The organism is Pseudomonas sp. CBZ-4, from assembly GCF_000346755.1.
Classification (GTDB): Bacteria; Pseudomonadota; Gammaproteobacteria; order Pseudomonadales; family Pseudomonadaceae; genus Aquipseudomonas.
Genome location: NZ_ANNV01000164.1, coordinates 1 through 56,080, shown reverse-complemented (window position 1 = coordinate 56,080; position 56,080 = coordinate 1). Strand labels below are relative to the sequence as shown.

53 protein-coding genes and 2 riboswitches (1 of these 55 cut by a window edge) are annotated in these 56,080 nt (G+C 61.9%); of the genes, 29 read left to right on the top strand and 24 right to left on the bottom strand.

Translation table 11 applies throughout. The annotated features are described in order from the left end of the window. Positions 1-788 carry the 5' portion of a cobalamin biosynthesis protein CobW gene (gene cobW / locus B348_RS0124105; protein ID WP_017738595.1) on the bottom strand. Its footprint begins 274 nt before the window's first position, so the window shows 788 of its 1,062 coding nt (coding positions 1-788); its start codon is at positions 786-788; its stop codon lies beyond the left edge, outside the window. Between the two features lie 92 nt (positions 789-880). Next, positions 881-1,081: riboswitch (cobalamin riboswitch) on the bottom strand. A gap of 526 nt (positions 1,082-1,607) precedes the next feature. Next, a riboswitch (cobalamin riboswitch) is annotated at positions 1,608-1,811 on the top strand. A gap of 95 nt (positions 1,812-1,906) precedes the next feature. On the opposite strand from cobW, the gene B348_RS0124100 reads away from it, so the two are divergent. The 4 genes from B348_RS0124100 to cobM all read left to right on the top strand — a co-directional run bounded on the left by B348_RS0124100 (position 1,907) and on the right by cobM (position 4,017). Then, on the top strand, positions 1,907-2,095 hold the full coding sequence (locus tag B348_RS0124100; RefSeq protein ID WP_017738594.1) for a CbtB-domain containing protein: 189 nt from the start codon (positions 1,907-1,909) through the stop codon (positions 2,093-2,095). Positions 2,096-2,106: 11 nt separating this feature from the next. Further along, positions 2,107-2,811, top strand: a complete 705-nt coding sequence (locus B348_RS0124095) for a CbtA family protein (protein WP_017738593.1) — start codon at positions 2,107-2,109, stop codon at positions 2,809-2,811. Beyond that, positions 2,808-3,200, top strand: coding sequence for a cobalamin biosynthesis protein (locus B348_RS0124090; RefSeq protein WP_017738592.1), 393 nt, complete (start codon positions 2,808-2,810; stop codon positions 3,198-3,200). The genes B348_RS0124095 and B348_RS0124090 overlap by 4 nt, the downstream gene beginning before the upstream one ends. Before the next feature lie 70 nt (positions 3,201-3,270). Next, positions 3,271-4,017, top strand: a complete 747-nt coding sequence (gene cobM, locus B348_RS0124085; protein ID WP_017738591.1) for a precorrin-4 C(11)-methyltransferase — start codon at positions 3,271-3,273, stop codon at positions 4,015-4,017. A gap of 220 nt (positions 4,018-4,237) precedes the next feature. Here cobM and nfuA read toward each other — a convergent pair whose 3' ends face one another. The 3 genes from nfuA to B348_RS0124070 form a co-directional block, all read right to left on the bottom strand. After that, the gene (gene nfuA, locus B348_RS0124080) at positions 4,238-4,822 is read right to left on the bottom strand and encodes a Fe-S biogenesis protein NfuA (RefSeq protein WP_003190728.1); all 585 of its coding nucleotides are present in this window, start codon (positions 4,820-4,822) and stop codon (positions 4,238-4,240) included. A gap of 59 nt (positions 4,823-4,881) precedes the next feature. Next, positions 4,882-5,907, bottom strand: coding sequence for an acyltransferase (locus B348_RS0124075; protein ID WP_026137024.1), 1,026 nt, complete (start codon positions 5,905-5,907; stop codon positions 4,882-4,884). 87 nt (positions 5,908-5,994) lie between these two features. After that, positions 5,995-8,286, bottom strand: coding sequence for a fatty acid cis/trans isomerase (locus B348_RS0124070; protein WP_017738589.1), 2,292 nt, complete (start codon positions 8,284-8,286; stop codon positions 5,995-5,997). A gap of 167 nt (positions 8,287-8,453) precedes the next feature. Here B348_RS0124070 and metH point away from each other — a divergent pair, with 167 nt between their 5' ends. Beyond that, positions 8,454-12,164, top strand: coding sequence for a methionine synthase (gene metH / locus B348_RS0124065; RefSeq protein WP_017738588.1), 3,711 nt, complete (start codon positions 8,454-8,456; stop codon positions 12,162-12,164). A 52-nt stretch (positions 12,165-12,216) separates the two neighbouring features. After that, entirely contained in the window at positions 12,217-12,435 is a 219-nt protein-coding gene (locus B348_RS0124060) for a DUF2970 domain-containing protein (RefSeq protein WP_017738587.1), read from the top strand. Here the strand turns inward: B348_RS0124060 and B348_RS0124055 are convergent. Further along, positions 12,432-13,499, bottom strand: a complete 1,068-nt coding sequence (locus B348_RS0124055; RefSeq protein ID WP_017738586.1) for an ABC transporter substrate-binding protein — start codon at positions 13,497-13,499, stop codon at positions 12,432-12,434. The genes B348_RS0124060 and B348_RS0124055 overlap by 4 nt on opposite strands. A 423-nt stretch (positions 13,500-13,922) precedes the next feature. Between B348_RS0124055 and B348_RS0124045 the strand changes: the two genes are divergently transcribed. After that, entirely contained in the window at positions 13,923-15,581 is a 1,659-nt protein-coding gene (locus B348_RS0124045) for a nitrite/sulfite reductase (RefSeq protein ID WP_017738585.1), read from the top strand. After that, a complete protein-coding gene (locus B348_RS0124040) occupies positions 15,565-16,059 on the top strand; it encodes a DUF934 domain-containing protein (RefSeq protein WP_017738584.1) in 495 nt (164 codons plus the stop codon). The genes B348_RS0124045 and B348_RS0124040 overlap by 17 nt, the downstream gene beginning before the upstream one ends. Before the next feature lie 41 nt (positions 16,060-16,100). Here the strand turns inward: B348_RS0124040 and B348_RS0124035 are convergent, their stop codons facing one another. Beyond that, entirely contained in the window at positions 16,101-16,505 is a 405-nt protein-coding gene (locus tag B348_RS0124035; RefSeq protein WP_017738583.1) for a MerR family transcriptional regulator, read from the bottom strand. Positions 16,506-16,577: 72 nt separating this feature from the next. On the opposite strand from B348_RS0124035, the gene B348_RS0124030 reads away from it, so the two are divergent. Further along, a complete protein-coding gene (locus B348_RS0124030) occupies positions 16,578-17,810 on the top strand; it encodes an NADH:flavin oxidoreductase/NADH oxidase family protein (protein WP_017738582.1) in 1,233 nt (410 codons plus the stop codon). Positions 17,811-17,887: 77 nt separating this feature from the next. Continuing rightward, positions 17,888-19,612 (top strand): ubiquinone-dependent pyruvate dehydrogenase, encoded by a 1,725-nt coding sequence (gene poxB, locus B348_RS0124025; protein ID WP_017738581.1) that lies wholly within the window; start codon positions 17,888-17,890, stop codon positions 19,610-19,612. A 168-nt stretch (positions 19,613-19,780) separates the two neighbouring features. Here poxB and B348_RS0124020 read toward each other — a convergent pair whose 3' ends face one another. Beyond that, a complete protein-coding gene (locus B348_RS0124020; protein WP_017738580.1) occupies positions 19,781-20,338 on the bottom strand; it encodes an NADPH-dependent FMN reductase in 558 nt (185 codons plus the stop codon). A gap of 216 nt (positions 20,339-20,554) precedes the next feature. Between B348_RS0124020 and B348_RS0124015 the strand changes: the two genes are divergently transcribed. Continuing rightward, on the top strand, positions 20,555-20,791 hold the full coding sequence (locus tag B348_RS0124015; protein ID WP_026137022.1) for a hypothetical protein: 237 nt from the start codon (positions 20,555-20,557) through the stop codon (positions 20,789-20,791). Between the two features lie 61 nt (positions 20,792-20,852). Here B348_RS0124015 and B348_RS0124010 read toward each other — a convergent pair whose 3' ends face one another. After that, a complete protein-coding gene (locus B348_RS0124010; protein WP_017738578.1) occupies positions 20,853-21,197 on the bottom strand; it encodes a hypothetical protein in 345 nt (114 codons plus the stop codon). Between the two features lie 109 nt (positions 21,198-21,306). Here B348_RS0124010 and B348_RS0124005 point away from each other — a divergent pair, with 109 nt between their 5' ends. Beyond that, positions 21,307-22,200, top strand: a complete 894-nt coding sequence (locus B348_RS0124005; RefSeq protein WP_017738577.1) for a LysR substrate-binding domain-containing protein — start codon at positions 21,307-21,309, stop codon at positions 22,198-22,200. Here the strand turns inward: B348_RS0124005 and B348_RS0124000 are convergent. The 3 genes from B348_RS0124000 to dnaQ all read right to left on the bottom strand — a co-directional run bounded on the left by B348_RS0124000 (position 22,197) and on the right by dnaQ (position 26,001). Continuing rightward, positions 22,197-22,778 (bottom strand): GNAT family N-acetyltransferase, encoded by a 582-nt coding sequence (locus B348_RS0124000; protein ID WP_081609281.1) that lies wholly within the window; start codon positions 22,776-22,778, stop codon positions 22,197-22,199. The genes B348_RS0124005 and B348_RS0124000 overlap by 4 nt on opposite strands. Before the next feature lie 8 nt (positions 22,779-22,786). Next, complete coding sequence (locus B348_RS0123995) at positions 22,787-25,042, bottom strand: Orn/Lys/Arg decarboxylase N-terminal domain-containing protein (RefSeq protein WP_017738575.1); 2,256 nt, start codon at positions 25,040-25,042, stop codon at positions 22,787-22,789. 218 nt (positions 25,043-25,260) lie between these two features. Then, on the bottom strand, positions 25,261-26,001 hold the full coding sequence (gene dnaQ, locus B348_RS0123990; RefSeq protein WP_370695320.1) for a DNA polymerase III subunit epsilon: 741 nt from the start codon (positions 25,999-26,001) through the stop codon (positions 25,261-25,263). Between the two features lie 200 nt (positions 26,002-26,201). On the opposite strand from dnaQ, the gene B348_RS0123985 reads away from it, so the two are divergent. Then, entirely contained in the window at positions 26,202-26,510 is a 309-nt protein-coding gene (locus B348_RS0123985) for a DUF2388 domain-containing protein (RefSeq protein ID WP_017738573.1), read from the top strand. A gap of 3 nt (positions 26,511-26,513) precedes the next feature. Here B348_RS0123985 and rnhA read toward each other — a convergent pair whose 3' ends face one another. Together rnhA and B348_RS0123975 are read right to left on the bottom strand one after the other, a co-directional pair. Then, positions 26,514-26,966 (bottom strand): ribonuclease HI, encoded by a 453-nt coding sequence (rnhA, locus tag B348_RS0123980; RefSeq protein WP_017738572.1) that lies wholly within the window; start codon positions 26,964-26,966, stop codon positions 26,514-26,516. 31 nt (positions 26,967-26,997) lie between these two features. Beyond that, entirely contained in the window at positions 26,998-27,756 is a 759-nt protein-coding gene (locus B348_RS0123975) for a class I SAM-dependent methyltransferase (RefSeq protein ID WP_017738571.1), read from the bottom strand. 65 nt (positions 27,757-27,821) lie between these two features. Between B348_RS0123975 and gloB the strand changes: the two genes are divergently transcribed. From gloB to B348_RS0123915, 12 genes are all read left to right on the top strand, one after another. After that, positions 27,822-28,589 (top strand): hydroxyacylglutathione hydrolase, encoded by a 768-nt coding sequence (gene gloB / locus B348_RS0123970; protein WP_017738570.1) that lies wholly within the window; start codon positions 27,822-27,824, stop codon positions 28,587-28,589. A 98-nt stretch (positions 28,590-28,687) separates the two neighbouring features. Next, positions 28,688-30,094, top strand: coding sequence for a transglycosylase SLT domain-containing protein (locus B348_RS0123965; RefSeq protein ID WP_026137021.1), 1,407 nt, complete (start codon positions 28,688-28,690; stop codon positions 30,092-30,094). Between the two features lie 236 nt (positions 30,095-30,330). Then, positions 30,331-32,160, top strand: a complete 1,830-nt coding sequence (locus B348_RS0123960; protein ID WP_026137020.1) for an extracellular solute-binding protein — start codon at positions 30,331-30,333, stop codon at positions 32,158-32,160. Further along, complete coding sequence (locus B348_RS0123955; protein ID WP_017738567.1) at positions 32,157-33,989, top strand: extracellular solute-binding protein; 1,833 nt, start codon at positions 32,157-32,159, stop codon at positions 33,987-33,989. The genes B348_RS0123960 and B348_RS0123955 overlap by 4 nt, the downstream gene beginning before the upstream one ends. Beyond that, on the top strand, positions 33,990-35,063 hold the full coding sequence (locus B348_RS0123950) for a microcin C ABC transporter permease YejB (protein WP_017738566.1): 1,074 nt from the start codon (positions 33,990-33,992) through the stop codon (positions 35,061-35,063). Between the two features lies 1 nt (position 35,064). After that, positions 35,065-36,084, top strand: a complete 1,020-nt coding sequence (locus tag B348_RS0123945; protein ID WP_017738565.1) for an ABC transporter permease — start codon at positions 35,065-35,067, stop codon at positions 36,082-36,084. 1 nt (position 36,085) lies between these two features. Next, entirely contained in the window at positions 36,086-37,687 is a 1,602-nt protein-coding gene (locus tag B348_RS0123940; protein ID WP_017738564.1) for an ABC transporter ATP-binding protein, read from the top strand. Between the two features lie 225 nt (positions 37,688-37,912). Continuing rightward, positions 37,913-38,434 carry a sigma-70 family RNA polymerase sigma factor gene (locus B348_RS0123935; protein WP_017738563.1) on the top strand — a complete coding sequence of 174 codons (522 nt, stop codon included), beginning with the start codon at positions 37,913-37,915 and terminating at the stop codon, positions 38,432-38,434. Then, positions 38,431-39,381 (top strand): FecR domain-containing protein, encoded by a 951-nt coding sequence (locus B348_RS0123930; RefSeq protein ID WP_017738562.1) that lies wholly within the window; start codon positions 38,431-38,433, stop codon positions 39,379-39,381. The genes B348_RS0123935 and B348_RS0123930 overlap by 4 nt, the downstream gene beginning before the upstream one ends. 98 nt (positions 39,382-39,479) lie before the next feature. Further along, entirely contained in the window at positions 39,480-41,942 is a 2,463-nt protein-coding gene (locus tag B348_RS0123925) for a TonB-dependent siderophore receptor (protein WP_017738561.1), read from the top strand. Between the two features lie 110 nt (positions 41,943-42,052). Continuing rightward, positions 42,053-45,520 (top strand): hypothetical protein, encoded by a 3,468-nt coding sequence (locus tag B348_RS01000000130285; RefSeq protein WP_017738560.1) that lies wholly within the window; start codon positions 42,053-42,055, stop codon positions 45,518-45,520. A 62-nt stretch (positions 45,521-45,582) separates the two neighbouring features. Beyond that, entirely contained in the window at positions 45,583-46,467 is an 885-nt protein-coding gene (locus B348_RS0123915; RefSeq protein ID WP_017738559.1) for an AraC family transcriptional regulator, read from the top strand. On the opposite strand, the gene B348_RS0123910 is transcribed toward B348_RS0123915, so the two are convergent. Both B348_RS0123910 and B348_RS0123905 read right to left on the bottom strand, forming a co-directional pair. Then, positions 46,409-46,996, bottom strand: a complete 588-nt coding sequence (locus B348_RS0123910) for a LysE family translocator (protein ID WP_017738558.1) — start codon at positions 46,994-46,996, stop codon at positions 46,409-46,411. The genes B348_RS0123915 and B348_RS0123910 overlap by 59 nt on opposite strands. A 96-nt stretch (positions 46,997-47,092) precedes the next feature. Then, positions 47,093-47,527 (bottom strand): helix-turn-helix domain-containing protein, encoded by a 435-nt coding sequence (locus B348_RS0123905; protein WP_017738557.1) that lies wholly within the window; start codon positions 47,525-47,527, stop codon positions 47,093-47,095. A gap of 106 nt (positions 47,528-47,633) precedes the next feature. Here B348_RS0123905 and B348_RS0123900 point away from each other — a divergent pair, with 106 nt between their 5' ends. Further along, positions 47,634-48,332 carry an SDR family oxidoreductase gene (locus B348_RS0123900; RefSeq protein ID WP_017738556.1) on the top strand — a complete coding sequence of 233 codons (699 nt, stop codon included), beginning with the start codon at positions 47,634-47,636 and terminating at the stop codon, positions 48,330-48,332. On the opposite strand, the gene B348_RS0123895 is transcribed toward B348_RS0123900, so the two are convergent. Continuing rightward, positions 48,322-49,206: an NAD(P)/FAD-dependent oxidoreductase gene (locus tag B348_RS0123895; protein WP_017738555.1), complete on the bottom strand. Its 885-nt coding sequence runs from the start codon at positions 49,204-49,206 to the stop codon at positions 48,322-48,324. The two genes, B348_RS0123900 and B348_RS0123895, sit on opposite strands and share 11 nt — an antisense overlap. Positions 49,207-49,353: 147 nt before the next feature. Here B348_RS0123895 and B348_RS0123890 point away from each other — a divergent pair, with 147 nt between their 5' ends. Further along, the gene (locus tag B348_RS0123890) at positions 49,354-49,791 is read left to right on the top strand and encodes an Rrf2 family transcriptional regulator (protein ID WP_026137019.1); all 438 of its coding nucleotides are present in this window, start codon (positions 49,354-49,356) and stop codon (positions 49,789-49,791) included. Here the strand turns inward: B348_RS0123890 and B348_RS0123885 are convergent. From B348_RS0123885 to B348_RS0123860, 6 genes are all read right to left on the bottom strand, one after another. Next, positions 49,788-50,417 carry a ribonuclease T2 gene (locus tag B348_RS0123885; RefSeq protein ID WP_017738553.1) on the bottom strand — a complete coding sequence of 210 codons (630 nt, stop codon included), beginning with the start codon at positions 50,415-50,417 and terminating at the stop codon, positions 49,788-49,790. The two genes, B348_RS0123890 and B348_RS0123885, sit on opposite strands and share 4 nt — an antisense overlap. A gap of 36 nt (positions 50,418-50,453) precedes the next feature. After that, positions 50,454-51,434 (bottom strand): Gfo/Idh/MocA family protein, encoded by a 981-nt coding sequence (locus tag B348_RS0123880; RefSeq protein WP_017738552.1) that lies wholly within the window; start codon positions 51,432-51,434, stop codon positions 50,454-50,456. 213 nt (positions 51,435-51,647) lie between these two features. Continuing rightward, the gene (locus B348_RS0123875) at positions 51,648-52,109 is read right to left on the bottom strand and encodes a periplasmic heavy metal sensor (RefSeq protein ID WP_017738551.1); all 462 of its coding nucleotides are present in this window, start codon (positions 52,107-52,109) and stop codon (positions 51,648-51,650) included. Continuing rightward, a complete protein-coding gene (locus B348_RS0123870; RefSeq protein ID WP_017738550.1) occupies positions 52,106-52,537 on the bottom strand; it encodes a hypothetical protein in 432 nt (143 codons plus the stop codon). The genes B348_RS0123875 and B348_RS0123870 overlap by 4 nt, the downstream gene beginning before the upstream one ends. Continuing rightward, on the bottom strand, positions 52,534-53,112 hold the full coding sequence (locus tag B348_RS0123865; protein ID WP_017738549.1) for an RNA polymerase sigma factor: 579 nt from the start codon (positions 53,110-53,112) through the stop codon (positions 52,534-52,536). The genes B348_RS0123870 and B348_RS0123865 overlap by 4 nt, the downstream gene beginning before the upstream one ends. A 37-nt stretch (positions 53,113-53,149) precedes the next feature. After that, on the bottom strand, positions 53,150-53,461 hold the full coding sequence (locus B348_RS0123860) for a YXWGXW repeat-containing protein (RefSeq protein ID WP_017738548.1): 312 nt from the start codon (positions 53,459-53,461) through the stop codon (positions 53,150-53,152). Between the two features lie 224 nt (positions 53,462-53,685). Between B348_RS0123860 and B348_RS1000000131815 the strand changes: the two genes are divergently transcribed. Next, a complete protein-coding gene (locus B348_RS1000000131815; protein WP_177325352.1) occupies positions 53,686-53,826 on the top strand; it encodes a hypothetical protein in 141 nt (46 codons plus the stop codon). On the opposite strand, the gene B348_RS0123850 is transcribed toward B348_RS1000000131815, so the two are convergent. Further along, on the bottom strand, positions 53,823-54,071 hold the full coding sequence (locus B348_RS0123850) for a DUF1652 domain-containing protein (protein WP_017738546.1): 249 nt from the start codon (positions 54,069-54,071) through the stop codon (positions 53,823-53,825). The two genes, B348_RS1000000131815 and B348_RS0123850, sit on opposite strands and share 4 nt — an antisense overlap. Before the next feature lie 244 nt (positions 54,072-54,315). Here B348_RS0123850 and B348_RS0123845 point away from each other — a divergent pair, with 244 nt between their 5' ends. Beyond that, a complete protein-coding gene (locus B348_RS0123845) occupies positions 54,316-55,260 on the top strand; it encodes a sensor domain-containing diguanylate cyclase (RefSeq protein ID WP_017738545.1) in 945 nt (314 codons plus the stop codon). Between the two features lie 270 nt (positions 55,261-55,530). Here B348_RS0123845 and B348_RS01000000130280 read toward each other — a convergent pair whose 3' ends face one another. Next, entirely contained in the window at positions 55,531-55,788 is a 258-nt protein-coding gene (locus B348_RS01000000130280; protein ID WP_017738544.1) for a hypothetical protein, read from the bottom strand. Positions 55,789-56,080 lie beyond the last annotated feature (292 nt).

Sequence of the window (56,080 nt, the reverse complement as noted above, 5' to 3'; positions counted from 1 at the left end):
ATCGAATCGAAGGCATCGTGATCGTGATCGTCTTCACCTTCGTGGTGATGATCGTGATGGCTGTGACGGCCGTCGATGTGTTCTTCGGAGCCGGCACCCAGGCCGATCAGCACGTCCAGCGGCAGGCGACCGCTGCTGGCTTCGATGATCTTGACCGCAGGCGGCAGCTCTTCGGCGACTTCCAGGCGTACGCGGGCCAGGTCTTCGGCGCTGATCAGGTCGGATTTGTTGAGGATCACCAGGTCGGCGCTGGCCAGTTGGTCGGCGAACAGCTCGTGCAGTGGCGATTCGTGGTCCAGGTTCGGGTCGAGTTTGCGCTGGGCGTCGACTTGGTCCGGGAATGCGGCGAAGGTGCCGGCGGCCACGGCCGGGCTGTCGACCACGGTGATCACCGCGTCAACCGTGCAGGCGCTGCGGATTTCCGGCCACTGGAAGGCTTGCACCAGCGGCTTTGGCAGGGCCAGGCCGGAGGTTTCGATGAGGATATGATCGAGGTCGCCGCGACGGGCGACCAATTCGCGCATCACCGGGAAGAACTCTTCCTGCACGGTGCAGCACAGGCAGCCGTTGGCCAGTTCATACACGCGGCCGTTGGCTTCTTCCTCGGTGCAACCGATGGAGCACTGCTTGAGGATTTCACCGTCAATGCCCAGCTCGCCGAACTCGTTGACGATCACGGCGATGCGACGGCCCTGGGCGTTGTCGAGCATATGGCGCAGCAAGGTGGTTTTGCCCGAGCCGAGGAAGCCGGTAACGATGGTGACGGGGAGTTTGGCCAGTGTTTTCATCGGATGCCCTTGGGGGCGGGCATACGGGACGATAGGCCCTGCGACGGCGCGCAGCAGCGGATTTCGTCACCGGATCACCCCGCCCGGTTGAATTGAAAAATCGGTTGCGAGGCAGGTCTCCTGGCTTGGGGCTTGCCGGTCTTGCGACCGGCGCTGATTGCGCCTTCCCGCCGGTTTGGCAGTGGCGTGGCAGTCAGATGAACCCTTTACAGTTGCGGGGGCAGCCGCGGCTTGGACCGCGTTCCCTTCTTAGCTTCGGCCTGGGCTGAAGAACCTCGAGGGTGCAAGGCTACGCAGTGCTTGGGGGATGGTCAATGATGGGGTTGGGTTGGTTTGGCTTGTGTACATATCCGTTGCTGCGGTAACGGCGGCTCAGGGTTCCGCCCTTACGGCGGGTCACTTTTGGAAAAGAGCCCCAATAGTAACCAAAAGGGCTCTTGCCCCAACACTCGGCACCTCGCCTAGGCTCGGTGTGCCCGTAATCCGACATGGATTTGGGGGGGCGCCTAAGATCAAAATCAAAAGCAAAAGCGAGGCGGCCTAGTAGCCGACCTGATCGATGAAGCGTACGCGTTCCCCTGTGGGAGCTGGCTTGCCTGCGATGGCATCAACTGGGTGTGCCTGATGTACCGAGTTGTCTGCATCGCAGGCAAGCCAGCTCCCACAGTTGCCGGTTCCCACAGTTGTTACTTTGGGGCTTTTCCAAAGTGACCCGCCGTAAGGGCGGACCCCAAGTGGCCGTTACCTAAAAAACGGATATGTACACCACCAAAGCCAAAACCCACATCCCAATTGACTCCCCTCCCACCCCCATGCTCTCCTACACATCTTGTTTCGGGTGCCCTGCAAAGGGTGAAACGGGAAACCGGTGCGTCATAGCGATATGACCAGTCCGGTGCTGCCCCCGCAACGGTAAGCGAGCGAAACGTCATATCCACTGTGCCAGACAGCATGGGAAGGCGACGTTTTCAGGCATTGAGCCCCTCGCAAGCCCGGAGACCGGCCCGAAAAAATCAGATAACAAACCCGCGGTGGGCGGGCGCTGTTCAGAACCCGCGTGCCTGGCTCGCGGGGTTTTCATGCGCTCGCTTCACCCTGACACCTGAAAGGGACGCGCCATGTCGATCATCAGCAGCACCTCGCACTCCACCAGCAGCACCTCTACCCTGAGCCAACGCCTGACCGCCGCCATCGGTGCGTCGATCCTCGGCGCGTGCCTGGTGTATTTCGCCGGTTTCTCCCATATCGAGGCCGTGCATAACGCCGCCCACGATACCCGCCACAGCGCCGCGTTCCCGTGCCACTGAGACCTGCCGACATGATCAAGCGTATTGCGCAAACCGCAGGTTTCACCGGCCTTGCGGCCGCCCTGCTGCTGACCCTGCTGCAAAGCTTCTGGGTCGCCCCGCTGATTTTGCAGGCGGAAACCTTTGAAAAAGCCCCGGCCGCCACCGAAGTGGCGCATGAACACGCCGCGGGGGCTGCCGCCCATACCCATGACGCCGAAGCCTGGGAGCCGGAAGACGGCTGGCAGCGCGTGCTGTCCACCACGGGTGGCAACCTGGTGGTCGCCGTCGGCTTTGCGCTGATGCTGGCCGGCCTGTACACCCTGCGTGCACCGACCCGCACGGCCCAGGGGCTGCTGTGGGGGCTGGCCGGTTATGCAACCTTCGTGCTGGCGCCGACCCTGGGCCTGCCACCTGAGTTGCCAGGCACGGCGGCCGCTGATCTCGCGCTGCGCCAGACCTGGTGGATCGGTACCGCCGCGTCCACCGCAGCCGGTATCGCGCTGATCGTATTCGGGCGCAACTGGCTGCTCAAGGCACTAGGCGCAGCGATCCTGGCAGTGCCCCATGTGATTGGCGCACCACAACCGGAAGTGCATTCGATGCTCGCACCGGAAGCCCTGGAAGCGCAGTTCAAGATCGCTTCGCAGCTGACCAACGTCGCCTTCTGGCTGGCTTTGGGCCTGATCAGCGCCTGGCTGTTCCGCCGCAACCGCAGCGATCAATACTCGGCATGACCCTGGTAGTCGGCCTGGGTTGCCAGCGGGGTTGTGAGGTTCAGACCCTGCTGGGCCTGCTTGACTCCGCCCTCGCCGAGGGCGGTATCGAGCGTCACCGCATCACCGCGTTGGCGAGTATCGACCGCAAAAGCGATGAGCCCGGATTGCTGGCCCTGGCCGCAGCGTTGAAGCTACCCCTGCACTGTTTCACCGCGCCGCAGTTGGCAATATATGCCGACCGCTTGAGCCACAAATCCGTCGTCGCCTTCACCCATACCGGTTGTTACGGCATTGCCGAAAGCGCCGCGCTGGCCGTGGCAGAACACCTCGCCGGCAGCCCTGCCCGCCTGCTGATCACCCGCCAAAAAACCACCCAGGCGACCTTTGCCTTGGCGTGCGCTGACTAAAAACCCGATAATTGCCCTTCTCGATCATGAGCAATCTTCATGCTCGCCCGCTTTTCAACAGGAATCTCCCATGACCGTCTACTTCATCGGCGCAGGCCCCGGCGACCCGGAATTGATCACCGTCAAAGGCCAGCGGCTGATCCGCAGATGCCCGGTGATCATCTATGCCGGCTCACTGGTGCCAGCGGCGGTACTGGAAGGCCATCAGGCAGAAACCCTGGTCAACAGCGCCGAACTGCACCTGGAACAGATCATCGATTTGATCAAGGCGGCCCATGCAAACGGCCAGGATGTGGCACGCGTGCACTCCGGCGATCCGAGCCTGTACGGGGCGATTGGCGAGCAGATCCGTCATTTGCGCGAGTTGGGCATCCCCTTTCAGATCATCCCCGGCGTAACGGCCATTGCCGCCTGCGCGGCGCTGCTGGAGGCAGAACTGACCCTGCCGGATATCGCCCAGAGCGTGATTCTGACCCGCTATCCCGACAAAACCAGCATGCCGGCCGGTGAGGATTTTGCCAGCCTGGCCCGCCACGGCACGACCATGGCGATTCACCTCGGGGTCAACCATCTGGAAAAAATCGTTGCCGAACTGCTGCCGCACTATGGCGCCGATTGCCCGATTGCCGTGGTGCATCGGGCGACGTGGCCGGATCAGGATTGGGCGGTTGGCACATTGAGCGATATTGCCGAGAAGGTAGCGGCCAAGGGGTTTCGGCGCACGGCGTTGATCGTGGTGGGCCGGGTGTTGGCCAGTGACAGCTTCAGTGAATCGTCGCTGTACCGGGCAGGCCACGCGCACCTTTACCGCCCCTGAGCCTATCCAGAGATCAATGCAAAACCCTGTGGGAGCCGGGCTTGCCCGCGATGGCGGTGTGCCAGGCAGTACATGTGTCTGCTGATGCACCGCTATCGCAGGCAAGCCAGCTCCCACAGTTGATCTTCTTCGTTAGGTAGATAGCGCAAGACATTGAAAAATAAACATAAAAAAACGGCGCTCACGGGGCGCCGTTTTTTCTTCGCAGTGAACGCCTTACTCAGTAGTAGGCGTTTTCTTTCTGCGTGTGGTCGGTCACGTCACGTACACCCTTGAGCTCTGGAATACGTTCCAGCAGCGTGCGCTCGATGCCTTCGCGCAGGGTCACGTCCGCCTGGCCGCAGCCCTGGCAGCCGCCGCCGAACTTGAGCACGGCAATGCCGTCGTCCACGACGTCGATCAGGCTGACCTGGCCGCCGTGGCTGGCCAAGCCCGGGTTGATCTCGGTTTGCAGGTAGTAGTTGATGCGCTCGTTCACCGGGCTGTCGGCGTTGACGTTTGGCACCTTGGCGTTGGGCGCCTTGATGGTCAACTGGCCGCCCATGCGATCGGTGGCGTAGTCAACCACGGCGTCGTCAAGGAAGGCTTCGCTGAAGGCGTCGATGTAGGCGGTGAAGCTTTTCAGCCCCAGCGCGGTGTCTTCAGGTTTCTCTTCCCCCGGCTTGCAGTAGGCAATGCACGTCTCGGCGTACTGGGTGCCAGGCTGGGTGATAAAGACGCGGATGCCGATACCCGGGGTGTTCTGCTTGGACAGCAGGTCAGCCAGGTAATCGTGGGCGGCGTCGGTAATGGTTATGGCAGTCATGGAAACTCCTCACAGGCTTGCCGGCAGTTTACGCCAAAATATTACGCAGGTACAAAGTCCTAGTATTTTTGTCGGGAAAGGGCAGTCGACTCATCGACACCCAGCCAGCGTTGGAACCCGCGATACGTGCGTTTCTCCAACCACTCGTAGCTCAAAAATGCGCCAAACGCCGTCACCAGGAGGCAAAACGGCAGGACCGCATAGGGATCTATGCCCGTGCGCTCAACGACCCACCGACCAGCGCACAACACCAGCACGTGGATCAAATACACTGAATAGGAGCAGTCCCCGAGCCGCTTCAAAAAGCGCAAATCCTTGAAGTAAGGCTCCAGCGTCACGCAACTGATGACCAATAACGCGCTTGGCACTCCCCACTCCAACGCACGCGGCACATTCGCTCCATGCCAAATCGCCACCAGTGCAACGACGATGCCCAACAAAGGCAACCATGCCTTGGCCCGACACAGGCCGCGCCGATACAGCATGCCAATCCCAATGCCCATCAGAAACTCAAAGACCATGTCATTGCTGTAGAACCCGTCAGCAAAGTCCAGGGCGGGGGCAACGATGTAACACACGAGATACAGCAGCGCTGCCACCACCCCCAATCGATAGGCCCCACGCACCAGCAAGGCACAGGCGAACAGCAGATAGAACAACATCTCGAAGTTCAGGGTCCAGCCCACATCCAGCAGCGGATAGACGCCAAAACCCGCGGGATTTTCGGCCGGGATAAACAGCATCGACAAGAGCATGTGACCCGGTTCGAATCGAACCTCTGGAATCAGCGAAGGCACCGCCACCGCCAGAAAGGCCATGAGCAGGGTATAGAACCAATACGCCGGGGCGATCCGTGCCACGCGCATGAGCATGAAACGCCAAGGTGTCAGCGCCTTGTCGGCGGTGGCGAGAAAAATCACCAGGCCGCTGATGACAAAGAATACATCCACCCCGATGCCGCCTTTGTCGGCGAACAGGTAGGCCAGCGGGTTATCGACCTCAAAATTGAAGAACACCTGGGTAAAGTGATGCCCCACCACCACCCACGCCGCCAAGGCCCGAAGCGCCTGCACTGAAATCAACATCATCGGCTTACCTTTTCCAAGTCCCGCGAGGTAGATATCCGACTGCTTCAGCGCCCGTTTAGAGAGATGACCGGATCACGTGCACCGTTATAGGTTCTCGTAGCGGTTCATGTCCAACACACCCTCTTCCACCGGCGTGGTTTCGCGAATGTACTGCGATAAATCGTGGAAGTACTGCCAGAACAACGGATGACTGCGGCGTACGCCCCAGCGATCGACAATTTTCTCAAAGCGCTTGGCATCCTTGGCCCGTTCCATTTCAGCGACAAACTCGGGCACATCCTGCGCCGGGATGTTGAACATGAAGTTCGGGTAGCTGCTCAGCACCCCAGGATAGATGGTCACCGTGTCCAGGCCCGGCTGATAGCGATAGGCCTCACCCAGCAGGAAGGCGACGTTACTGTGGGCGCGGTTGCGCAGCATGCTGTAGACCACACGCTTGCCGCTGGCGGTTTCGACCCGCAGCATGGTCGCTTCGGGCAGTTGGTCGATGACCTTGAGGCCCGCTGCCGGACGCGACGTCAGGCGGCTCAGCGCTTGTTCGGCGTCTTGCAAGGCCGGGTCGATGCCGTCACGCGAACAAAAGGCGCCCGCGCAACGGTTGATCGGGTCCGGGCTGGCGTCGAGGTCGCCGTAACGGGCCAGCAACTGGTTGGCAAAGTCGCGCTTCGGGTCCTTGGCGTCCAGGTGCAGGCCAGTGGGCTTGTCGTCGTCAATGGCTTCGTAGTCCAGCCATAGCTTGAGCTTGCCGCTGTTCTGGTACCAGTCATCGAGGAAGTCATCGCGGGAATTCGCCGGCATCAGCCGCAGGAAGTTCTGCTCGGCGCCGTTGCGGATCAGGTCGAAATACAGCCGCGTCTGGGCCTGGTGCGAAACGTTGCCGAACACGTCGAAATTCACCGCCAACTGATAATAGGTGCGCTCCAGCAGCGGGTAGTCGAACAGCCACATCGTTTGCGGGACTTCGCCGATCAAGCCCTTGTTCACCGAGGCGCTGTCGAAGTGGCGGAAGATGCTCAGCAACGCGTTGTCGTTACCGGCCCACAGGCTTGACCAGCTGGGCGGCGGCACATCGGCATAGCTGTCGCGGCGCAGGGCCTCGTATTCGTTGCGCTTGTCACGGTAGGCCAGCCACAGGCTCAGCACACTGCCCACATCGTCGTTCTGCCCCGGCATGGCCAGCAAGGGCGTGGCCTGGCCGCGATAGCGCGCATCGGTGATGTACAGGTCGTGGTCGGGGTCCTGGAACAGGGTCCAGAAGTTGTCGCGGATCACATCCGTGGCGATCTGCCCACGGCACACCGGCCCGCGAATGAACGTGCGCACGAAGTATTCGGCGTTATCCAGCATGAACTGGTAACGCGCCTTGGCCGGGATCGCTTCAAAGGTTTCGAACGGGTTGGCGCGACGGCCCGGCCCGTAACCCGGCAACGCGTTGACCTGCCAGTCGCCGGCGTAGAACAGCTCCTTGATACGCGCCATCTTCTCGGCACTGAAGGGGTACGTGATGTGGGTTTTATGCACGATCACGCCCTGCACTGGCCACAGGCGGTAGTACACGCGGGTGCCCGGGTCATCGTTCGGGCGACGGGTGGCGATCAGGTCGATCGGCTGGCCACTGGGCGTGCGCGAACGCACCCATTGGAAGAAATGCCCCGGCTCGCCGTTTTCAAAATAGATGTGCGCAAGGAACAGATGCTCGAACAACCAACGCGCCACCAGGCTTTCCCGGGCGCCGGGCTGGTTGAGCAGGTTTTCCCACTGCTGCACTTGCAGGGCTTCCTTGGCGCTGGGCGCCAGGCCTTGTTCGTCAATCGGCGCGTCGGACGCAAGCCAGCGTTGCAGGGTCTGGTACTGCTGGTCGGTCAGGCCGGTGACAGCCAACGGCATGCCTTCCTTGGGATGGGCACCGGCGTAGGCGTTGAACTCGCCGGGCGTGGCGCACATGTTTTCGCGGTTGAGCCCCAGCACGATCTCTTCGGGCAACTTGGCATTGGGTTGCAGCGGCGCGTTGTGGCCCAGCTCCAGCATGCGCGCCATCAGCGCCGCCTGGCTGCCCTGGGCGTCCAGCACTGAGTAGAAACCCTTTTGCTGCCAGGCTTGTTTGCCAAAGGCGTCGTAGAACAGGCGCGTCGTCGGCGTGGCCTGGCTGCGCTCGCCGTCGTACACCGGCATCTTGCTCGCGCCACGGGCCGCGCCCTCGGCACTGCCCAGGTTGAGTTGGCAGGCGGAGTCGTAGCAGGCGTGGCACGCCACGCACTTCTCGGTGAAGATCGGCTGCACATCGCGGGTGTAGGAAATCGCCGGGGCGGGAGCTGCTGCCTGGGCGGTGCTGGCGATCAAGGCCAGGACGGCGCTGACGATAAGACGAAATGACATGTACCCGGTCCCGATTCAATGCGTGCGCTGAAAATTTGCCGGTGATTCTACCGGGCCACACCCCCAAGCAACATGAACGATATTCATGCAAAACCTGCACGTGCTCCAAATCGGCACAGGTTTGCTATGATTCACGCCCTCCGTAATGCCTGACCTAGAGTAGTCCCATGTCCGATCGTAGCGTTCGTCTGCAAGCCCTTCATCAAGCCCTCAAGGAACGTATCCTGATCCTCGACGGTGGTATGGGCACGATGATCCAGAGCTACAAACTGGAAGAAGAAGACTACCGTGGCAAACGCTTCGCCGACTGGCCCAGCGACGTCAAGGGTAACAACGACCTGTTGGTGCTCACCCGTCCCGACGTGATCGGCGGCATCGAAAAGGCCTACCTGGATGCCGGTGCCGACATTCTTGAAACCAACACCTTCAACGCCACGCGCATCTCCATGGCCGACTACGGCATGGAAGAACTGGCCTATGAGCTGAACGTCGAAGGCGCACGCCTGGCACGCAAGATCGCCGACGCCAAGACCGCCGAAAACCCCGACAAGCCGCGCTTCGTCGCCGGCGTACTCGGCCCGACCAGCCGCACCTGCTCGCTGTCGCCAGACGTGAACAACCCCGGCTACCGCAACGTGACTTTCGATGAACTGGTGGAAAACTACACCGAGGCCACCCGAGGCCTGATCGAAGGCGGCGCCGACCTGATCCTGATCGAAACCATCTTCGACACCCTCAACGCCAAGGCGGCGATCTTCGCCGTGCAGGGCGTGTTCGAAGCGCTGAACATCGAACTGCCGATCATGATCTCCGGCACCATCACCGACGCCTCCGGCCGTACCCTGTCGGGCCAGACCACCGAAGCGTTCTGGAACTCCGTCGCCCACGCCAAGCCGATTTCCGTGGGCCTGAACTGCGCCCTGGGCGCCAGCGAACTGCGTCCCTACCTGGAAGAGTTGTCGAACAAGGCGAACACCCACGTATCCGCGCACCCCAATGCCGGCCTGCCCAACGAATTCGGCGAGTACGACGAACTGCCGTCGGAAACCGCCAAGGTCATCGAAGAATTCGCCCAGAGCGGCTTCCTCAATATCGTCGGCGGCTGCTGCGGCACCACGCCGGGGCACATCGAGGCCATCGCCAAGGCCGTGGCCGGTTATGCGCCGCGCCCGATCCCGGACATTCCCAAGGCTTGCCGCCTGTCGGGCCTGGAGCCGTTCACCATTGATCGCAGCTCGCTGTTCGTCAACGTCGGCGAACGCACCAACATTACCGGTTCCGCGCGTTTCGCCCGGCTGATCCGCGAAGACAACTACACCGAAGCCCTCGAAGTAGCCCTGCAGCAGGTGGAAGCCGGCGCCCAGATCATCGACATCAACATGGACGAGGGCATGCTCGATTCGAAGAAGGCCATGGTGACCTTCCTCAATCTGATCGCCGGCGAGCCGGATATCTCCCGCGTGCCGATCATGATCGACTCCTCCAAGTGGGAAGTGATCGAAGCCGGCCTGAAGTGCATCCAGGGCAAGGGCATCGTCAACTCCATCAGCATGAAGGAAGGCGTCGAGCAGTTCATCCACCACGCCAAGCTGTGCAAGCGCTACGGCGCGGCAGTGGTGGTGATGGCCTTCGACGAAGCCGGCCAGGCCGACACCGAAGCGCGCAAGAAAGAGATCTGCAAACGCTCCTACGACATCCTGGTCAATGAAGTCGGCTTCCCGCCGGAAGACATCATTTTCGACCCGAACATCTTCGCGGTCGCCACCGGTATCGAAGAGCACAACAACTACGCCGTCGATTTCATCAACGCCTGTGCCTATATCCGCGACGAACTGCCGTACGCGCTGACCTCCGGTGGCGTGTCCAACGTGTCGTTCTCGTTCCGCGGCAACAACCCGGTGCGTGAAGCGATCCACTCGGTGTTCCTGCTGTATGCGATCCGCAATGGCCTGACCATGGGTATCGTCAACGCTGGCCAACTGGAGATCTACGACCAGATCCCGGCCGAGCTGCGTGACGCCGTGGAAGACGTGGTGCTCAACCGCACGCCGGACGGCACCGACGCCCTCCTCGCCATCGCCGACAAGTACAAGGGCGACGGCAGCGTAAAAGAAGCCGAAACCGAGGAATGGCGCGGCTGGGAAGTCAACAAGCGCCTGGAACACGCACTGGTCAAGGGCATCACCACCCATATCGTTGAAGACACCGAAGAATCGCGGCAGTCGTTCGCACGCCCGATCGAAGTGATCGAAGGCCCGCTGATGTCCGGCATGAACATCGTTGGCGACCTGTTTGGCGCGGGCAAAATGTTCCTGCCGCAGGTGGTGAAATCCGCCCGCGTGATGAAGCAGGCCGTGGCCCACTTGATCCCGTTCATCGAGCTGGAAAAAGGCGACAAGCCGGAGGCCAAGGGCAAGATCCTGATGGCCACGGTCAAAGGCGATGTGCATGACATCGGCAAGAACATCGTCGGCGTGGTGTTGGGTTGCAACGGCTATGACATCGTCGACCTGGGTGTGATGGTGCCCGCCGAGAAGATCCTGCAAGTGGCCAAGGAGCAGAAGTGCGACATCATCGGGCTGTCCGGCCTGATCACGCCGTCGTTGGACGAGATGGTGCATGTGGCCCGCGAGATGCAGCGCCAGGACTTCCATCTGCCCTTGATGATTGGTGGCGCCACCACGTCCAAGGCGCACACGGCGGTGAAGATCGAGCCCAAGTACAGCAACGATGCCGTGATCTACGTGACCGACGCCTCCCGTGCGGTGGGCGTGGCCACGCAGTTGCTGTCCAAGGAATTGAAGGCCGGTTTCGTCGAGAAAACCCGCCTGGAGTATATCGACGTGCGTGAGCGCACTTCGAACCGCAGCGCCCGCACCGAGCGCCTGAGCTACCCGGCAGCCATCGCCAAGAAGCCGCAGTTCGACTGGAGCAGCTACACCCCGGTGACGCCGACCTTTACCGGCGCCAAGGTGTTGGACAACATCGACCTCAAGGTGCTGGCCGAATACATCGACTGGACTCCGTTCTTTATTTCCTGGGACCTGGCGGGCAAGTTCCCACGCATCCTCACCGACGAGGTTGTAGGCGAAGCGGCGACCGCGCTGTACGCCGATGCCCAGGAAATGCTCGCCAAGCTGATCGACGAAAAGCTCATCAGCGCCCGCGCGGTGTTTGGCTTCTGGCCGGCCAACCAGGTCAAGGACGATGACCTGGAAGTCTATGGCGATGATGGCCAGCCACTGGCGACCTTGCATCACCTGCGCCAGCAGATCATCAAGACCGACGGCAAGCCGAACTTCTCCCTGGCCGACTTCGTTGCGCCAAAAGACAGCGGCGTGACCGACTACGTGGGCGGCTTCATCACCACCGCCGGCATCGGCGCCGAGGAAGTGGCCAAGGCGTATCAGGACGCGGGCGACGATTACAACTCGATCATGGTCAAGGCCCTGGCCGATCGCCTGGCCGAAGCCTGCGCCGAGTGGCTGCACCAGCAGGTGCGTAAAGACTATTGGGGCTACGCCAAGGACGAGCAACTGGACAACGAGGCGCTGATCAAGGAGCAGTACAGCGGCATCCGCCCTGCCCCGGGCTACCCGGCGTGCCCGGATCACACCGAGAAAGGCACCTTGTTCCAACTGCTCGATCCCGAAGCGCGGGAAATGGAAGCCGGCCGCAGCGGCGTGTTCCTTACCGAGCACTACGCGATGTTCCCGGCAGCGGCGGTCAGCGGCTGGTACTTCGCGCACCCGCAGGCGCAGTACTTTGCCGTGGGCAAGATCGACAAGGACCAGGTGGCGAGCTACACCGCGCGTAAAGGCCAGGACCTGGCCGTGACCGAACGTTGGTTGGCGCCGAACCTGGGTTACGACAACTAAGCCCTGGTGGATTGTCTATGCTGTCCCTCACACACCTTGTGTCGAGGGATGTATGGACGATCCAGTCAACAACAAGCCCCCTACCTTCTGGCAGATGCTCCACAGCGTCATGGCCGCCGCGTTCGGCGTGCAGAGCGGCAAGAACCGCGCCCGCGACTTTACCCACGGCAAGCCCAGCCACTTTGTGATCCTGGGCATTCTGTTCACGGCGGTATTTGCCTTGACGCTGTTCGGGATCGTCAAGCTGGTGCTGCACCTCGCCGGGATTTAACGCAGCAGCAGTTGCAGGTTGAATGGGTAGCGGTAGGACGCCGGCTTGCCCTTCGCGGACAGTGCGCGGAAGTTCACCACCGGCAGCGGCCCCAGCAACCGTTGCGCCTGGGCGCCATCGATCAGCTGGAATAACGCCGCATGACGGTCGCGCCCGCCGTGTGCGGCTAAATCCACACCTGCGGCATCATCGCTGATCAACACCATCGCCCAGCCACCCAAGGTGAAATGCCCGGCCACCAACGTGCTCAGCCGCCCGTCGAGGCGTGCCTGCAATATTTGCGGCGAACTGTTGACCGCGCTGAACAGCACGTCCTTGCCCGGTGTTCGCCCGCTGTCTTGCAGGGCCTGCATGGCGCCCAGGGCCATTTGATCGTTGGCTGACCACACCAGCGCCGTCTGTGGATAGCGCTTGAACAATTGCGTCGCTTGCTCGAAGGCCCGTGCTCGCGTCCACTCACCGTAGACCAGCTGGCGCAGGCGCACGTGCGGGTGCTGCGCCAACGCACGGTGCAAGCCCTGTTCGCGCAATTGCGCAGATGGGGTGTTCTTGACCCCGGAAAACGCCAGCAGGTCGAGGAATTGGCCAGGGGCAACCGGACCGTGCTGGCGCAGCAGGTCGGTGAGCATCAGGTAGCCCGCCTCTTCGTCGTTGGGCACCAGGCTGCCGATCCATTGCGCGGCGTTGCGCCCGTTGAGCATCTGCACCTGATCGGGGGTTGGCAGGCTGTTCACAATCAACAGCTTGACCCCGCTGCCCTGGGCCATGCGCAGAATCTGCGGCGCCACGTATTGCTCGTTCACCAGCACCAGGTACTCGGGCCGCGCAGTGCCTTGCAGCACGTCCCTGGCCTGGACCAGGTAGTTCTGGGGATCACGTTCGGAATAGCGCACACGCAAATCCAGGCCGAGGTCCTTGGCCGCGGCCTGCATGAATTGCGTATAGCTGACCCAGAAGGTTTCCGTTGACAGGCCCGGGTTGAGAAACACCACGGACGTCGCGTGAGCCACAGCCCCGTACGCCGCCCCCAACAACCACACACACGTAATCAGAACCTTCAACATCGTCATTCAAGCCTTGAGCAATGCCCGCCATGATAGTGGCAATTAGCGGCTCAATCGAGGCTCAATCAACGTCGTTTATTGGTGACTCACCCAGAACACGGCGGTGCCCACCACGAGGATGATCAGAAACAGAATGGCCCAGGCATCAACGGTACTGTCGGGTTTACGGGCTTTGGTTGAATTGCTCATCGCATCGCCTCTTATCGGTTTTATTAGGTGACTGCACGAAGACTCGACCACAGTAAAGTTCAAGATTGCCCGCATGACAAATGTGGATATTGCGATAACCGTTCTCATTAGTCGATTTGGTTATTTGCATATACTCAAACATCACTTTTGCGCATAAACGCAAACTGGTATCGTGCGCCGGCTCCGTTGGGAGTGCGCGGCCGTGCGCGCAGATTTGCCGAGAACAGGACCTATATGTACGTATACGACGAATACGATCAGCGCATCATCGAGGACCGCGTCAAGCAGTTCCGTGATCAGACCCGACGCTACCTAGCAGGTGAACTGAGCGAAGAAGAGTTCCGCCCTCTGCGCCTGCAAAATGGCCTTTATGTTCAGCGCTTTGCGCCGATGCTGCGGGTAGCCGTGCCGTATGGCCAACTGACCTCGCGTCAGATGCGCATGATGGGCAAGATTGCCCGTGACTTCGACAAAGGCTACGCGCACATCAGCACGCGCCAGAACGTACAGTTCAACTGGCCAGCGCTGGAAGACGTGCCGGATATCCTGGCTGAACTGGCAACCGTGCAGATGCACGCCATTCAGACCAGCGGTAACTGCCTGCGCAACGTGACCACCGACCAATTCGCCGGCGTTGCCGCTGACGAACTGATCGACCCGCGCCCCTGGTGTGAAATCGTCCGCCAATGGACCACCTTCCACCCGGAATTCGCCTACCTGCCGCGCAAGTTCAAGATCGCCATCAATGGCTCGACCTCGGACCGCGCCGCCATCGAAGTACACGATATCGGCCTGGAGCCGGTGTACAACGCTGCGGGCGAGCTGGGTTTCCGTGTCCTGGTGGGTGGCGGCCTGGGCCGTACGCCAGTGGTCGGCGCCTTTATCAATGAGTTCCTGCCGTGGCAGGACCTGTTGAGCTACCTCGATGCCATCCTGCGGGTCTACAACCGCTATGGCCGTCGTGACAACAAGTACAAGGCCCGGATCAAGATCCTGGTAAAAGCGCTGACGCCTGAGGTGTTTGCGCAAAAAGTCGACGCCGAGATGGAACACCTGCGCGGCGGCCAGACCACCCTGACCGAAGCCGAAGTGCATCGCGTTGCCAAGCATTTCGTCGACCCTGAATACAAGGCCCTGAGCAATCAGGACGCTGAACTGGCAGCCCTCGACCTGGAACATCCAGGTTTCGCCCGCTGGCGTGGCCGCAACACCCTGGCGCACAAGAAGCCAGGCTACGTGGCCGTGACCCTGTCGCTGAAACCGACCGGCGTTGCCCCCGGCGACATCACCGACAAGCAGCTGGACGCCGTCGCCGACCTGGCCGACCGCTACAGTTATGGCCAACTGCGCACCTCCCACGAGCAGAACATCATTCTCGCGGACGTTGAGCAAAGCCAACTGTTCACCCTGTGGGGCGAGCTGCGCGAAGGCGGTTTCGCCACGCCGAACATCGGCCTGCTGACCGACATCATCTGCTGCCCGGGCGGCGACTTCTGCTCCCTGGCCAACGCCAAGTCGATCCCGATTGCCGAATCGATCCAGCGCCGTTTCGACGACCTGGACTACCTGTTCGACATCGGCGAGCTGGACCTGAACATCTCCGGTTGCATGAACGCCTGTGGTCACCACCACGTCGGCCACATCGGCATCCTGGGCGTGGACAAGAAAGGCGAAGAATTCTACCAAGTGTCCCTGGGTGGCAGCGCCAGCCGTGATGCGAGCCTGGGCAAGATCCTCGGCCCATCGTTCGCCCAGGAAGCCATGCCTGAGGTGATCGGCAAACTGATCGATGTGTACATCGAACAGCGCACCGAAGATGAGCGTTTCATCGACACCTACCAGCGCATCGGCATCGACCTGTTCAAGGAGCGCGTCTATGCAGCGAATCATTAAGAACAACGCAGTCCTCGACGAAACCTGGCACCTGTTGCCCAAGGACGCGAGCTTCGATGGCATTTCCAACTGCGACGACCTGATCGTGCCGCTGGCCTTGTGGCGCGAGCACGGTCACGCCCTCAAGGCCCGCGATGGCGGCCTGGGTGTGTGGCTGGACGCCGATGAAGAAGCCGAAGAGATCGGTGCCGACGTGGAACATTTCCAGGTCATCGCGCTGAATTTTCCGGCCTTCACCGATGGCCGCAACTACTCCAACGCGCGCCTGCTGCGTGACCGCTATGGTTACAAAGGCGAACTGCGCGCCATTGGCGATATCCTGCGCGACCAACTGTTCTACCTGCGCCGCTGCGGGTTCGATGCCTTCGCCTTGCGCGCCGACAAAGACCCGTACGAAGCCCTGGAAAGCCTCAAGGACTTCTCGGTGACGTACCAGGCTGCAACGGATGAGCCGCTACCGCTGTTCCGCCGCCGTTAAGGTGTAGCGCATGAAAAAGCCCTGGCGTGCCAGGGCTTTTTTTATCCGCTAAGTTTGATCGACGCCAGCACCTGCTTCTGCCCCATGGAACACGGCACACCTTCCGGCTGCGCCCGCACCGCCTCGATCACCCCCAGCAACTGCGCCTTGCTGTGAGCCAATTGCGCCTGCATCTCTTCGATCTGCACCACCTTGCGCTCCAGCGCCTCGATCAACTCCTCGCGCTTATGCTCACCCGGTGCCGGCATCAACGCCTTGAGTTCCTGCAAGGTAAAGCCGGCCTGTTGCGCACTCTGGATCAGCTGCAGCGTCTGCAACGCCTCCGCCGAGTAGCGCCGATAACCATTGGACTGGCGCCCCACCTGACTGATCAGGCCTTCCGCTTCATAAAAACGGATGCGCGATGCCGCCAGTCCGCTCTGTTTTGCCAGTTCGCCAATATTCATTGCCATCGCCTGCTTGACATTAAAGTTAACTTTAAGCTTAGCCTGAGGCCTCCCCCGCTCAGGAGTCAACCCATGTCACCCTTTGAAGCCTTGCAACTGCCCAATGGCCAAGTCATCTCCAACCGCATCGCCAAGGCCGCGATGGAAGAAAACATGGCCGATGGCAATCAGGCGCCGTCCCGTGAATTGAAGCAGCTCTACAAGGCGTGGGCCGAGGGTGAACCCGGCTTGCTGATCACCGGCAACGTGATGATCGACCGTCGCGCCATGACCGGCCCCGGTGGTGTCGCGCTGGAAGACGAGCAACAGCTGGACAGTTTTCGCGAATGGGCCGATGTCGCACGGAACAAAGGCGTGCACTTCTGGGTGCAACTCAGCCATCCGGGGCGCCAGACCCCGGCCAATCTGCGCCAGCAAGCCGTGGCGCCTTCCGCCGTTGCCCTCGACCTGGGAGGTTTCTCGAAGATGTTCGCCAAACCCAAGGCCATGACCGAGGACGACATCCAGGACGTGATCCAACGCTTCGCCACCAGCGCCCGCCTGGCCGAGAAAGCCGGCTTTACCGGCGTGCAGATCCACGGCGCCCACGGCTACCTGCTGAGCCAGTTCCTTTCGCCGCTGAGCAACCAACGCACCGACCGCTGGGGTGGCCCGCTGGAAAACCGTGCGCGCCTGTTGCTGGAAGTGATCCACGCCGTACGCGCCAGCGTGAGTCCATCCTTTTGTGTGGCGGTCAAACTCAACTCGGCAGACTTCCAGCGTGGCGGTTTTGCCGAGGCTGATGCCCGCGCCGTGGTCGAGATGCTCAACCCGCTGGCCATCGACCTGCTGGAGTTGTCCGGTGGCAGCTATGAAGCGCCGGCGATGCAGGGTGAAGCGCGGGACGGGCGCACCCTGGCCCGCGAAGCGTACTTCCTGGACATGGCCACCGAACTGGCGAGCATCGCCCAGATGCCGGTGATGGTCACCGGTGGCATCCGCCGCCTGCCTATCGTGCAGCAGGTACTCGACAGCGGCATCGCCATGGCCGGGATTGCCACCGCGTTGACCCTGGAACCGCAGCTGATCAAGCACTGGCGTGAGGGCCGCGATCCCAACCCGCAACTCAAGCCGATTGACTGGAAGCGCAAGCCCCTGGCGTCCCTGGCGATCCTCGCCGTCGTGCGCTACCAGATGCATCGCCTCAGCCGCGGCCACCAGCCCAAGGCCAACGTTGCACCGTGCATGGCGCTGGTGCGCGACCAGTGGTTTATCGCCCGGCGTACCCGCCAGTACCGTGCCGCCATGACGCAATCTTCACAATAAGGGCGGAGCATTCGCCATGATCGAACTGTCCCCTATTGATCAGCAGTTTTTAACCTCACTGACGATTGGAGTTCTTCATGGCGAAAATCAACCTGGCCCAACAGCTGGCGACCACCCTTGAACAGGCGGGTATCAAGCGCATCTGGGGCCTGACCGGCGACAGCCTCAACGGCCTCACCGACGCCTTGCGCACCATGGACAGCATCGAGTGGATGCACGTGCGCCACGAGGAAGTCGCCGCATTCGCCGCCGGTGCCGAAGCCGCGGCCACCGGTGAATTGACCGTGTGCGCCGGCAGTTGCGGGCCAGGCAACCTGCATTTGATCAACGGCCTGTTCGACTGCCATCGCAACCATGTGCCGGTGCTGGCAATTGCGGCGCAGATTCCGTCCACGGAGATCGGCCTCAATTACTTTCAGGAGACCCATCCCCAGGAACTGTTCAAGGAGTGCAGCCACTTTGTCGAGCTGGTGAGCAACCCCGAGCAAATGCCGCAGGTGCTGCACCGTGCCATGCGCGCGGCGATCCTCAATCGCGGCGTGGCGGTGGTGGTGATTCCAGGGGATGTGTCGTTGCTGGAAGTGGAGAACAAACTCAAGCCCTGGCCTGCCCTGCACACCCCGCGTACCTTGCCGGCGGAACAGGATCTGCAACGCCTCACCGACATCCTTGAACACAGCCAAAAAGTCACCCTACTGTGCGGCAGCGGGTGCGCCGGTGCCCATGACCAGGTCGTTGCCCTGGCCGACGCCTTGGGCGCGCCGGTGGTGCACGCCTTGCGCGGCAAGGAACATGTGGAATGGGACAACCCGTTCGATGTGGGCATGACCGGCTTGATCGGTTTCAGTTCCGGCTACCACGCCATGCTCGACTGCGACACGCTGATCATGCTCGGCACTGACTTTCCCTACCGCCAGTTCTACCCCACTGACGCACAGATCATCCAGATCGACCGCAACCCGCAGGCATTGGGGCGTCGCGCCACGCTGGACCTGGGCATTTGCGCCGACGTGAGTGAAACCATCGCCGCCCTGCTGCCGCGCCTGACGCGCAAAACCGATCGCAGCTTTCTCGACACCTCGCTCAAGCACTACGAAAAAGCCCGCCAGGGCTTGGACGACCTTGCGCAGCCCTCAAAGGCCAACCGGCCGATCCACCCGCAGTACGTCGCACGGTTGCTCAGTGAGTTGGCGGACGATGACGCGATCTTCACCGCTGACGTGGGTTCGCCCACCGTATGGGCGGCGCGCTACCTGAAGATGAATGGCAAGCGCCGGCTGATCGGCTCGTTCAACCACGGCTCCATGGCCAACGCCATGCCCCAGGCTATCGGTGCGCAGGCGGCATTTCCCGGGCGGCAGGTGATTTCGATGTCTGGCGACGGTGGCTTTGCCATGCTGATGGGGGATTTCATCTCGTTGGCGCAGTTGAAATTGCCGGTAAAGGTCATCGTCTTCGATAACTCTTCACTGGGGTTCGTGGCCATGGAGATGAAAGCAGCGGGCTATCTGGACGCTGGCACTGAACTGAAAAACCCGGACTTTGCGGCCATGTCGAACGCCATGGGTATTTTGGGCATTCGCGTGGAGCAGTCAGAAGAGCTGGAGCCGGCGCTGCGTCGCGCGCTGGCCCATGATGGGCCCGTGTTGGTGGATGTGGTGACAGCGACTCAGGAACTGGTGATGCCACCGACGATCAAGCTGGAACAGGCCAAGGGATTCAGCCTGTATATGCTCAAGGCGGTCATGAGCGGGCGTGGCGACGAGGTCATTGAGCTGGCACGCACCAACTGGCTCCGCTAAATCCCATGGGTGAGTGGGCTTGGCAGTGGACTCGGATGCCAGGCCTGCCACACATCCAAATGTGGGAGCGGGCTTGCCCGCGATGGCGGTGTGTCAGTCAAAGTCACCTTCACTGATCTACCGCAATCGCGGGCAAGCCCGCTCCCACATTTTGATCTCATTACCAAGTCAGGCTTTTTGCTTGGCAACCCACTGGCCATAGGCATCAATAAACGCCTGCAAGAACGGCCGGGTCTTTTCCGATAGCTTGCCAGCCTCGTCAAACACACTCCCCGCACCGCCCAGGTAGGCTTCCGGCTGCTGCATGCACGGCACATCGAGGAACACCAGGGACTGGCGCAGATGATGGTTGGCACCAAAGCCACCGATGGCGCCCGGCGACACGCTGATGATCGCGCCCGGCTTGCCGCTCCAGGCACTTTTGCCATACGGGCGCGAGCCCACATCAATCGCATTCTTCAGCGGTGCCGGCACGGAGCGGTTGTATTCCGGGGTCACGAACAACACCGCGTCGGATGAACTCACCTGTTGACGGAAACTACTGTAGGCTGCCGGCGGTGTCGCGCCGTCAATGTCTTCGTTGTAGAGCGGCAAGTCGCCAATTTCGACGATGTTCAACGTGAGGTTGGCAGGGGCCAGTGCGGCCAAGGCCAGGGCGACCTTGCGGTTGATCGACTCTTTTCTCAAGCTGCCAACCAGGACGGCAATCGTGTAGACCTTGCTCATGGAGGTTTTCCCGACGTCTAACTAAAGGAACTTGTAGTTATAGAGTCTTCGCGGCACGTTCACCAGAAGGTTTTGAGAATCCCCCAAGTGCCTTGCCTTGTAGGAATAGCCTTAAAACGACAGCGAATAGTATTTTTTTCACGTAGGTAAACTACACCGCTCCATGACGGTCTACAGAACCGCAAATGAGTGATTATCTCCAGAGGTTCTAAACAGATGGCAGCAGTACTAGTCGGACAGTTTCATGCCAGAGACGCAGAGGGACGTGTGTATTCGGTGCATGAGTTCCAGGAATCCAACCCGGCGCAAGGCGATGTGGCTGGCTCGGCGCCTACCACCACCTACAAGCTGGCCATTGGCGACCGTGTAGAAAAGCTGGAAGGCGATGAATTCAAATTGATTCAGTCGGGCATCATCATTGTGCGCGAATCGGAAACGACCCTCGCTTCATAAGACCGCGCCCTGTCTACCCGCTCAGTCCTGGCCATGCACGGCGTTGACTGGGCCGGGGTGATCACGGGCGACGGATCTGCGTGACCTCTATCCCCTGCTCACCCTCCACCTCCTTCAGCGCCACCAGCACCTTCCCCCGCTCGCCCTCTACGGCATACAGCGAACGCTTGTAGCCCGCCGCGTTATTGCTGGGGTGCGCGACCACTTGCCTGACCAGCGCAATGTCCAGCACCGCCCCCACCTGCTCGGTCACCTGCCCCTGTGAGCGGACAAACGCTTCCAGTGCCAGATTGTCCGGCGTGGTGTTGTCATTAAGGTCGAAGAGATAAGCAGCCACACACCCCACGGTCACCAGAACCAGGAGTTGCTTGGCCGTTACCCCGAAGAATGTCGAGGGTAGAGGCATATGGGACCAGACCTGTTTTTGTTGTAAGTGCCGGGAGCCGGCTTTGGTCGTTGTTGATCAGCGCAGCCATTCTATTGAATCCCCGGCGCGCTGCACATAGACTCCGCCGATGCGTTTACGTCATATCGAAGTGATTCAGGCCATCTTGCAGACCGGACACCTCGGCACGGCCGCCGAATGGTTGCAACTCCCCGTGGGCGATGTGGATGCCGCGCTCAAGGACGCCGAGCAACAATTGGGCTTCATGCTGTTCGCCAGCGTGCGCGGGCGCTTGCAGGCCACGCGCGAAACCCTGGAGCTGCAAGCCAGCATCGCCCAGGTGTACGAGGCGCTGGAACCGGTGCAACGCCTGGCCAGCCGCTTGAAACACCATCATGCCCCGCCCCTGCGCGCCTTGTGCACCCCGCCGCTGGCCAATCAACTGCTGCCGCAAAGCATTGCAGTGCTGCGCCGACGCTTCCAGGACACCCCGTGCAACCTGTCCAGCCAACCAACCCGTGAAATTGTCAGAAGCCTGTTGCTGCACGAAGCCGAGGTCGGCCTGAGCCTGCATGACCCGGAACACGCACAAATCCAGAGTACGGTGCTGGCCCAGGGCAAGCTGCAATTGCTCGCGCCCCACGGCTGGCTCAAGCCCAAGCAGAAGTACATCGCGCTGGCCGACCTGGCCGGGCAGGCGATGATCGGCCTGGAGGGCCAGGACCCGCTGAGCCGCCTGCTGGACGCCAAGCTGCAAGCCTTGCGCCCACTGCCGGTGGTGCAGACACGCGTGCAGACCTACCAGATGATGCGCAGCATGGTCGAAGCCGGCGAAGGCCTGGCGATCGTCGATCCGTTCACGGCTTTCGGCGCACGGGATGCCGGGCTGGATGCGTGCCCGCTGTCACCGCCGATCATGGTCAACCTCTATGCGCTGACCCTCAAGGACGGCGCAACCTCTCCAGCACTGAACGCGTTGCTGGAGATTGTCACGCAGAAGGCGCAAGACCTGTTGGCGGGCTAAGGCTTGGCGACTTCGCTCTTGAACAGCCGATACCAGAAAATCGCCACCTCACGGGTCTGCGGGTCGATGCCGCGATAGCGCAGGTGGTCGATACCGCCCATCACGTAGCCGCAACGCTCGTACAGGCGGCAGGCGCCGAGGTTGTTGTTCTGGGTTTCGAGCATCATGCCCGGCAGGTTTTTCTTGCGACTCCAGAATTGCGCCACGTCCAGCAGCGCCTTGGCCACACCATGACGCCGTGCGGGCAAGGCCACCGCCAGCTCATCGACGTGGGCAAAACCATTCCAGTTGGTGCTGACCACGATGTGGCCCACCGCCTGGTCGTCGAGGTAGGCCATGAAGACTGCGCTGTCGGGCGCGTCGCGGAAACTGGCGAACTCTTCCGGGTCAATCCCATAACACTTGCGGTACGGCAGGATGCGCTCCAAAGGCCATTGATCGACCCGCACACCCATCTCCGGTACAGCATAGGCGCTGACCTCAAAACTGAAGTCATTGCCCCACACGTAGGCATCGAAGCCCTCGTCGGCGACCCGCACACTGAGCCCTGGATACTTCGGGTTCATTACAGCTTGCATAAACATCCTTAACCCTTGATGCAATCGACGGTGTAACAACGACCACTGCCGTCGTCTTCGTGTTGCAACCCGTGAACATCCGCGACAAAGCCGGGGAAGCTGCTATCGAACGTACGGGCAAATGCCAGGTAGTCGATGATCGAGCGTGTCGACTCGGTAAAGCGCTCCCCTGGCATGATCAGCGGAATGCCCGGCGGATAAGGCACCAGCATCACCGCTGCGATGCGTCCTGGCAAGGCATCGATGGAAACCGCCTCCACTTCGCCCCTCACCAGTTGGTCATAGGCATCCGCCGGTTTCATCGCGATTTCCGGCAACACGGTGTACATGCGCTTGAGGTGTTTGGCCGTGGCGTTGCTGCGATAGCAGCTGTGCAATTGGTCGCACAGGTCGCGCAACCCCAGGCCCTGATAGCGCACGGTGCCTTGGGCATAGACCGAGGGCAAGCAACTGGCGAGGCTGATATTGGCGTCGTAGCTGCGTTTGAATTCAAGCAGCTCGGTGAGCAAGGTACTCCACTTGCCTTTGGTGATGCCCATGGAAAACAGCACAAGAAAGGAATACAGCCCGGTTTTCTCCACCACCAGCCCGCGCTCCCAGAGGAACTTGCTGACCACCGCTGCCGGAATCCCGCAATCGCTCAGCGCTCCGCCAGCATTCAGGCCGGGCATCACCAGCGTGACCTTGATCGGGTCCAGCAGGACGTAGTCCTCGGCCACGTCACCAAAGCCGTGCCAATCATCCTCGGGGTGCAACAACCAGTCGGCCGTCGCCACGCGGTCGATGCCGGCGACAGAGGGCGGCTGCCAGATGGAGAACCACCAGTCTTCGGCAGCGATATGCTGGCGCAGGTTGGCCAGGGCGCGGCGAAAACTCAGGGCCTCGTCGAACATTTCCTGCAACAGCGAGCGCCCGGCCGGGCCTTCCATCATGGCCGAGGCCACGTCGAGCGAGGCGATGATGCTGTACTGCGGCGAGGTGGAGATATGCATCATGAACGCTTCGTTGAAACGGTCGCGGTCCAGTTGGCGCGCGCCACCGTCCTGCACGTGGATCATCGAGGCCTGGCTGAACGCGGCCAGCAGCTTGTGCGTGGAATGCGTGGTGAACACCAGCGGGCTATCCGGCGTGCGCGAGGTGCCCATGCCGTAGCGCCCGGCGAAGAACTCGTGAAACGCCGCGTAGGCATACCAGGCTTCGTCAAAGTGCAGCACCTCGACACTGTTGCCCAATTGCTGCTTGATCAGTTCGGCGTTGTAGCACAGCCCGTCGTAGGTGGAATTGGTCACCACCGCCATCTTCACCTTCGGCGGCCGGCCACGGGTCAATGGGCTGGCGTCGATCTTGGCGCGAATCGACTCGGGGCTGAATTCACTCAATGGAATCGGGCCGATGATTCCCAGTTCGTTGCGCTCCGGGCACAGGTACAGCGGGATCGCGCCGGTCATGATGATCGAATGCAGCACCGACTTGTGGCAGTTGCGGTCCACCAGCACCAGGTCGTCGCGCCCGACCATGGAGTGCCAGACGATCTTGTTCGCGGTAGACGTGCCGTTGATCACGAAGAACGTATGGTCGGCACCGAAGTTGCGCGCGGCGCGGGCTTCCGCTTCGGCCAGCGGGCCGGTGTGGTCCAGCAGCGAACCCAGCTCCGGCACGGACACCGACAAGTCCGAACGCAAGGTGTTTTCCCCGAAGAACTGATGAAACGCCTGTCCCACCGGGCTCTTGCGATAGGCCACGCCGCCGCCATGGCCGGGGGTGTGCCAGGAATAGTTGGAGTCGGCGGTGTGTTGCACCAGCGCCTTGAAGAATGGCGGCAGCAGGCCATCCAGGTACGTGCGGGCGGCGCGGGCCACTTGGCGGGCGAGAAACGGTACGGTGTCTTCGAACAGATAGAGAATGCCGCGCAGTTGGTTGAGCTCGCTCATGGCATCGGCTGGCGCGTTTTCCAGGGTGACTTGCTCACCCAGGGCGAAGATCGGCAGGTTGGGCGCCCGCAGCCGCGCGAGGCGGATCAGCTCGACCATGTTTTGCAGCAGGTGGGTATTCTCGCCGGCGCCTTCGGCGGCGATCAGCATGCACGCCAAACCATGATGGGTGGACGCCACCAGCCGGCCTTCGGCGTAGTCCACGGCGGAAAAAATACTGAAGCCTTCTTGTTCCAACTCTCGGGCGATGCCGCGAACCCGGTCACCGGCGACGGTGTCGGCCTTGATGTCACGATGCACGATAAGCACTGGGAACTTCAGGTCTTTGTACATGAGTGCTTGCAGTCCTGAGGGCTATGCACTCAAGGGTAGAAGCTGGGGGGCGATGACGCGAATGAAGATTTTGAAAGCACTGCCATTCCACTGTAGGAACAGGCTTGTGTGGGAGCCAGCTTGCCTGCGATGCAGGCACCTCGGTCTTTCAGTGACACCTCAGTGAGGCTATCGCAGGCAAGCCAGCTCCCACATTTTGGATGGCATTCAGCCTGGCCTTACTGTTCGGTCAACTGAGTCCACAGTGCCGGCGCACCCGCCGACTTGGCGATCGCTTCCAGCCGCTGCGCATGCTCGAGCAAATCCTGCTCACTGGCACGGATGATGGTGATGGGCTTGCGATCCGCCGACAGGCGACGGATTTCCGAAGGGCGGTTACCCGAGCCTTCCGCCGAGCCGCTGCCGTCCGAGGCGTTACCGGCCAGGGACAGGCTGGTCTGCCCGCCGGTCATGGTCAGGTAGACGTCGGCAAGAATCTCGGAGTCGAGCAAGGCGCCGTGGAGTTCACGGCCGGAGTTGTCGACGCCATACCGTTTGCACAACGCATCGAGGCTGTTGCGCTGACCCGGGTGGCGCTCACGGGCCATCATCAGGGTATCGAGGATCGAGCAGTGCTTGGAAATGTCCGCGCGATCCGTCGCCCCCATCAGGGCAAATTCGTTATTGATAAAGCCGACGTCGAACGCCGCGTTATGGATGATCAGCTGGGCGCCGTTGATGAACTCGAAAAACTCATCGGCCACTTCGGCAAAGCGCGGCTTGCCTTTGAGGAATTCGTCGGTGATGCCGTGGACGCCAATCGCGCCTTCGTCACTGTCGCGATCAGGTTGCAGGTAGACGTGGAAGTGACGGCCGGTGAGGCGCCGCCCCATCAGTTCGACACAGCCGATTTCAATGATCCGGTGGCCATCGGTCACCGGCATGCCGGTGGTTTCGGTATCGAGTACTACGGATCGGATGGCCATCAGGGTTCAGCTCTCAACGGGTGGTGTATTTCAAAGGCCGGGATATTAGCACGTCATGCCCCAAGCAGCCCAAGGCTGGCCCAGGGCCTTGGCTTTTCGACAGTTTCTTACACTCTTTTGCAAAGCCGCCGCAGTTTGTCCGAGGCGCCCTTGCTAGCCTGCACGCCCCAGCCAGTCACGGATCACCGTAACCCATGAACCTTGCAAAAGCCCTATGCGCCCTGCTGCTGATGGGCAGCGCCTGCACGGCACACGCCACCAGTTTCGTCATGACCAGCGACTTTCTGGTCAGCCTGTCCATGAGTGCCACCAAGGGCACCAGCTCTTCATTCAAGGATGACAAGATTGTGCAGGCCGCCAGGGATGACGCCGAAGCCTTCGTCGCCAGCGATGGCGCGATCCGTGGTGTGCGCCTGGAGTCGGCGCTGGTGCACGTGCGTGAACGCCTGCCCGGGCAAACCTACAGTGATATGCAATTGGCCCAGGCCATCGCCGCGCTGTAGGCGTCAGCTCTGCTTGTAACCGCGCACTTCGTCCACACCCCGGTTGGCCAACTGGTCGGCGCGTTCGTTGCCAGGATGGCCGATGTGCCCGCGCACCCATTTCCAGGTGATGTCATGGCGATTGCACTGCTCGTCGAGCAGTTGCCACAGGTCGGCATTTTTGACCGGTTCCTTGGCGGCAGTCTTCCAGCCACGCTTCTTCCAGTTGACCATCCACTCGTTGATGCCCTTCATCACGTACTGCGAGTCGGTCACCAGCAGTACATTGCAGCGGCGCTTGAGCTCTTCCAGGCCACGAATCGCGCCCATCAGCTCCATGCGGTTGTTGGTGGTGTTGGCTTCGCCGCCCCACAGCTCCTTCTCCACGCCCTTGCACACCAGCAACGCGCCCCAGCCGCCAGGGCCCGGGTTGCCCTTGCAGGCGCCATCGGTGAAGAGTTCTACGGTATCGGTCATCGGTTACTCGGTTCGAAATCAAAAAGAAGTTTTACGGTTCGCTTTGCTTGCGGTTGACCTTGGCCATCGGCATCGGCACGAGCTTGCCCATGGGTTCGCGCCGCAGCTGGCGCACGGGCCGCAGGCCCACCACGATCTTGCGCGCCACCAATAAATAGAAGCCGCCACCGGACAGCTGCCAGGCGCCCGCGCGGCGTTCCCAGCCGGCCAGGCGGGCCTGCCACTTGGTCGAGGCAAGCGGCGGACGATAGCACCCGAAGCGGCGTTTCTCCAGCGCGAAGCCCAGCAGGTTCAGCCAGTCACCCACCCGTGACGGCGAGATACAGCGCGCCTGGCGCAGGCCGTCGTGGGCGAACACATGGCGCAGGCCCCAACTGCTCCAGGGGTTGATGCCGACAATCAGCAAGTGCCCACCCGGGCGCACGCTGCTCGCCGCTTCACGCAGCAGGCCGTGGGGCGACAGGCAGAAATCCAGGCCATGCTGCAACACCACCACATCGGCGGCGTGCTCGCTCAACGGCCACGCCTGTTCCTCGCAGACGATCTCCACCCCCGGCAGCGGCGCGCCGAGGCGCACATTGCGTTGCACCTGCGGTGCGGACGGCGGGGTCTGGGCCGAGGGGCCGTAATGCACGAGATAGCCACCAAAGAACCGGCCCAGCTCGTCTTCGAGCATGCGCCGCTCTTCATCCAGCAAAAATTGCCCGATCGGCCCCGACAGCCATTCGCGGGCGGCGCTGATCAGGGCCAGCCACTCAGGATCGGCCTGGGCGAACGCTTTATCAGTCATTGCATTCTCCAACTCGCCTAGACGTTCTAAGATGCACCAATGTGTTCAGCTTGGCGAATCGAAGAATGATACAGATCAGTGCCCTGCCCGCCTTCACCGATAACTACATCTGGTTGTTACAAGACCCTCGGACCCAGCGCTGCGCCGTGGTCGATCCTGGCGATGCCGCGCCTGTGCTGGCCTGGCTCGAACAGAACCCCGGCTGGACCCTCAGCGACATCCTGATCACCCACCATCACCATGATCATGTCGGCGGTGTCGAGCAACTGAAAAGTGTTACAGGCGCCAAGGTCTACGGCCCGGCGAACGAAAAAATCCCGGCGCGGGACGTCGCCCTCGACGACAACGACCGCATCACTGTGCTGGGCTGGGACTTCGACGTTTATAGCGTGCCAGGACACACCCTGGGCCATATCGCCTTCTACCACCAAGGCGTACTGTTCTCTGGCGACACCTTGTTCGCCGCCGGCTGTGGGCGCCTGTTCGAAGGGACACCGGAGCAGATGCACGCCTCCCTTGAGCATCTGGCGTCTCTGCCTGCCGACACCTTGGTGTACTGCACCCACGAATACACACAAAGCAACCTCAAGTTTGCCCAGGCGGTGGAACCGCACAACACCGACATCGCCGAACGGGTGGAAAACGTCCGCCAGCTGCGGGCCCGCGGCGAGATGACGCTGCCGTCCAACCTGGCCCTGGAGAAGCGTACCAACCCCTTCCTGCGCACCTCTGAAACATCCGTTAAACAAAAAGCGGACGAACGGAATGGCCGCGACAACCGCTCTGGGGCCGAGGTGTTTGCTAGCTTGAGGGCATGGAAAGATAAGTTCTAAGGCAACGCAATCTGATACGTAATTTCTGAATGGTTGACCGGAACCAAAGCGCTTTCTAGAATCGCCCGACATTTTTGCCCGGAACTTACTTCCAGCCAATGTCGTCATCTATTCGTAAATCCATCTCTTCAGACGCATTGACCCGCCTGGCTCAAGCCGTGGCGGTGGCTGTGTCCGCGACTCTGGCGGGCTGCCAATCGACAAATTACGCTGCACAATCCACCGTGCAACCCAAACCGAATCTTGCTGCCAAGATCAAGCAAAAACCCGTTATCTGGCTCTCAGAGAAGCCTGCCCCGGAAGTGCCCCAGGATGTCTGGGAACGCATGCGCCGGGGCTTTCAATTGCAGGACGGCGTCGGCGTCAACCCGCGCATCGAGCAACAGCGCCTGTGGTTCGCCAGCAACCCGTCCTTCCTGGAGAACGCCGGCGAACGCGGCAGCCTCTACATTCACTACATCGTCGAACGCCTTGAAGAACGCAACATGCCCCTGGAGCTGGCGCTGCTGCCAGTGATCGAAAGCGCCTACAACCCAATGGCCTATTCGCGCAGCGATGCGGTCGGCTTGTGGCAATTCATCCCCTCCACCGGGCGCTACTTCAACCTGCGCCAGACCCGTGCCTACGACGGTCGTCGCGATATCACCGCCTCCACCACCGCTGCCCTGGACTATCTGACCCGTCTGCACGATATGTTCAACGGCGACTGGTTGCTGGCCCTTGCCGCGTATAACGCCGGCGAAGGCACGGTGAGCCGGGCCATCGAGCGCAACGAAAAGCTCGGCCTGCCCACCGACTACTGGAACCTGCCGCTGCCCCAGGAAACCAAGGACTACGTGCCCAAGTTCCTGGCGCTGTCCCAGGTGGTGCTGGCGCCCGAAGCCTACGGCGTGAACCTGAACCCGATTGCCAACCAGCCGTACTTCGAAGTGGTTGAAGTCAAGCAAAGCATGGACCTGTCCCGGGTCGCCGCGCTGGCCGAGATCGACGAAGACGAACTGTTCCAGCTCAACCCGGCCCTGAAGCAACGCACCACCCTGGATGGCCCCCAGCACCTGCTGGTACCAACCTCCAAGGCGCAATTGCTGACCAGCACCCTTTCGACGATGAAGCCGGAAGAGCTGCTGAGCATGCGCCCGAAAAAGCCGGTGTTCGACGAAGTTGAAACCAAGGCCGTTGCCGGGCGCAGCCGCAGCTACAAGGTGCGCAGTGGCGACAACCTGACGCTGATCGCCAAGGCCAACAAGGTCGATGTGCATGACCTGCAACGCTGGAACAAGCTCAATGGCCAGCAGCTCAAGGTCGGCCAGACCCTGGTGATGCAGGACACGCGCAAGCTCGCGGCCAGCAAGAAACCCGTGCAATACAAGGTGCAGAAAGGCGACTCGCTGTACATCGTCGCCAAGCGTTTCAACGTCGAGATGCAACATCTCAAGCGCTGGAACCCGCGTACTGGCCAGGCCTTGAAGCCTGGGCAGATGCTGGTGGTTTCCGGGCCGCGTTAAACCTGCCTACTGACTCTGTGAACGCTGACTTGTGTGGGAGCTGGCTTGCCTGCGATGGCATCGACTCGGTGCTTCAGATATACCGAGGTGAAGCCATCGCAGGCAAGCCAGCTCCCACATTTGCTTTTCCCATGGTTCAAGCCCCTCGCCCTCCTTGCCAACAACCTTTTTCCAACCGGAACAAGCTGTTACTGTACCGATCATAAAGCCCAAGCCGCCTGGATCGGATCTCTGACTTGAAGCGTCCCCTCCTTCTACTAATAAGTCTGGCCTTGAGCTTTACCGCGAACGCGACCATTACCGAGAGCCACGGTTATACGCAGTTCGGCGTGCTCAAGTACCCGGCCAAATTCACCCACTTCGATTGGGTAAACCCTGCAGCGCCGAAAGGCGGGACCTTGCGGGTCATGGCATTTGGCACCTTCGACACGCTCAACCCCTACACCTTCAAGGGCTCCAGCCCGGTTTCCACGCCCAATTTCCTGCAATACGGCGTCAATGAGCTGAACGAGCCGTTGATGGTCGGTACTGGCCAGTACGCACCGTCCGGGGATGAACCCACGTCCAGCTATGGCCTGATCGCGCAGTCGGTGGAGTACAGCGAGGACCGCAGCTGGGTGGTGTTCAACCTGCGCCCGGAAGCGCGCTTCCATGATGGCAAGCCGATCACGGCCAATGACGTGGCCTTTTCCTATCGCACCCTGCTGACCGAGGGCCACCCGCAGTACCGCACCAACCTGCAAGAGGTGGCGCGGGTCGATGTGCTCAACCGGCACCGCATCCGCTTTGTCTTCAAGCGTGCCGGCAACCCGTTGCTGATCCTGCGCCTGGGCGAGTTGCCGGTGTTGCCCCAGCACTACTGGAAAGACCGCGACTTCAAGGCCACCACCTTCGAACCGCCACTGGGCAGTGGGCCGTACCGTGTGACCAAAGTCACCCCGGGTCGGCAACTGGTGTTCGAACGGGTCAAGGATTATTGGGGCAAGGACCTGCCGGTCAACCAGGGCTTCTATAACTACGACAAGGTCGAAGTGGAGTTCTACCGCGACAGCGATGTGGCCTTCGAGGCCTTCAAGGCCGGCGAATTCGACATCTATATCGAGCACCAGGCGAAGAACTGGGCGACCGGCTACAACTTCCCGGCGGTCAACCGTGGCGAGGTGATCAAGGCGCAAATCGCCCACCAGATCCCCACACAGAGCCAAGGCCTGTTCATGAACACGCGCCGGCCCACGTTTAGCCAGACCAAGGTGCGTGAAGCCCTGGGGCTGATGTTCGATTTTGAATGGACCAACCGCACCCTGTTCAGCAGCGCCTATAAACGCACCCTGAGCTATTACCCCAACAGCGAATTTTCGGCGACCGGCGTGCCGCTGGGCCATGAATGGCTGCTGCTTTCGCCGTACCGCGACCAGTTGCCGGTGAACCTGTTCACCCAGCCCTTCAGCCTGCCGCAGACCGACGGCCGTGGCATCCCGCGCGAGACGATGCGCCGCGCCCTGGCCCTGCTTGGCGAGGCCGGCTGGAAGCTGTCCGGCCAACGCCTGCTTAACAGTGACGGGCAACCGCTGCGCTTCGAGATCCTGCTGGTCAACCCGAACCTGGAGCGCATCCTGCAGCCCTATGTCGAGAACCTGATCAGCATCGGCATCGACGCGCGCCTGCGCACCGTTGACCGCGCCCAGTACAAGCAGCGCCTGGATCAATTCGACTACGACATGATCCTGATCACCCTCAACCAGACCCTGAGCCCCGGCCTTGAGCAGTGGCAGTACTTCCACTCCAGCCAGGCCGCGATCAAGGGCAGCAAGAACTACGCAGGCATCGCCAACCCGATTGTCGACCACCTGCTGGAACAACTGCTCGCGGCGCAGACCCGCGACGCCCAACTGGCCGCCGGCCGCGCCCTTGACCGGGTGCTGTTGTGGCAGCACTACAGCATTCCCAACTGGTACCTCAACTATCATCGCTTGGCGTACCGCAACCGGTTCGCCTTTGTCACCACGCCGCCCTACAGCCTGGGCCTGAGCGCATGGTGGCTGAAAGCTTCGGAGAAAGCCCAATGACGTATGTGCGCAACGCATTGATCGCCAGCCTTCTGCTGTGCAACCTGGCCCACGCCGCCCCGCAACATGCGCTGACGCTGTACAACGAACCGCCCAAATACCCCGCCAACTTCAAGCACACCGACTACGTCAACCCCGACGCACCCAAGGGCGGCACCTTCCGCGAATCCAGCCTGACCGGCTTTGACAGCTTCAACCCGTTTATCAGCAAAGGCGTGCCCGCCGACAATATCGGCCTGATCTACGACACCCTCGCCACCCAAAGCCTCGACGAACCCTTCACCGAATACGGCCTGGTGGCCGGCAAGATCGAAAAGGCCCCGGACAACAGCTGGGTGCGCTTCTACCTGCGCCCCGAAGCGCGTTTCCACGACGGCCACCCGATGCGCGCCGACGACGTGGTGTTCAGCTTCGAGACGCTGATCAAGGACGGCACCCCGCTCTATCGCACCTACTACGCCGATGTGGACGAAGTGATCGCCGAAGACCCGCTGCGCGTGCTGTTCAAGTTCAAGCGCACCAACAACCGCGAATTGCCGCTGATCCTCGGCCAATTGCCGGTATTGCCGAAACACTGGTGGGCCACGCGCGACTTCAACAAGGGCAACCTGGAATTCCCGCTGGGCAGCGGTCCCTACCAGGTGGCCGAGGTCAAGGCCGGGCGTTCGGTGCGGTACGAGCGGGTCAAGGACTATTGGGGCAAGGACCTGCCGATCAACAAGGGCCTCTACAACTTCGACCAGCGCATCACCGACTACTACCGCGACGCCACCGTGGCGCTGGAGGCGCTCAAGGCCGGCCAGTTCGACTACTGGGCCGAGTTCAGCGCGAAGAATTGGGCCAATGCCTATAACGTGCCGGCGGTGGCCGAAGGTCGCCTGGTTAAGGAAGAGATCCCGAACGGCAACCCCACGGGGATGCAGGGCTTTGTATTCAACGTGCGCAAGCCGATGTTCGAAGACGTGCGTGTGCGCAAGGCCATCAGCCTGTTGCTGGATTTTGAGTGGAGCAACAAGCAACTGTTCAACGGTGCCTACACCCGCACCCGCAGCTACTTCGAAAACTCCGACATGGCCGCCACCGGCCTGCCCGGCCCGGACGAGTTGGCAATCCTTGAACCGCTGCGCGAGAAGATCCCGCCGCAAGTCTTCACGGAAGCCTTCGCCCCGGCCAAGACCGACGGCAGCGGCATGATCCGCGCCCAGCAGCGCGAGGCCTACCAGTTGTTGCAGGAGGCCGGCTGGAAGATCGTCGACGACAAGATGGTCGATACCACCGGCAAACCCGTGACCATCGAGTTCCTGCTGGCCCAGACCGAGTTCGAACGTATCCTGCTGCCGTTCAAGCGCAACCTCGCCGACTTGGGCATCGACCTGGTGATTCGCCGGGTCGATGTGTCCCAGTTCATCAACCGCCTGCGCTCGCGGGACTTCGACATGGTGGTGGGCAGCTTCCCGCAATCGTCGTCGCCGGGTAACGAACAGCGCGAGTTCTGGAAGTCCACCAGCGCCGACAAGCCCGGCAGCCGCAACTATATGGGCCTCAAAGACCCGGCCGTCGATCAACTGGTGGAGCAACTGATCGATTCCGATACGCGTGTCAGCCTGATCGCCCACGCCAAGGCCCTGGACCGTGTACTGCAGTTTGGCTACTACGTGATCCCCAACTGGCACATCAAGACCTTCCGCGTGGCCTATTGGAACAACCTCGGCCATCCAAAGGTTTCGCCGTTGTACGACGTCGGCATCTCCACCTGGTGGAGCAAGCCGAATGTGCAACCGCCGGTTCCCCCCCAGACGAGCGCCGACCCGGCGAGCGGAGGCGATTAAATGCTGGCCTATATCTTTCGCCGCCTGTTGCTGATCATCCCCACGCTGTTCGGGATCTTGCTGATCAACTTCATCATCATCCAGGCCGCCCCCGGTGGCCCGGTGGAGCAGATGATCGCCAAGCTCGAAGGCTTCGACGGCGCCACCAGCCGCATCGCTGGCGGCGGTGCCGAAGTGGCGGTGGCCGGTTCCAGCTACCGTGGCGCCCAGGGCCTGGACCCGGCGCTGATCAAGGAAATCGAGAAGATGTACGGCTTCGACAAGTCGGCGCCGGAACGCTTGTGGATCATGGTCAAGAACTACGCCCGCCTGGATTTCGGCGACAGCTTCTTCCGTGACGCCAAGGTCATCGACCTGATCAAGGAAAAGATGCCGGTGTCCATCTCCCTCGGGTTATGGAGCACGCTGATCATGTACCTCGTGTCGATCCCCCTCGGCATCGCCAAGGCCACGCGCCATGGCAGCCACTTCGACGTGTGGACCAGTTCGGCAATCATCGTCGGTTATGCGATCCCGGCGTTCCTGTTCGCCATCCTGCTGATCGTGGTGTTTGCCGGCGGCAGTTATTTCGACTGGTTCCCGTTGCGCGGGCTCACCTCCAACAACTTCGACGAGCTGAGCTGGGGCGGCAAGATCCTCGATTACTTCTGGCACCTGGCGCTGCCTATCACCGCGTTGGTGATCGGCAACTTCGCCACCATGACCCTGTTGACCAAGAACAGCTTTCTCGACGAGATCAACAAGCAATACGTGGTCACCGCCAAGGCCAAGGGCCTGACCAACCACCGCGTGCTCTACGGCCATGTGTTTCGCAACGCGATGCTGCTGGTGATCGCCGGCTTCCCGTCGGCCTTTATCGGTATCTTCTTCACCGGCTCGCTGCTGGTGGAAGTGATCTTCTCCCTCGACGGCCTCGGCCTGATGAGCTTTGAAGCCGCGATCAACCGCGACTACCCGGTGGTGTTCGGCACGCTGTTTATCTTCACCCTGCTGGGGCTGATCGTGAAACTGATCGGCGACCTCACCTACACCCTGGTCGATCCGCGCATCGACTTCGCCAGCCGGGAGCATTGAGATGAATCTATCCCCCCTCAATCGCCGCCGGTTCGAGCGGTTCAAGGCCAACAAACGTGGCTGGTGGTCGCTGTGGCTGTTCCTGATCCTGTTCGTGCTCAGCCTGGGCGCGGAGTTGATCGCCAATGACAAGCCCCTGGCCGTGCACTTCGACGGCGACTGGTACTTCCCCGCGCTCAAGCGCTACCCGGAAACCACCTTTGGCGGCGAGTTCCCCCTGGAGGCCAACTACAAGAGCCCGTATATCCAGGAGCTGCTCAAGGCCAAGGACGCCTGGACCTTGTGGGCGCCCATCCCGTTCAGCTACCAGAGCATCAACTACGACCTGAAAGTACCGGCGCCCGCGCCGCCGTCCTCGGTCAACCTGCTGGGCACCGATGACCAGGGCCGCGACGTGCTCGCGCGGGTGATCTATGGCTTCCGCGTGTCGGTGCTGTTTGCCCTGACGCTCACCGTGCTCAGCTCGATCATCGGCGTGATCGCCGGCGCCTTGCAGGGCTTTTACGGCGGCTGGGTCGACCTGGCCGGGCAGCGCTTCCTGGAGATCTGGTCCGGCTTGCCGGTGTTGTACCTGTTGATCATCCTTGCCAGCTTCGTGCAGCCCAATTTCTGGTGGCTGCTGGGGATCATGCTGCTGTTCTCGTGGATGAGCCTGGTGGACGTGGTGCGCGCCGAGTTCCTGCGCGGGCGCAACCTCGAGTACGTGCGCGCGGCACGGGCGCTGGGCATGCAGAACGGCGCGATCATGTTCCGCCATATCCTGCCCAACGCGATGGTCTCGACCATGACCTTCATGCCCTTCATCCTCACCGGCGCCATCGGCACCCTCACCGCCCTGGATTTCCTCGGCTTTGGCTTGCCGGCCGGCTCGCCGTCCCTGGGCGAACTGGTGGCCCAGGGCAAATCCAACCTGCAAGCGCCGTGGCTGGGCATGAGTGCCTTTGCCGTGCTGGCGATCATGTTGAGCCTGCTGGTGTTTATCGGCGAGTCCGCTCGCGATGCCTTCGACCCGAGGAAATGAGATGAATCAGGACAATCTGATCGAAATCCGCGACCTCAGCGTCGAGTTTGTCACCGGCGAGCATTCCCACCGCGTGGTCAACAACGTCAGTTTCGATATCAAGCGCGGCGAAACCATCGCGCTGGTGGGCGAAAGCGGCTCGGGCAAGTCGGTGACCGCCCACTCGATCCTGCGCCTGCTGCCTTACCCGTTGGCGCGACACCCGTCCGGCACCATCGAATACGCCGGGCAAGACCTGCTGACCCTGAAAGAAAAGTCCCTGCGCCACATTCGCGGCAACCGCATTGCGATGATCTTCCAGGAGCCGATGACCTCGTTGAACCCGCTGCACTCCATCGAGAAGCAGATCAACGAAGTGCTCGGCCTGCACAAGGGCCTGCAAGGCAGGGCCGCCACCCAGCGCACCCTGGAATTGCTCGATCTGGTGGGCATCCCCGAACCCCACAAGCGCCTCAAGGCCCTGCCCCACGAATTGTCCGGCGGCCAGCGCCAGCGGGTGATGATTGCCATGGCCTTGGCCAATGAGCCGGAATTGTTGATTGCGGATGAGCCGACCACGGCCCTCGATGTCACCGTGCAATTGAAGATCCTGGAATTGCTCAAGGAATTGCAGGCGCGCCTGGGCATGGCCTTGCTGCTGATCAGCCATGACCTCAACCTGGTGCGGCGCATTGCCCATCGGGTGTGCGTGATGCAGAAAGGCTGCATCGTTGAGCAGGCAGAATGCGAAACCCTGTTCCAGGCGCCCCAGCATCCCTACACCCAGGAGCTGCTGGCGGCCGAGCCCAGCGGTGGCCCGGCGACCAATGTGGTGGGCCCGCCGTTGCTGGAAGTCGATGACTTGAAGGTCTGGTTCCCGATCAAGAAAGGCTTCCTGCGCAGCACCGTGGACTACGTCAAGGCCGTGGACGGCATCAATTTCAGCCTGCCCCAGGGGCAAACCCTGGGGATTGTCGGCGAGAGCGGCTCGGGCAAATCCACCCTGGGCCTGGCGATCCTGCGGCTGATCGGCAGCAAAGGCGGCATTCGTTTTGAAGGCCAGCAGCTGGACCAGCTCACCCAGCAACAGGTGCGCCCGCTGCGTCGGGAAATGCAGGTGGTGTTCCAGGACCCGTTTGGCAGCCTGAGCCCGCGCATGTGCGTCAGCGAGATCGTCGGCGAGGGCCTGCGCATTCACAAGATGGGCACGCCGGTGGAGCAGGAAGCGGCGATTATCGCGGCGCTCAAGGAAGTCGGCCTGGACCCGGAGTCCCGCCACCGCTACCCCCACGAATTTTCTGGCGGCCAGCGCCAACGCATCGCCATCGCCCGCGCCCTGGTGCTCAAGCCACGGCTGATCCTGCTGGATGAACCCACCTCGGCGCTGGACCGCACGGTGCAACGCCAGGTGGTGGAATTGCTGCGCAGCCTGCAGGCCAAGTACAACCTGACCTACCTGTTTATCAGCCATGATCTGGCGGTGGTGAAGGCGCTGAGTCATCAGTTGATGGTGGTGAAGCAGGGGCAGGTGGTGGAGCAAGGGGATGCGAAGGCGATCTTTGCCGACCCGCAACATCCCTACACCCGCCAACTATTGGAAGCCGCCTTCCTCGTGCCAGCCTGATACAACACAATTCAAAATGTGGGCACGGTCAATGGTGGGAGCGGGCTTGCCCGCGATTGCAGTGTGTCAGTCGATAGATTCGGCACTGACAGGACGCCATCGCGGGCAAGCCCGCTCCCACATTTGACCGTGACCGCCCAAGCCTCCCAATATCATTTGCGCGCACCCGCGCCCTTTGCTTTAATCGCGACCAATTCTTATTTACGCCAATCCTTTTTGCGCTGGATGGATATTGTGTCGACCTCTTTCACCCACCTCTACGGCACCCACCACAGCTGGCTGCTCGGCCTGTTGCGCCGGCGCCTGAATGACCGCTGGGATGCCGCCGACCTGGCCCATGACACCTTCATCCGCATCCTCAACCGCCCACCCAGCGAGACCGATCACCTGCGCCAGCGCTCCTACCTGGCCACCATCGCCCGGGGTTTGTGCATCGATCACTGGCGCCGTCGCCAACTGGAAAAAGCCTGGCTCGACAGCCTGGCCCTGCGCCCGCAAGACACGCAGCCGTCACCGGAACAGCGCGCGATCATCGTCGAGACCCTCTACGAAGTGGACGCCATGCTTGCGCGCCTGCCGAAGAATGTCAGAGAAGCCTTCCTGCTCGCCCAGCTCCACGGCCTGCGCTACCAGCAGATTGGCGAACAGCTGGGCGTGGGCGAGCGCATGGTCAAGAAATACATGGCCCAGGCCCTGCTGCACTGCGCGATCCTCGAAGCCGAACTGGACGGGATGCTGGTGCAATGACCACCCCCGGCACACTCAGCCATGCCAGCCTGGAACAGGCGGCGCAATGGTACGTGCGCTTGCAGGCCCCAGGCAGCGCCCAGGAACAGCTGCGCTGGCAGGCCTGGGTTGTGCAGAACCCCGAGCACTTGGCCGCCTGGCAGTATGTGGAGCGCGTCAGCCAACGCTTTGCGCCGCTGCTGGAGCAACCGCAAAGCGCCGGCCGGGCCTTGCGCAGTTCCCGTCGGCAAACCCTCAAGACTTTGCTCGTGCTGTGCGGCGGTTCGACACTGGCCTGGGGCGCCTGGCGCAACACCGCCCTGCCCCGGCGGGTGGGCGGTTGGAGCGCGGACTACGCCACCACCCGAGGCGAAACCCGCGATGCGTTGCTGGCCGACGGCAGCCATGTGTGGCTCAACGCGTTGACGGCGCTGGATGTGCGCTTCGATAGCGCCCAACGCCTGTTGCAGCTGCGCTTTGGCGAGGTGCTGATCGACACCGCGAAGGACGCCCACCGGCCGTTCCTGGTGGACACCGAACACGGTCGCCTGCAAGCGCTGGGCACGCGGTTCAGTGTGCTGCACACCGAACACCGCACCCAACTCAACGTCTTCGACGGCCGCGTGCAGGTCAGCACCCTCGACGGGCCAGTGCGTATTATCGAAGCCGGCCAGCAAGTGTGGTTTACCCGCGAACACATCGACAGTACCGCCACCGCGTCCCCCGCCCGTGAAGCCTGGAGCCACGGCGTGCTGCTGGCCGACAACCTGCCGCTGGGCCAACTGATCGCCGAACTCAACCGCTACAGCCCCGGCCACCTCGGCTGTGATCCGGCGGTGGCGCAGTTGCCGGTGATGGGTTCGTTCCCGCTCAAGGACAGCGACCACGCCTTGCACCTGCTGCAAGCCGCGCTGCCGATTCGCCTCGACAGCCCGCTCCCCTGGTGGATCACCGTCGTTCCCAAATAAAAAATCTGCACGCGCCAGTTCCCCTTTTGAACACTCGTCCGGTTAACCCTGCAGACGCTTTCAATTCGCCGTTCGATCTGATTCAAAGGGAACCCTTCATGTCGCAACCTGCTCGTTTCGCGCTGCGCCCCTTGGCGCTGGCCACCTCACTGTTTTGCCTCGGCGTCCCCACGGCGTACGCCGCCGAGCCGGACGTCACCCAGCACGCCACGCGCAACTACCGCATCGCCGGCGGCTCTCTGGTCAGTGTGTTGAACAGCTTCGCCGCGCAATCGGGCATTTTCATCGCCGGCCATAACAGCCTCGCCGCCGGCAAGACCAGCCCCGGCTTGAATGGCAATTACACCGCAGCCAGCGGCTTGCAGCGCCTGTTGCAAGGCAGCGGTTTGCAGGCGCTGCCCCAAGGCAACAACGGTTACGTGCTTGAACTGATCCCGGCCAACACTGGCGCGCTGGAGTTGGGCGCCACGACGATTTCCGGCGAGCAACTGGGCGCCATCACCGAAGACAGCCATTCCTACACCACCGGGTCCATGGCCTCGGCCACCGGCCTGCCGCTGTCGATGCGCGAAACCCCGCAGTCGGTCACCGTGATCACCCGCCAGCAAATGGATGACCAAGGCTCCAACAGCATCGCCGACACCCTGCGCCGTGCCCCCGGCATCAGCGTGCAGAACTACGACAGCGAGCGCTGGGAGTTTTCCGGGCGCGGCCTGCCGATCACCAACTTCCAGTACGACGGCGTCAACTCGACCTACGACGGCGTGTACGACTACGGCACCACCAGCACCGACATGGCGGTGTACGACCACCTGGAAATCATCAAGGGTTCCGCCGGTTTGCTCAGCGGCTCCGGCGACCCGTCGGCCACGGTCAACCTGATCCGCAAAAAACCCACCGCCGCCTTCAAGGCCTCGGTCACACAGACCTTTGGCTCGTGGGACAACTACCGCACCGAAGGCGATATCTCCGGACCGCTGACCGAGTCGGGCAATGTGCGCGGGCGGTTTGTCGGCGTGTATCAGGATCGCCAGTCCTACCTGGACCACTACCAGAACACCAAGGACATCGCCTACGGCATCCTCGAAGCGGACCTCACGCCCGACACCCTGCTGACCTTTGGCATCGACCAGCAAAACACCCGCTCCCGTGGCGCCACCTGGACCGGGTTCCCGATGTTTTTCAGCGACGGCTCGCGCACGAACTTCTCGCGCTCGTTCAACCCCGCCGCCGACTGGAGCCGCCGCGACTTCACCAACCAGACTATCTTTGCCTCCGTGCAACAGAAACTGGCCAACGACTGGTCGCTCAAAGTCAGCCTCGACCGCAAGCGCAGCCAGCATGACACCCTGCTCGCCTCCGCCAGCGGCGGCAACCCGGACCCAGTGACGGGCGACGGCATGTACATGTTCATGGGCAAGTACAAGGGCGACCAGGTGCAAAACACCCTGGACATCAACGTCAGCGGCCCCTTCAGCCTGCTGGGGCGCGAGCACGAGTTGATCATGGGCTTCATGGCCACCCGCTCGAAACAGGACGTGCCGGTGTACGGTTCGGTCTATCCACCGGTCGGCGGCAGCATCTTTGACTGGCACGGCGAGTACGCCAAGCCGGACATCCCCCGCAGCGGCCAGAACGACATCGTGCAGCGCCAGACCGGCGCGTACCTGGCCACGCGCCTGAAACCCACCGACGACCTGTCGGTGATCCTCGGCGCACGGGTCAACACTTTCAGCGGCACCGACACCACCGACTTCTACGACCCGACCCAGGCCGACAACCGCACCACCTATCAGCAGAGCGGCGTGGTCACGCCGTACGCCGGGCTGGTCTACGACCTCAACGACACCTGGTCGGCCTACACCAGCTACACCCAGATCTACCGCCCGCAAACCAGCAAGGACGCCGACCGCAAGCTGCTCGACCCGGTGGAAGGCAACACCTACGAAGCCGGCCTCAAGGCGGCGTTCTACGACGGCCGCCTGAACGCCAGCTTTGCCGTGTTCCGCATCGAGCAAGACAACGTCGCCCAGTACGTTTCCGGGTTTGATACCGACTCGGTGTACCGCGCGATTGCCGGCGCCACCACCAAGGGCTTCGAAGCCGAACTGTCCGGCGAAGTGCTCGACGGCTGGAACGTCTCCGCCGGCTACACCTACCAGCACACCCGCGATGCCGAGGACGGCTACGTCTACAGCTCGGTGCTGCAAACCACCACCCCGCAGCAGGTGGTGCGCCTGTTCAGCTCCTATCGCCTGCCCGGCGCCCTGGATAAGGTCACCGTGGGCGGCGGCGTGAACTGGCAGAGCGAGTTCTTCGGCAACGTGTTCCAGCCCAACCCGAATGACAGCGTCAACGGCGGCGACTACGCGCGCATCACCCAGGACAGCTACTACCTGGTAGACCTGATGGCGCGCTACCGCTTCAACGAACACCTGAGCACCACGCTGAACGTGAAGAACCTGTTCGATAAAAAGTACTACACGGGCCTGGGCAATTTCGGCACCGGTTTCTACGGTGAGCCGCGCAGCCTGCAATTGGCCACGCGCTGGGACTTCTGACGCCTACAGCCGTGGCGGAGAGCCGCCACGGCAACCGCTGAACCGCCTGCTGTCGGCCTGCCCCCCATTGACGCAAACATGGGGTTTACGCCACGACAGGAGGCTGTCCCATGGATGGACCACGTATCAGCAAACGCTCCCCCGATGATTTTTCCAGCCCGTCAGCCAGCGCCCGCTACTCGGCCCTGGTGTTGAGCGTACGCGATGACCTGCGCAAGCAAGGGGACAAGGAACTGATCGGCCAACTGCTGATCGCACTGAACACCCCACCCGACCAGCCACCTCCCGCCGCGACCCACCCGATCATCGTGTCCGAGCTGTCACTGTTGGGCCAATGGGCCGAAGTGTTTCGCAAGGCCTTCAATCAATCGGAGTTACTGGACTGGGCGGACCGGCGACGGCTCGACTTCACGACGCTGCGGATACGCAACGGCATGCTGGAAGGCAAAGTGCTCGGCCAGCCTACCGTCTACCGTTTTACCCTCGCCGACGCATCCGGGTGGTGGAGGGTCTCCAGCGTACTGGCGTTCGTCAGCCAACTGCTGGACCCGGCCGGACTGGGCATGCCATACATCGGCGAGCGCGTGGACAACCTCGCGCGCACTCTGTCCCTGGATCGGGTCCTGGCCTTCTACGGCTACCCCATGCCCGAGAACCGCCTGCAAGCACAATTGATGGTTGACGAACTGCAAACCGCCCAGGCCTTTCCCGCGATTGATGAGGCGGGCAAAAACCGCTCGCTGGCCCATGCAGAACGTGACCAGCAGCGACTCGACTACCAGCAGGTGGCCGATGCGCTGCAAGCCCTGGATCGGTTCGACAGCCTCGCGCTGTTCCGTACCCGGTTGCACCTGGCGTCCGACTCACTGCTGGCTCGCACCTTGAAGGAAGCCGCGCTGCGGCTGAAAGTGATTGTCGAAGACAACATCATCGAGGGCCTGCAAGCGGCTGCCGCGGAGTACTACTACGACCACCTCAAGCAGGTGGTCCAGGTGCTGCCCAGGCGCGAAGCCGGGGAAATCCGCAGCCGCGAACTGCGCCCGAAAACACCCCACACCCGCTGGGAAACCCTGAACCGCCTCGCGATCAAGCTGGGCACGGACATCTACCCCGATCACAGCCTGAGCATCGCCGCGTGTTTGAAGGCGTACAACATTGAACGCCCCATCAGCCCAGCAGCGCTGGCGAACCTGATCACACGCCTGCGGCAATGGCCCACGCTGCCGGCGCCCACGCTCTTCGCCGATGCGCGCAGCCTGCGCGAGCGCTTTGATTACAGCCAGCATGTCGGGTTTCTCAATGATCGCCACGCCATGCGCAAGGGGCTGTATGACGCCATCCGCCACGGCACATTGAAAGGCCCCCTGGGGCTGGATGGGATTGTCACGGTTGACGCAGATGATGTTCCCGTCACGTTGAAGCCGGGACGTGAGCGCTTGCAGGCCCTCGTCGCCCAGCCCGAGTTCGCCGCCCTGCGCGAAAAACACGGCATCGACCCCAACAGTCACATCTTGCTCAATGTTGAAGCGGGCATTGGCGGCAGAAACCTGGAGGGCGAGTGGCAATCACTGACAGCCGAGGTACTGGCCGACAACAAGCTCGGCCCCATGCTGCGCAAGTTGCTGCCATTGGCCATACGCTTGGGTGGTCAACTGCGTACCAACGATGCGGTCAGCCTGCACCAGGCGCTGCTGCTGTACGGTCACACCCTGCCGCAGACCCTGGAGGAGGCACGCCTGACCGCACAACGCCTGGCGATTGGCGTGCCCTTGCGCTTGAAAGAAAACGACTACTGGCGCGCCCTGTCGCCGGCCCTGGAGTTGCAGCCGATTGCCTGGACCCTGTCCGACACCGACCGGCAACGGGCACTGAACCTCGGCCGCCAGTTCCTTCCAGAAGGTGAACCGCACCTGTTCGGCTACCTGGCCCAACCGGTACTGGACGGCAAGTCGCCAGTGGACATCCGCGCCGAAGCCGACCTGCTATTGATCCGCCTGATCGCGTCGCCACGGGCCCAGCAATTGGCCGCTCAACTGGCCACGGCCCTGCAACGGCACGGTGTTGATGCAACCGAAACCAGCGGCCACGCCAGCCGCAGCGCGCTGGTTTGGGCCGCCCTGATTCTGAGCCTGGAGCCGGACGTCGATACGCAACCTGCGCATATCAACCGCCTGGACTGGACAGGCACGTTTTTCTGGGGCGAGTCGGTTGGGTTCGTCCGTCGGCAATTGGAACACAGCTTTACCCGCCTCGAGCCCGGCCAGGCCGCGCTCGCGGCGCACTTGATACTCTGTGGCCGCGCGCCGCACCTGTTGGTGCGCGACATACCCGACTCGCTGCCCTACCTGGCGACCCAAACGTGGACCCTGTTCCAGCAGTATGCAACCTACCTGGAAGACCGCATGCCAGGCGCGGCACGTCAATTTTCCTATGCCGAAATCATGTACATGGCTCATCTGCCGCCCGCGGGCAAATGGGGGCGGTTCCTGCAAGGCCCCCTGACCGCCCCGGCCATCCAGATGTGGGCGGTGACCAATGGTCTGTTGCAGCGACAGCAACGCTACAGCGTCGAACAGACCAATGCCGCGATCGCCGCGCTCAATGCCTTGCGCGCAAGGTTGCACGCGGCCACGGCGGCCTTTGCCGCCCCCATACCGGCGCGGCGTGACATCGCCCTTCAAGCCTTGAAAAAAACCTTCCCGCAGACATCAATGCTGGATGAACTGGTACTGATGAGGGTGGCGCAGGACGCGGACATGTCCGAAGACCGCGGGGCTGACAACGTCCCGCCCGACGCCAGATATTCCTTCGTTGATCTGTACATGGCCAATCAGTTGGACGTGACGGCCCAGCACTGGCACTCCGCCGACCCACGTATCAAGTACCACGAACTGGCGCCACGCTTCGACCAATTGACCGCGTTCCACTCCGTGTTCCTGCAATCCTTCGACGACCACCTGCAGCGCTTGCAAACCGCCTTTGTCGACTACCTGCTGGATGCCTTGCCGGGGCTGACACTGCCGTGGCGCGAAGCACTGGAGTTCGGCAAGGTGGAATTTTTCGCATTGCGCTACGGCACCGAGCCTGACGCGACGTTCGGCCTGATCGTCTGCGCCAGTTTCTACCGCGACCGCCATGTGTACGAATGCTTCCCCAGGCACCTGCTGATGCGCGCTCGACATGATCTGGAGTACGACACCCTGGCGCTGGCGGCAGACTCGCCAGATCAGGATGTTTCAACCTTGGCGCTCGACTGGCCGGCGTATGCCTCGGGCGTCGAACCCGTCGAAGTGAACGCTGTGAGCCATGCCCCCGGCGTCCGCATCCGCCGCCTCGACGATCTGCTGCCCGCCGTCGGGACCTTGCCGGAAGCGGACGCCGACGGCCACCGTATTCCACGCAGCCTGGACTCACCGCGCTCCCGTGCCGTGGTGAAAATCATCGTCGAGCGCCACTACCTGCAAGGCGCCGCCAAACTGAAGGAAAGCGCGGCGCAGGTACAGACGCTGGAACAGGTCAGTCGCGACGAAGACCCTTGGGCCGAGTACCTGCGCGAGGTCATACTCGCCACCCACTGAAGCCTTGAACAACGGCCGGTTATAGATGAGTCTACGCACTGGTTCTTTTGGAGCACTGCGCCATGTCCTCGCCCGCAAGCCCGGCGGCCCCCTGTTTCTGGCGTGATGCGGCGCTGCCGTTTATCGAGGCGCGCACCATCGCCGACGGACGCAAGGTCACCTATACCCGGCACGCCCATGAGCATTTTTCCATCGGCGCGGTGACCCACGGGCGCAGCTACTACCACTATGGTGTCGAGACGTTTGAGATCAGCGCCGGCACGGTGGTGCTGATGAACCCCGGCGATGTGCACGCGTGCAACCCGATCCAGAATGAGCACTGGTCCTATCAGATGCTGTACCTCGATACGCCCTGGCTGACCGACCTGCAGTACCAGTTGGGTTTCAGTACCGATCAGGGCTACCGAGCGTTCAGTACGCCCTACACCCGTGATCCGGTGCTGTACGACGGCCTGCTCGAACTGTACGCGATCCTGGTGGACGAGCATGCCGAACACCTGCATAAACAGAGCGCGCTGGTGAGTTACTTCAGTGAAGTCCAACAGCGCCTCAACCCCGCCGAAGCGCCGTTGCGCGAGGTCAACCACAAGCTGGAACGGGCCGCCGAATACATCCGCGCGCAGTGCACCCAAGCATTGAAACTGGAGGACATCTGCCTCGCCGCCGAGCTGTCGCCGTCTTACCTGATCCGCGCGTTCAAGCAGTACTACGGGTTCACGCCCCACGCTTTTCTGGTGAACCAGCGCATCCAGTTTGCCCGCACGCAACTGCGCCAGGGCGAGTTGATCGCCGATGTGGCCCTGGCCGCAGGGTTTGCCGACCAGGCGCATTTCCAACGGGCCTTCAAACAGCATTTCGCCGCGACGCCCGGGCAGTACCGCGACGTGCTCAAGCCATCAGCAAATAACCCACACTGGCCACCAGCAACGCGGCCATTGAGCGGTTGAACACACGCACGCCCTGAGGGTTATCCAGGTAGCGACGCAGGAAGGTGCCGGCATAGGCCCAGCACGCCACTGACAGGTAGCAGATCACCAGGTAGAGCGCCGCAAACAGCCACACCTGGCGCGCGTCGCCATCTGCGACAAACAAGCCCATCCCGGCCACACACGCCAGCCAAGCCTTGGGGTTGAGCCATTGCATGATCGCGCCATAGAGCATCGAGGGTGCCGTGGCGCGGCCCTCGGCATTGAGCCGGCCATCGTCCATCGCCAGCTTCCAGGCCATGTACAGCAGGAAGGCGACCCCGCCCCACTGGATCAACTGCGTCAACAGCGGCCAACGCACCAGTACTTCATGCAGCCCCAAGCCGATCAACACCAGCAGCAAGGTAAAACCCGCAGCGGCGCCAAACACGTGTTTCTGGCTGGCGGCGAAACCGAAGCGCGCCCCGGTACTCAGGGCGACCACGTTGACCGGTCCCGGCGTGATAGAGGTGGCCAGGGCGAAGGCGGCCATGGAGATGATCAAGCTCATTGCGATTCCCTTTTTGTCATGACGCAGAAGATGGCGTCACGGTAAAGGGCGCGTCACGGGCGGTATTGCACAAAATGCCCCTCGGGGCATTCACGTCTAAGGCGCTGGCACCTGGGTGACGATATCGTCGAGACCTAGTACCCGGCCATCCTCGGACAGGATCTCAACCTTGCGCAACGGTTTGAGCGAGCGCGCATCCAGTAGCCGCGTACCGCCCCACTCAGGTTCGGTGTGGGCCTCGCCCCATTGCGCCAGGGTCACCAGTACCGGCATCAGCGCACGGCCCTTGTCGGTCAACTGGTACTCGCTGCGCGCGCCGACTTCAAGGGTTTGCAGCAAGCCTTGCTCGACCATGTCCTTGAGCCGCGTGGCCAGAATATTTTTGGCCACGCCCAGGTGCTTCTGAAAATCACCGAAACGCGTCACGCCGGCAAACGCGTCGCGGATTATCAGCAACGTCCACCAGTCGCCCACCACGTCCAGGGCGCGAGCCACCGGGCAGCCATCGCCCTCCAGGCATTTGCGTTTCATTGTCGGGCCTCCGGCCGTCGGGAAAATATGGTTGCATTATAGGACCTGGACGCTCAGGATAAAAACGGTTTCATCATTAAACCTAATTCGCAGCGTGGAGTTCAGCATGGACATTCGTGGAAAAGTGGTACTGGTCACCGGCGCCAATCGTGGCCTGGGCAAAGCGTTCGTCACTGCGCTGCTCGAAGCCGGCGCGGCCAAGGTCTACGCCGGCGCGCGCAACCCTGCCAGCGTGGACATTCCAGGCAGCACGCCGATCGCCCTGGACATCACCGACGCCGCCAGCGTGCAGCACGCCGCGCAGCAGTGCCGCGACGTCAGCGTGGTGATCAACAACGCGGGCTTTCTCCAGTACGGCTCGTTGCTGGCCGAAGACAGTGTCGAGAACCTGCAGCAGCACTTTGACGTGAACACCTTTGGCACCTTGCGCGTAAGCCGCGCGTTCGCACCGATCCTTGCCGGCCAGGGCGGCGGCGCGCTGATCAACGTCCTCTCGGTACTGAGCTGGCTGAGCCCGCCGGGGACGGGTGGCTACAGCACGTCCAAGTCCGCCCAGTGGGGCTTGACCAACGGCCTGCGCGGCGAGTTGCGCGCACAGGGCACCCTGGTCATCGGCGTGCACCCCGCCTACATCGACACCGACATGGTCGCCGAGGTGCAGGCGCCGAAAAGCACGCCCCAGGAAGTGGTCGCACTCACCCTGCAAGCCCTGGCCGAGGACCGCGAAGAAGTGCTGGTCAGCGACACCAGTCACGGGGTGAAGGCATCGCTGTCCACCGACAGCCCGGTGTACCTCAGCCATTGATCAAGGACACGTGCGTGCCCACCCCGGCACGCACGCCTTCGGCCACTGCCAACGCCACGGAACCGGCGGCGAGGGACGCATCGCCACAGGCAAACACGCCGGGGACGGAGGTCTGGCGGGTTTCGTTGGTGTCCACATAAGGGCCCGTGGGGCCATCGAGCCTTGCGCAGCCCAACTGTTCGACCAGCGGGCTGATTCGCGTGCGCGGCAGCGTGAACAGGCCATCCAGGCTGAAAACCCGGCCGTCTTCCAGCTCCACATCGGCACGCTCACCGCTGATGCGGCGCACCGCGCCACTTTCCCAGTTGACGCCACGCCGCGCCAACTGCGCCCGTTGCTCGGCATCCGGGGTGAACATGCCGTTGGTGAACAACGTGGTCGGCCCCCAGTCCGGCAGCATCAGCGCGTGATGCATCGCCAGCGCGGAGCTGGCCAATACGCCGATGCGCCCTTGTTCCAGCTCATAACCATGACAGTAGGGGCAATGGAACACCCGGGAGCCCCAGCGCTCCTGCAGGCCCTCGACAGCGGGCAGCTCGTCCACCACACCGGTCGCGAGGATCAGGCGGCGGGCGTCAAATTCGCCGTTGCATTGGGTGCTGACGCGAAACCCGTCCGCCTGGCCATGGGCCTTGAGTACGCTGTCCTGCACCCAGCTCACTGTCGGGTACTCCATCAGTTGGCTGCGCCCCTCGGCGGCGATAAGGTCGGGCGCCTGGCCGTCCTGGCCGAGAAAACCATGGGAAGTCGCGGCAAACCGGTTGCGTCGCTGCCCCGCATCGATCACCAGCACCTTGCGCCGCGCCCTTGCCAGTTGCAGGCCCGCAGACAGGCCGGCATAACTGCCGCCCACGATAATGACGTCATACAGCATGATGGGTGCCTCCGTGTTTTTCTGCGCCAGGGGGTCCTTGCGCTATCACGGCACACCATAAGTTACATGAAAATACAGCGTCAAGAGTCTCGCAACTTTTTAGGTTACGAACGATACTTCGCAGCGAATCGACCCTGAGGTTTTTTGATGAGAAACGACACCCGGCTTTCGCGCATGCTGCACGTGCTGATCCATATGGGCCGCCATGAAGAACGCGCGACCTCGGAGACCATCGCACAGATGCTCGGCACCAACCCGGTGGTCGTGCGGCGCACGCTCGGGTTGCTCAAGGAGAAGGGTTATGTACGCTCGGAAAAGGGCCACCAGGGCGGCTGGACACTGGGCAAACCCTTGAGTGAAATCACCTTGCTGGATATTCACCGCGCCCTGGGCACACCGTCGATCTTTGCCATCGGCCTGTCCACCGACCACCCGGAATGCCTGGTGGAACAGGCGGTGAACGCCGCCCTGACCGACGCCTTCGAACAGGCCCAGGCCCTGCTGTTGCAGCGCCTGGGCGATGTCAGCCTGGCGCAGTTGGCCGAGGACTTCGATGAGCGCTATCGTGTAGCAATGCTGCCTTAGCGCTGGGCCGGAATGCGGATATCGCCCTCGCGGCAGGTGCTCTTCACGGTGCGCGGGCAGCCGGCGAACGCCAGGTCCTTGGTCAGGCACACGCGCACTTCCGACAACACCTTGCCCTTGCAGATCACCGCCAGGCCATGGTTGCCCATGCGCGGGTTGCTCTCGCGAAACAGCGCCTCGATCTCACGGGCCGGCAACGCAGGTGGGGTATTGAACGGCTGCAGCTGCGGCGGGATAACGACCACGCCGAGCGCCTCGTCGGTCTTGTCCAGGTAGTCCAACGGCGCAAGCCCGGAACAGGTGCCATGCTTGGCCCATTCATGCTTGAGCAGCGCACGGGTCGGGAACAGCGCCGCGCCCTTGTTCATTTCCTCGCGGGTCAACCGTGCCTGCGGGGCACATGATGCCGGCCAGCCACCCCGCGCGTACTGCGGCCACAAACCGTGCAGCACAAAACCATAGCCTTTGCCCGAACACTGCTCGTTGTCCGGGTGCGTCAGGCAAAACGTCGGTGACCACGACAGCGACAGCACATAAAAATCAAACTCCCCCGGCGTCCCTTGGCTACGCGGGGCGGCGGCTGCACTTGTGGCCATGACCAGCCACAACACCATCCAGTATTTCATTTGTCGGCTTCCTTGAAAAAACTCACCCTATTGCGCCTACCCGGGATGATGGGGGTTACGTTGTAGCACCTTGTCGAGGATCCGGTCGGTCTTCAACGCCTCGATGGCCAACGACGGATGCTCCGCCTCACCGCGGATATGCGCGTTCATGCCCTGCACGTGATGCCACTGGATATGGGCATGACAAGGCACCTCAAGCACCTCGTTTGTCTCGCCTGCAAGCCGCAACGGTTGATCGTCGAACACTGAAAACTCGATGCGGCCTCGGCTGCCGATCAACTCGACGCGGTCTTCACGACGGTCCGCGACAAAGTTCCAGCAGCCCATGCCCAGTGCGCCCGAGGCGAAACGCCAGCTGGCGGTCACTGCATCTTCGGCGGCGTAACGACCCTCCTGGCGCGACGTAAAACCGGCCACTTCAATGATGTCCCCCGCCAGATACTGGAACAGGTCGAAGCCATGGCTCGCCAGGTCGGCAAAATAGCCACCACCGGCAATCGTCGGGTCAGTGCGCCAGTTGGCTGCGCTGGCATCTTCGGCGGCAGGCGGTTTGCACAGGGTCCAGGTCAGGTGGCGCAACTCGCCGATGCGCCCTTCCCGCAGCCAATCCCGCACCTGCTGGAAGCGCGGCAGCGAGCGGCGGTAGTAGGCGACGAACAGATGCAAGCCGGCGCGCTCGAAGGTGCGTTGCATCAGCGCACTTTGCTCGGCATTCATCGACATGGGTTTCTCGACACAGCAATGCTTGCCGGCCGCCGCCACCATCAGGCTGTACTCAAGGTGGCTGGCGGGCGGCGTGGCGATGTACACCGCGTCCACTTCAGGGTCGTTGATCAGCGCGTGGGCGTCGGTGTAGAAGCGGGCAATGCCATGGCGTGCGGCGTAATCGCGCACGGCCTCTTCACGACGCCCCATGACAGCCACCAAGGCTGAACCGGGCACTTTGTAGAAAGCGGGACCACTCTTCAACTCGGTGACGCTGCCACAACCGATCATGCCCCAACGGACGGTGTTCATCTGTTTACCTTGTGCGTTTTCATCAAGGGCGCAGTATCCACATCCCCCGAGGCCCACGCCACAAGCGCGTAACCTGACAATCACCGCGTGCAGAAGCGCAACCCTCGCGCCCCCTGTACCTCCCGTGTTGGAGCCCCGAGGGTGAATATCGGACTGCAAAACCTTGTAATGAAATAGTCGACTGCTAGCACCCGTCTCCGTCACCTGCAGCCTTCATTTTCGCCCTGTCTTGGCCTGCCCGCGCACATACAACGCTTCCACGAGCTGCTGGCGCTCATCCTGGGGCAACGTAGTGGCGAACTGTGCCAGCGTCGTGTCCACCAGCGCGCGCAAGGCCATATCGGCTGCGCGGGCCTTGGCCAACTCAGCCACCAATACGTCACGGTCCAGTGTCGGCGCCTGCAGTTGCTGGATCACCCCAAGCCGGGCTTCGCGTCCGGCCATGATCAACGGCTGGCTGTCGGCGCGATTGTGCCGCAACAGGTAGCGCAGTTCCCTGCGGCGATCAGGCGGCAACTTGAACATCGCCTGGCGCAAGCCATGCTGGTTGACCATGGCTTCGACGGGTTTGGCCGTCGCCATCCAATGGTAGAGACCACCGCCCACGCCACCGATCAAAAACACGTTGAGCAACACCGATACCGCCAACCACGGTTTAAGGGACTTGGTCGTCATTGTTCGGTTTCCTCGGCGTTAACGCTAAACACCACTTCCGCATCCCCCTGATCGAAGACGCTGGGCAGCACTTCGGAGGACAGCATCGGCAGCGGCACGCTCATCGAAGCCACCAACACCCCGGCGGCGATGCCGGCAATGCCCACGCCCACCAGGCCGGCGGGTGATAGCCAACTGGCATGCCGCGACAGAAATGACGCCCGTCGCGGTGCGGATTGGCGAATCTGCCGGACCAGCACCGGATCGGTCTGTAGCACGGCGTGCCCGTCCAGTTGCGTATCCAGCCCAGCGGCCTCGTGCAAGGCCTGGCGGGCGCTGGGGTTGCCGCTGTCGAGCAGGGCCTGGGCTGGCCCCTGTTCAGCCAGCGGCCAGCGATGCAGGCTGGCCCCGTAGGCATCAGCCAAATAAGCGAATCGTTCAGGCGTCATGGTTTTTCCCTTCCTGGGCGGGCAAGCCCTGGTGTATCGGCAAGTCTATTGCGCAACTGGCGGCGAGCCCGTGACAGCAGGCTCTCCAGTGCCTCGACGCTGATCTCCATCAGGGCCGCGGCGTCGATGTTCGACAGCTCCTGGTAATACTGCAGCACGATCGCTTCGCGCTGGCGTTCGGGCAATGCGGCCAACGCAGCGGCCATCCGTGCGCTGCGGTCAGCGGCTTCAAGGTGTTCGTCGGGCGACGGCGCGGTGTCGGCCAGTTGCAGCGCCTCATCTTCGTGCAGCGGGCGCTCCTTGCGCCGGCGCAAACGGTCCCGGCACAGGTTCAGCGCCACCCGGTGCAACCAGGTATCAAAACGCGCCTCCCCGGCGCGCCAGTTGGCCGCCTGGCGCCAGATCCGCAGGAAACTCTCCTGGGCCACGTCCCTGGCCTCGTCGGCATCCCCCAGGATCCGACTGGCGAGCGCCAGCAAACGCGGGAGTTTGCGCGTCACCATTTCGTTGACGGCCGCAGGCTCGTTGTTGCCGATACGTGCCAGCAGCTCAACGTCCGGATCAGTGTCTTTCAATCGGCTAATTCTCGGTCCGCAGGCTAAGTAGCAGGTCTCAACGCATCCAACGGCCTTCACGCCAGTACCAGTTGGGGCCACGGGATTCCCAGTGGCCCGGCTGCCAGCGCGCATTGCGCATCACCGGCTGCCAGTGCCCCGGCACCCAGGCATAGGCGCCGCGCTGCCACCCCCAATGGCCACGGTCCCAGGCGTAACCCGGGCGCCCGGCGGGGATCACCTCGACACGCTCCACCGGCGGCGCCTGACGAATGATGACTTCGGTCTGGGCAAACGTCGGGGTGCTGACAAGCGCCGCAAAAACCAGCGGGACCAGCAAGGCATAGCGCAATTGGGCCAGTGTGCTCATGGCAACTCCTTCATGCGGCGGACGAAAATGTCCGCGGCTGATGGATTGAACGGCGGGTGCCGGAAAATCCGTCGCGAGGGTGCGCAGATTGTTCCGCAAGTGCGTGAAGGGCAGTATTGCCCAGGGGATGGCAGCGCTGGATGAAATGTTTGAAAGGCGCGCGACGGATTTAGGCGGCCGAGTGCGTTAAAGGAATAACGCCGCACACACCCAGAGGAAATACCATGTCCCGTCGCCTATCCATGCTGGTTGCCGCCCTGCTGATCGCCAGCCTCAGCGGCTGCGTGATCCTGCCCGAACACCGCCATTGCTGCTGGCGCTACTACGGCGCGGTCACAACCACCACAGACACCGTCAACAGCTAACCGACCGCCGCAAAACCCCGGCGCCCGGCCTTGATCTCGGTGCGCAGCTCACCAATCAGGTTTGAGATGGAGCGGATGCTGTCCAGACCTTCGGGCGACACGCGGGTCAGCAACAGGTCGACGCGCCCGGACACCGGCTCGAACACGCTGATGCGCAGCGAGCCGTCGCCATTAAGGGTGCAGTCGCAGGCCAGTGGCAGAAAACCCACGGCCATGATGCGATTGAGTTCGATGATGGAAATCATGATAAGCCCCCGTCCCTGGGTTCTACCCTGCTGGTTGGATTCGACCAGAGTAGTTGAGGTTTGGGCGCATCTGGAGAATTAATGCAAAAGTGTTAGCCACGCCGCATTTTGCCCGAAAAACGCTGGCCCGCTGGCGTCAGAAACCCAGCACACGACCTCTCGTCTGCTACCACGGCGAAGGCTTGACTCCCACCCGCGATCACCAGACGCTCTTGGCTTTTCGCCACCTCCCGAGCAGCCGCCCATGAGCATCGTCCCCCCGAGCCAGCCCGACAGCGATGTGTACAAAACCCTGCTGGAATCGACCAAGGCCATCCCCTGGCGCATCGACTGGCAGACCATGACCTTCAGCTATATCGGCCCGCAGATCGAAACGCTGCTGGGCTGGACGCCACACAGCTGGGTCAGCGTGGATGACTGGGTCGAACGCATGCACCCGGATGATCGCGAATACGTGGTGAATTTCTGCGTGTCGCAATCCCGCGCAGGCGTGGACCACGAAGCCGACTATCGCGCACTGACGGTGAACGGCGACTACGTGTGGATTCGCGATGTGGTGCATGTGGTGCGCAAGGACGGCGAAGTCGAAGCGCTGATTGGCTTCATGTTCGATATCAGTGAGCGCAAGAAGACCGAAGAGCACCTGATCCGCCTGCAGAAACAACTGGAAGAATATTCCTTCCAGGACGGCCTCACCGGCATCGCCAACCGCCGCATGTTCGACACCGTGCTGGAGCGCGAATGGATCAGTGCCCAGCGCAGCCAGCTGCCGCTGTCGCTGATCATTCTCGATATCGACTTTTTCAAGCAGTACAACGACCACTACGGCCATATCAAGGGCGACGAATGCCTGCGCCAGGTGGCCAACACCCTCTCGCAAGCGGCCAACCGCCCCCGGGACTTTATCGCGCGCATCGGCGGTGAAGAGTTTGTGTGGCTGTTGCCGGAAACGGACGCCGCATCGGCCAAACTGGTCGCGCAACGCTGCCTCCATTTGATACGTCAGCAGCAGATCGAACACGGGTTTTCCCCGGTCTCGAAATGGCTCAGCCTGAGCCTTGGCGTGGGCACCCACACCGTGACACCCAACAGCGCAATGCTGGGGTTTGTCGAACAGGTCGATAAGTTGCTGTACCAGGCCAAACGCAATGGACGCATGCGCGCGGAGTTTGCCGCTATTGAAGTTTGACGCCGGGGTCAAATCGCGGGCAAAAAAAATCCCAAGTAGCTGATGGAAACTTGGGATTTAAAAATGCATAAACCGTGGGAGGTGAACGCCCGGCTATAGTAGCGATTGTAAAAAGCTGTAACAAGTAAAAATCAATCCTTTCGTCGGATTAAAACAGCCGTAAGTCATTCAATAACCACATGTTTTTTAAGGTGGCCGGGTATATGAGTGCCACTTTTTGGTGCAAGTAAGGGGATACTTGCGCCTTATATTCCCCCTTATAAAAGATGGTTATTGACTCATCCGACCTGACACTTCACTACGATTGCTCTCGCAACTGTCGCCCAGTTTCAAGCCACCGGACGCGGCGGCACCGGCCATACGTTCCACCTGCTGGCAGAGCAACAACCGCTCAGCCGCCTCGGCCCGCTGGCGATCCGCGTTGGCGTTGATATGCATGAAGTAACCGCCCAGCAGCAGCGCGACACACAGCACGCCGACCGCGAAGTGGCGCAGGCTGTTGGGTGATGAAGGCTCTGGCTGGTACATGGTCCGGCAACGACCTGCTCTATTTGCGACGAAGCGTGCAATTGTATGCAAATAGAAACACAGCAATTGTCGTGGTTTTGTAAACCGCCTCGCTAGAGGGTCACAGGTTTGGCAGCAGTCCCTGTTAGCCCTATCCAAGCATAGGTATCTACACAACTACTGGACCTGACAAAACCCGAAGCTCTGGCTCTGGCGTTGGCGTTGGCTTTGGCTTTGGCTTTTCAGCTTTTGATCTTAGGCGCCCCGTCAACCACGCTGGCCGAACGCAGGCTTGAATCCGTGGGTAACCCGG

Excerpts from the sequence above, each read along its gene's own strand:
- B348_RS0124040 (WP_017738584.1), top strand. The coding sequence starts at position 15,565 with ATGCAGCGAATCATTAAGAACAACGCAGTCCTCGACGAAACCTGGCAC.
- B348_RS0124070 (WP_017738589.1), bottom strand. The coding sequence starts at position 8,286 with ATGTCATTTCGTCTTATCGTCAGCGCCGTCCTGGCCTTGATCGCCAGC.
- B348_RS0123910 (WP_017738558.1), bottom strand. The coding sequence starts at position 46,996 with ATGAGCTTGATCATCTCCATGGCCGCCTTCGCCCTGGCCACCTCTATC.
- B348_RS0123850 (WP_017738546.1), bottom strand. The coding sequence starts at position 54,071 with ATGATTTCCATCATCGAACTCAATCGCATCATGGCCGTGGGTTTTCTG.
- B348_RS0123880 (WP_017738552.1), bottom strand. The coding sequence starts at position 51,434 with ATGAACACCGTCCGTTGGGGCATGATCGGTTGTGGCAGCGTCACCGAG.
- B348_RS0123965 (WP_026137021.1), top strand. The coding sequence starts at position 28,688 with ATGTCGTCATCTATTCGTAAATCCATCTCTTCAGACGCATTGACCCGC.
- B348_RS0123860 (WP_017738548.1), bottom strand. The coding sequence starts at position 53,461 with ATGAGCACACTGGCCCAATTGCGCTATGCCTTGCTGGTCCCGCTGGTT.
- B348_RS0123940 (WP_017738564.1), top strand. The coding sequence starts at position 36,086 with ATGAATCAGGACAATCTGATCGAAATCCGCGACCTCAGCGTCGAGTTT.
- B348_RS0123930 (WP_017738562.1), top strand. The coding sequence starts at position 38,431 with ATGACCACCCCCGGCACACTCAGCCATGCCAGCCTGGAACAGGCGGCG.
- B348_RS0123935 (WP_017738563.1), top strand. The coding sequence starts at position 37,913 with ATGGATATTGTGTCGACCTCTTTCACCCACCTCTACGGCACCCACCAC.
- B348_RS0124015 (WP_026137022.1), top strand. The coding sequence starts at position 20,555 with ATGGCAGCAGTACTAGTCGGACAGTTTCATGCCAGAGACGCAGAGGGA.
- B348_RS0123895 (WP_017738555.1), bottom strand. The coding sequence starts at position 49,206 with ATGCTGTATGACGTCATTATCGTGGGCGGCAGTTATGCCGGCCTGTCT.
- B348_RS0123885 (WP_017738553.1), bottom strand. The coding sequence starts at position 50,417 with ATGAAATACTGGATGGTGTTGTGGCTGGTCATGGCCACAAGTGCAGCC.
- B348_RS0123905 (WP_017738557.1), bottom strand. The coding sequence starts at position 47,527 with ATGAAACGCAAATGCCTGGAGGGCGATGGCTGCCCGGTGGCTCGCGCC.
- B348_RS0124020 (WP_017738580.1), bottom strand. The coding sequence starts at position 20,338 with ATGAGCAAGGTCTACACGATTGCCGTCCTGGTTGGCAGCTTGAGAAAA.
- B348_RS0123975 (WP_017738571.1), bottom strand. The coding sequence starts at position 27,756 with ATGACTGATAAAGCGTTCGCCCAGGCCGATCCTGAGTGGCTGGCCCTG.
- B348_RS01000000130285 (WP_017738560.1), top strand. The coding sequence starts at position 42,053 with ATGGATGGACCACGTATCAGCAAACGCTCCCCCGATGATTTTTCCAGC.
- B348_RS0123945 (WP_017738565.1), top strand. The coding sequence starts at position 35,065 with ATGAATCTATCCCCCCTCAATCGCCGCCGGTTCGAGCGGTTCAAGGCC.
- B348_RS0124055 (WP_017738586.1), bottom strand. The coding sequence starts at position 13,499 with ATGTTGAAGGTTCTGATTACGTGTGTGTGGTTGTTGGGGGCGGCGTAC.
- B348_RS0123955 (WP_017738567.1), top strand. The coding sequence starts at position 32,157 with ATGACGTATGTGCGCAACGCATTGATCGCCAGCCTTCTGCTGTGCAAC.
- B348_RS0124060 (WP_017738587.1), top strand. The coding sequence starts at position 12,217 with ATGGACGATCCAGTCAACAACAAGCCCCCTACCTTCTGGCAGATGCTC.
- B348_RS0124035 (WP_017738583.1), bottom strand. The coding sequence starts at position 16,505 with ATGAATATTGGCGAACTGGCAAAACAGAGCGGACTGGCGGCATCGCGC.
- nfuA (WP_003190728.1), bottom strand. The coding sequence starts at position 4,822 with ATGACTGCCATAACCATTACCGACGCCGCCCACGATTACCTGGCTGAC.
- B348_RS0124045 (WP_017738585.1), top strand. The coding sequence starts at position 13,923 with ATGTACGTATACGACGAATACGATCAGCGCATCATCGAGGACCGCGTC.
- B348_RS01000000130280 (WP_017738544.1), bottom strand. The coding sequence starts at position 55,788 with ATGTACCAGCCAGAGCCTTCATCACCCAACAGCCTGCGCCACTTCGCG.
- B348_RS0123845 (WP_017738545.1), top strand. The coding sequence starts at position 54,316 with ATGAGCATCGTCCCCCCGAGCCAGCCCGACAGCGATGTGTACAAAACC.
- B348_RS0124100 (WP_017738594.1), top strand. The coding sequence starts at position 1,907 with ATGTCGATCATCAGCAGCACCTCGCACTCCACCAGCAGCACCTCTACC.
- B348_RS0123890 (WP_026137019.1), top strand. The coding sequence starts at position 49,354 with ATGAGAAACGACACCCGGCTTTCGCGCATGCTGCACGTGCTGATCCAT.
- B348_RS0123925 (WP_017738561.1), top strand. The coding sequence starts at position 39,480 with ATGTCGCAACCTGCTCGTTTCGCGCTGCGCCCCTTGGCGCTGGCCACC.
- B348_RS0123870 (WP_017738550.1), bottom strand. The coding sequence starts at position 52,537 with ATGACGCCTGAACGATTCGCTTATTTGGCTGATGCCTACGGGGCCAGC.
- B348_RS0123875 (WP_017738551.1), bottom strand. The coding sequence starts at position 52,109 with ATGACGACCAAGTCCCTTAAACCGTGGTTGGCGGTATCGGTGTTGCTC.
- poxB (WP_017738581.1), top strand. The coding sequence starts at position 17,888 with ATGGCGAAAATCAACCTGGCCCAACAGCTGGCGACCACCCTTGAACAG.
- B348_RS0123995 (WP_017738575.1), bottom strand. The coding sequence starts at position 25,042 with ATGTACAAAGACCTGAAGTTCCCAGTGCTTATCGTGCATCGTGACATC.
- metH (WP_017738588.1), top strand. The coding sequence starts at position 8,454 with ATGTCCGATCGTAGCGTTCGTCTGCAAGCCCTTCATCAAGCCCTCAAG.
- B348_RS0124075 (WP_026137024.1), bottom strand. The coding sequence starts at position 5,907 with ATGTTGATTTCAGTGCAGGCGCTTCGGGCCTTGGCGGCGTGGGTGGTG.
- B348_RS0124095 (WP_017738593.1), top strand. The coding sequence starts at position 2,107 with ATGATCAAGCGTATTGCGCAAACCGCAGGTTTCACCGGCCTTGCGGCC.
- gloB (WP_017738570.1), top strand. The coding sequence starts at position 27,822 with ATGATACAGATCAGTGCCCTGCCCGCCTTCACCGATAACTACATCTGG.
- cobM (WP_017738591.1), top strand. The coding sequence starts at position 3,271 with ATGACCGTCTACTTCATCGGCGCAGGCCCCGGCGACCCGGAATTGATC.
- B348_RS1000000131815 (WP_177325352.1), top strand. The coding sequence starts at position 53,686 with ATGTCCCGTCGCCTATCCATGCTGGTTGCCGCCCTGCTGATCGCCAGC.
- B348_RS0124090 (WP_017738592.1), top strand. The coding sequence starts at position 2,808 with ATGACCCTGGTAGTCGGCCTGGGTTGCCAGCGGGGTTGTGAGGTTCAG.
- B348_RS0123985 (WP_017738573.1), top strand. The coding sequence starts at position 26,202 with ATGAACCTTGCAAAAGCCCTATGCGCCCTGCTGCTGATGGGCAGCGCC.
- rnhA (WP_017738572.1), bottom strand. The coding sequence starts at position 26,966 with ATGACCGATACCGTAGAACTCTTCACCGATGGCGCCTGCAAGGGCAAC.
- B348_RS0123950 (WP_017738566.1), top strand. The coding sequence starts at position 33,990 with ATGCTGGCCTATATCTTTCGCCGCCTGTTGCTGATCATCCCCACGCTG.
- B348_RS0124010 (WP_017738578.1), bottom strand. The coding sequence starts at position 21,197 with ATGCCTCTACCCTCGACATTCTTCGGGGTAACGGCCAAGCAACTCCTG.
- B348_RS0124030 (WP_017738582.1), top strand. The coding sequence starts at position 16,578 with ATGTCACCCTTTGAAGCCTTGCAACTGCCCAATGGCCAAGTCATCTCC.
- B348_RS0123900 (WP_017738556.1), top strand. The coding sequence starts at position 47,634 with ATGGACATTCGTGGAAAAGTGGTACTGGTCACCGGCGCCAATCGTGGC.
- B348_RS0124005 (WP_017738577.1), top strand. The coding sequence starts at position 21,307 with ATGCGTTTACGTCATATCGAAGTGATTCAGGCCATCTTGCAGACCGGA.
- B348_RS0124000 (WP_081609281.1), bottom strand. The coding sequence starts at position 22,778 with ATGCAAGCTGTAATGAACCCGAAGTATCCAGGGCTCAGTGTGCGGGTC.
- B348_RS0123915 (WP_017738559.1), top strand. The coding sequence starts at position 45,583 with ATGTCCTCGCCCGCAAGCCCGGCGGCCCCCTGTTTCTGGCGTGATGCG.